The sequence below is a fragment of the Ramlibacter sp. WS9 genome (assembly GCF_003797765.1).
Lineage (GTDB): Bacteria > Pseudomonadota > Gammaproteobacteria > Burkholderiales > Burkholderiaceae_C > Ramlibacter.
On the sequence record NZ_RKMB01000001.1, the window covers coordinates 1 to 55,714 of the forward strand.

Below are 55,714 nucleotides of genomic sequence, written 5' to 3' on the forward strand. Positions count from 1 at the left end.
TAAAGGAGGAGGGAGCGGCTTGCCGCGACGGGGGACATTCGCAGCGCAGAGTGCCCCGCCGCCCCGATCCCGCCCCGCCATGTCGATTCAATGGCAGGAGCCGTGGCGCTTGCGAAAAACGCGTGGCTCCATCGGCGATCCGTTCGCCCACAACCCGCGCCGCGCATCGCGGGCCCCCGCTTCCTCCTGCGCATACGGCCCGGCCCGCCGCTGATAGTGCGCCGACCAGGCATGGCCGCGGCCCACCAGCCATGCCCCCAGATCCTCGCCCTGCAGATCCACGCGTCCCACAGTGCGACCGTACACGTCGGTAGCGCGAACAGTGACTCGAACCGGACGATGCAGCACGTGCTCCGCCAGTGCGGCCCGCGATTGCGCACCGAAGGGCTGGCAGATTTCCGGTGCGTCGATGCCCTGCAAACGAACTTGCACGCCGTCAGCCGCGCCAGGGGAGCGAACCCAGATCGTGTCGCCATCTGTCACGTGCGTCACCACGCCCGCCAGCGTGCGCGCATGGGCGGATGCGGCGCCCAGGGCAAACGCCGGCAGCAAGGCGAACAACAGGAAGCGGCGAAGCACCGGCTCAGGCGAAATGGTCGAACGAGCCGAAGCGGCGCTGCAGCGGCTCACCGCGGGCATCGACCAGGCGCAGCCCGGAACCGGCTTCTATGCCGCCGATGCGCGTGACGCGCGTTCCGGCCCCCTGCGCGGCAGCCTCCACCGCATCGCGGCTCGCGGCGGGCGCGGTAAACACCAGCTCGTAGTCGTCACCGCCCGCCAGCGCGTATTCCAACGCACGGTCCTCGTCCACGGCGGCAGCGCATGAGGGCATCATCAGGCGGCCGGCCGCAGCGGTGTCGATGCGCGCGCCAACACCGCTGCGGCGCAGGATGTGGCCCAGGTCTCCCAGCAGGCCGTCGCTGACGTCGACCGCGGCGGTCGCGATGCCCCGCAGTGCCTGGCCCAACGCCACGCGCGGCGTCGGCTGCTCCATGCGGGCGCGGGCAGCCTCGAACACATCCGCTGGTAACGAGACGGTCCCGCGAAACGCTTCCAGCGCCAGCCGCGCTTCACCCAGCGTTCCGCTGGCATAGATGTCGTCGCCATCGCGCGCGCCGGAGCGCAGCAGTGCCTGCCCCTGCGGCACTTCGCCGAACACGGTGATACAGATGTTGAGCGGCCCGCGCGTGGTGTCGCCACCCACCAGCTCGCACGCATGTTCATCGGCAAGCGCCAGCAGGCCGCGGGAAAAAGGCTCTAGCCAGGCTTCTTCGGCCCGCGGCATGGCAAGTGCCAGCGTAAAGGCCAGCGGGCGTGCGCCGCAGGCGGCGAGGTCGCTGAGGTTGACGGCCAGCGCCTTGTGGCCCAGCTTGAACGGGTCGACCGTGGACAGGAAGTGCCGGCCCTCCACCAGCATGTCCGACGACACGGCCAGCTCCATGCCCGCAGCGGGCGCCAGCAGCGCGCAGTCGTCGCCGATGCCCAGCGGGCTGCGCGTGACGGGACGTTTGAAGAAGCGGTCGATTAGCTCGAATTCACCCATGGGATGAATTGTCGCCGCGAATACGTCAGGCGTTGCCGCGGAACCTAAGCGCCCCCTGCCTCACAACTTCAGCCAGCAGCCGCTCGCGCGCCTGCGTGTCGCGCAGTCGGCGCGCGTCGTTGGTGCCCAGCTCGGCGTCCTCGGCGAGCAATTGCACGCCGTATGCCGCGCCGACCTTGCGCGCATGGTCGCCGATGCGGCGCAGCGTCAGCAGGATGTGGTCGCGCAGCGGCATGTGCTGGCCGGTGACCGGATCGACATACACGGCTTCGAGGCCGAAGCGGCAGGCCTGGAAGCGGTTGTAGGTGTAGACCATGTAGTCGTCTTCCTGCGGCATGAACGGCTGCTCGTGCAGGAACCACGACGCGAGCGATTGCACGAAGCCGGCCAGCGCCGCGGCGCGCGTCACCGTGAGCGGCGTGTCGAACACGCGGATCTCGATGGTGCCGTATTCGGGCTTGGGCCGGATGTCCCAGTAAAAATCCTTCATGCTCTTCACCACGCCGGTGCGCGTGGTCTTGGCGAAGAACTTGCCGAACTCATCCCAGCTCAGCGTGAAGGGCGCGCGGCCCGACATCGGAAACGCGAACACCGAATTCAGGCGCGCCGAGTCGAACTGCGTGTCCTGCCCCTGCACATAGGGCGACGACGCCGACAGCGCGATGAAGTGCGGGATGTAGCGCGACATGCGGTGCAGCATCAGGAGCGCGCTGTCGGCATCGGGGCAGCCGACGTGCACGTGCTGCCCGAAGATGGTGAACTGCTTGCTGAGGTAACCATACAGCTCGCTCAATTCCCGGAATCGCGGCTTGTCGTAGATGCGCCGCTCATGCCACTGCTGGAACGGGTGCGTGCCGCCGCCCACGATGGCGATGTTGAGCTTGTCGGCGCATTTCACCAGCGCATCGCGGATCTCGGAAAGCTCTGCCAGCACCTGCGACGATGAGTCGCAGACGCCGGTGGAAATCTCGATCATGCTGGACGTCATCTCCGGCACCACCGCGCCGGGCAGCTTGTACTTCGACATCAGCCGCAGCATCTCGTCGGAATACGGGGCCAGGTCGTAGTCGTGTGTGTTGACCAGCTGCAGCTCCAGTTCCACGCCCAGCGACAGCGCGGCCGATTGCTGGAACGCTTCCAGCGCCGGCGCGGATTCTTGCGGCGCGGTGGCCGCGGGAATGGGCCTATCCACGCACTTCTCCCGGTTGGATGGTGGGCACGCCTTCGGTTGGGGCCGGCCTGGAACTCTCGCGCGCACGGTCGATGGCGAACGTTGCGATGATCGCGCCCAGCACCTCCATCAGCAGGATCGCGGGCAGGGCGATGTTGGCGATGCGCGGCCCGAGCGTGAGCGACGACAGCATGAACTGCTGCACCAGCAACAGGGCCACTGACGACATGGGCGACATTGCACAGCCGGTCCAGAACGCCTGCTTCCAGCTCGTGCCACTGCCCCAGTTGGCGGCAGCGACGCCCACCACCTTGGCCGCGCCGCGCGCGAGCACCAGCACCACCACCAGGCCGGCGACCTCCTGGTTCCAGTCGGCCTTTGCCGCCACCACCGCCACCAGCACGAAGGTCAGCATGGTCAGCATGGACGCGGCGGTGCCCAGCTGGCGCGGCCAGGCCCACGGCCGCGGGTTGAGCTGCTTGAGCAGCATGCCGCCCAGCAGCGCGGCGAGTGGGGCCGAGCCGCCGAAGTGGGCGGCGAGCGCCGTGGCGGCGGTGATCAGCGCGATCAGCATCATCGACGTGTTCTCGCTGGTCGGGCTCATCACCCGCAGCGCCATGCGCAACGCCAGGGCCAGTGCCGCACCGACGATGAACGACACGCCCAGCACCACCGCGACCGGGAACAGCGTTTCAGTCAGCGAGGTGTCGGGCCGGTGCATGACACCCGCCCGGGCGTTGACGATCGTCAACGCATAGAGCGTGTTGAGCGTGGACAGCACCATCGCCCGCTCGGTGACCGGGCCGGACGCGCGGACATCCATCATCACCCGGCTGAGCACCGCGGGCGACGCCACCATCGCGATCAGGCCCACCGCTTCCGCGACCATGGGCTGCACGCCCATCCATCGCAGCGCGTAGTAAACGCAGACGGCCGTGAGGGTGGACTCGAGCATGCTTTGCAGCAGCACCATGGGGTTGTGGCGGAACCAGCGCAGCGCGATGCGGCCGCCCGCTTCGAACAGCACGACGGACACCCCCAGTTCCAGAAGGAACAGGGCGATGCCTTGCATCGGCCACGCGGCCGAAAAGCCCGCCAGGCCCGCCATTGCGCCGGTCATGGAATAACCGACGACCTTCGGCAGGCCGGTGTGGCGTTGCAGCAGGTGGCCGGCGGCAGCGGCGACAGCCAGCAGGATGGACCACTGGACAGCGGGCAGGCCAGCCGAGGGCTTCAGCCATTCGGCCCATATGGCCATGATCTCGTTCATGTGCGGTTCTCCGGCGCGGACTGTACCCCCGACTGAACCATAAGCCCTGTAGGACTGGGTCCCGAGGGTAACGAATGGTCAGTGAAGGACGCGCACGGAGCCGTCGTCGAGCGCGAAAGCGGGGATATCGACCTCGAAACGCTCGCCGTCCTCGGCCACGCAGAAATAGCTGCCATGCATGGTGCCCGAAGGCGTGCGCAGGCGGCAGCCGCTGGTGTACTGGAATGCCTCGCCGGGTTTGAGGAGCGGCTGGTGGCCGACCACGCCGAGGCCCTTCACCTCTTCCAGTTCGCCCAGCGCGTTGGCGATGATCCAGTGGCGCGAGATCAACTGCGCCGGCACTTCGCCGGTGTTGGTGATCGTGATGGTGTACGCGAAGCTGTAGATATCCTGCGCCGGCGCCGATTGCTCAGGCAGGTATTGCGGCTCGACATCGACGCGGAATTGGTACTTGCCCATGGCGGTGATCGTACCTCCTTCGCCGACGCTCCCGGTGATTTGCGAGAATTGGGGGATGAGCACCACCTACCGCATCGCCCCGTCGATCCTGGCGGCCGATTTCACCCGCCTGGGCGACGAAGTCAAGAACGTCATCGCTGCCGGCGCCGACTGGATCCATTTCGACGTGATGGACAACCACTACGTGCCCAACCTCACGTTCGGGCCGATGATCTGCTCGGCGCTGAAGCCGCTGGCGGTGACGCCGGACGGCCGTGCGGTACCGGTCGATGTGCACCTGATGGTGCAGCCGGTGGATGCGCTGGCGCAGGCGTTCGCGCAAGCGGGTGCCGACTACATCAGCTTCCACCCCGACGCGTCGGCGCACGTGCACCGCAGCGTGCAGGCCATCAAGGCCGCCGGCTGCAAGGCGGGGCTGGTGTTCAACCCGGCGGCGTCGCTGGACGTGCTGGACTGGACCATCGAGGACCTCGACCTGATCCTGATCATGAGCGTGAACCCGGGCTTCGGCGGGCAGAGCTTCATCGACTCGGCGCTGCGCAAGATCGAACAAGCGCGCAAGCGCATCGATGCGTCGGGCAAGGACATTCGGCTCGAAGTCGATGGGGGCATCAAGGCCGACAACATCGCACGTGTCGCCGCTGCCGGTGCCGATACCTTCGTGGCGGGCAGCGCGATCTTCGGCAAGCCCGACTACAAGAGCGTCGTCGACGCGATGCGCGGCGCGCTCAAGGGCTGAGCCGGCAGGGCCTGCGGGCCCTGAGGCTCAGCCAGGTGTCGGAGGCGTCCTACCGCCGAATGCAGCCCTCGCCGACAACCGCGCCCGCCACTCCACTACGAACGTTGTGCATGAGCTTGCCTAAGCTGGGAGCCAGTCTGTCAGCTCGCCTTGGCCAGGAGAAGAACATGGACCTGTTCGCCGGAATGCCTGAATGGCTCGTGTGGTGCCTCGCCGGCGCAGCCGGTGTGTACGCCTTGGCCGCACTGGCCAGCATCCTCGACAAAGCATTCGACCTGGACGCGGGCTGAGAGACAGGATCTTGCGTGATGGGCGCCCCGTGGCGGGCGCCTTTCGCGCTTCCCGGACAACTACAGCCGACAAACCGCCACAGGAGAAACTGCTACATGGCCCAGACCAAACAGGAGGCGCAGCGCAAGGCCAAGGCCGGCGAGGGCGCCGCCGCCAAGGCGAAGCAGCTGGAGACATTCAGCCAGGGGCCCGAGAACCTGCTCACCACCAACCAGGGCGTGGTGATCCCCGACAACCACAACTCGCTCAAGGCCGGCGTGCGCGGCCCGACGCTGCTGGAAGACTTCATCCTGCGCGAGAAGATCACGCACTTCGACCACGAGCGCATTCCCGAGCGCGTGGTCCATGCGCGCGGCGCCGGAGCGCACGGGTATTTCGAGCTGACCAAGTCGATGGTCGAGTACACGAGCGCCGACTTCCTGCAGGAAGCCGGCTCGCGCACGCCCGTGTTCGTGCGCTTTTCCACCGTGGCCGGTTCGCGCGGATCCTCCGACACGGTGCGCGACGCGCGCGGCTTCGCGGTCAAGTTCTACACCCGCGAAGGCAACTACGACCTGGTGGGCAACAACATCCCCGTCTTCTTCATCCAGGACGCGATGAAGTTTCCGGACCTGGTCCACGCCGTGAAACCAGAGCCGCACAACGAGATGCCGCAGGCCGCCAGCGCGCATGACACGTTCTGGGACTTCGCCTCGCTGATGCCGGAGACCACGCACATGCTGATGTGGGTCATGTCGGACCGAGCCATCCCGCGCAGCTTCCGCATGATGGAGGGCTTTGGCGTCCACTCCTTCCGCTTCATCAACGCCAAGGGCGTGGCGCACTTCGTCAAGTTCCACTGGAAGCCCAAGCTCGGCAAGCACGCGCTGGTGTGGGACGAGGCGCAGAAGATCGCCGGCAAGGATGCGGACTTCCACCGGCGCGACCTGTGGGAAGCGATCGCGCAAGGCAACTTCCCGGAGTGGGAGCTGGGCCTGCAGCTGGTGTCGGAGCAGAAGGCGCAGAGCCTGGGCTTCGACCTGCTCGACCCCACCAAGCTGATCCCCGAGGAACTGGTGCCGGTAACGGTGGTGGGCAGGCTGGTGCTCAATCGCAACCCCGACAACTTCTTCGCCGAGACCGAGCAGGTCGCCTTCCATCCGGGCCACGTGGTGCCCGGCATCGATTTCAGCAACGACCCGCTGCTGCAGGGACGGTTGTTCTCGTACACCGACACGCAGCTGTCGCGCCTGGGCGGCCCGAACTTCCACGAGCTGCCGATCAACAAGGGCGTGTGCCCGTTCCACAATTTCCAGCGCGACGGCATGCACCGCGTGCTGGTGAACAAGGGGCAAGTGAATTACGAGCCCAACTCGCTGGCCAGCGGCGCGGAGTTCCGCGTCGACGGCGGCCAGCAGGGCTTCCAGAGCTTTCCCGAAGAGATGGAGTCGCCCAAGGTGCGGCGCCGCAGCCCCAGCTTCGACGATCACTTCAGCCAGGCCACGCTGTTCTGGAACAGCCAGAGCCCGGCCGAGAAGGAGCACATCATCGCGGCCTTCCAGTTCGAGCTGTCGAAAGTGGAGGTGCCCGCGATCCGCCAGCGCGTGGTGGACAACCTGGCCCACGTCGACGCCAAGCTGGCGCGCAAGGTCGCCGAGCCGCTGGGGATCGCGCTTCCGGACGCCAAGGCCGCGGCGGGCCGGGCAGGATTTCGCGACGTGCGGATGAAGCTGCCGCTGGAGAGTTCACCGGCACTCAGCATGGAAAGCAGCCCCTTGACCAACGGGATCGCCACCCGCAAGGTGGCGGTGCTGGTGTCGAACGGCGTGGAGACGGGCGCGTTGCGCGCTCTCCAGTCGGCGCTGGCCGATGCCGGGGCCACCACCAAGGTCGTCGCCGCCCACCTGGGTTTTGTTGCCACGTCATCGGGCCAGCAACTGGCGGTGGACCACACGTTCACCAACATGCCTTCGGTGATGTTCGACGCCGTGCTGGTGCCCGGCGGCGCGGCGAGCGCCCAGGCCCTGGTGCTCAATGGCGAGGCCGTGCATTTCGTGCTCGAGGCGTACAAGCACTGCAAGAGCATTTGCGTGATCGGCGAAGGTGCGCAGTTGCTGCGATCGCTGGGCGTCGGCGCGGGCGAGGGCGGCCCTGCGGTGCCCGGCGTCATCATCGGCAAGAACGATCCGCCGGGCCGCCCGCAGCTCGCGCAGGACTTCATGGCCGCGATCGCGAAGCACCGGCATTGGGCCCGGCCGAACGTCGACGCGGTGCCCGCCTGAGCCGCGCGGCACCCATGTTTCGAGCCGCCCGGTGGGGCTCCAGGCGCACAATCGTCCCAAATGGCCATTGAACACAGCACCCGCCAGAACCATCTGTTGGCGGCGTTCCCGCTGGCCGAGTACGAGCGCCTGGCCGAGCACCTGGAGCTGGTCCCGATGAAGCTGGGTGAAGTCCTCAGCGAGTCCGGCGGGCGGATGGAGCACGTCTACTTTCCCACGACCTGCATCGTGTCGCTGCTGTACGTGCTGGAGAACGGCGCCTCGGCCGAGATCGCCGTCGTCGGCAACGAAGGCATCCTGGGCATTTCGCTTTTCATGGGCGGTGACACCACGCCCAGCCGCGCCGTGGTGCGCAGCGCGGGCCATGCCTATCGCCTCAAGGCGCATCTCTTGCTGCAGGAATTCAACCGCGCCGGGCCGGTCTTGCGCCTCTTGCTGCGGTACACCCAGGCCCTCATCACGCAGATGACGCAGACGGCGGTGTGCAACCGGCACCATTCGGTCGAGCAGCAGCTGTGCCGCGCGCTGCTTCTCAGCCTGGACCGCCTGTCCTGCAATTCGTTGACGATGACACAGGAATTGATCGCCAACATGCTCGGGGTGCGGCGCGAAGGCGTGACGGAAGCGGCCGGCAACCTGCAGCGCGCCGGCCTGATCCGCTACAGCCGCGGCCATATCGACGTGTTGGACCGGCTTGGGCTCGAGCAGGCGGTCTGCGAGTGCTACGGCGTGGTGAAAGTCGAATTCGACCGCCTGCTCTCGGACATCCCGCGCACGGCCTGATCCTTTCGCGGCTATGTACCCTGCCGCACAGACGGGCCTGCCCAACCCGCCTACCGTTGGCCCATGCAAGCCAAAAGTGACATTGTCGTGCTCGCCGACGAAGACGCCGCGCGATCCGGCGGCACCGAGATCAGCCGCCAGATCGCGTTGCTGAAAGCCGGGGCGCTGCAGAACGCGATCCTGACCAGCGCCAATTTCTCCATCATCGCCACCGATGAGAAGGGCATCATCCAGCTGTTCAACGTGGGCGCCGAGCGCATGCTGGGCTACTCCGCGGCGGAGGTGGTCAACAAGATCAGCCCCAGCGACATCCATGACCCGCAGGAGGTCCGGGACCGGGCCGAAGCCCTGACCATCGAGCTGTGCACGACCATCGCGCCCGGCTTCGAGGCGCTGGCGTTCAAGGCCTCGCGCGAAATCGAGGACATCTACGAGCTGACGTACATCTGCAAGGACGGCAGCCGCTTCCCGGCAATCGTCTCCATCACCGCGCTGCGCGACGACTACGGCACCATCATCGGCTACCTGCTGATCGGCACCGACAACTCGGTGCGCAAGCGCGTCGAGTCGGAGCTGAACGAGGCGATGGCCGCGGCGGAAAAGGCCAACCACGCCAAGTCCGACTTTCTCTCCAGCATGAGCCATGAGCTGCGCACGCCGCTCAACGCCATCCTCGGCTTCGCGCAGCTGATGGAGTCCGGCGCACCCGCGCCGACACCCACCCAGAAGCGCAACATCGAGCAGATCCTCAAGGCAGGGTGGTACCTGCTGGAGCTGATCAACGAAGTACTGGACCTGGCGCTGATCGAGTCGGGCAAGCTGACGCTGTCCAACGAGCCGGTGTCGCTGGCCGAGGTGCTGGTCGAGTGCCGCGCCATGATCGAGCCGCAGGCCCGCCAGCGCGGCATCGGCATGACCTTCTCGCGCTTCGACGTTCCGCGTTTCATCAACGCCGACCGCACGCGCATCAAGCAGGTCCTGATCAATCTGCTGTTCAACGCCGTGAAGTACAACCGCCCGCAGGGCAGAGTCGCGGTCGAATGCGAGCTGATGCCGCCGAGTTCGATCCGCATCTGCGTTCGTGACACCGGCATCGGCCTGGCCTCGGAGCAGCTGGCCCAGTTGTTCCAGCCCTTCAACCGCCTGGGCAAGGAATCCGGCAGCGAAGAAGGCACCGGCATCGGCCTCGTCGTGACCAAGCGGCTGGTCGAGCTGATGGGCGGCACCATCGGCGCGAGCAGCACTGTGGGCGAGGGCAGCATGTTCTGGGTCGAGTTCCCACTAACGCAGGCGCCGCGCCTGGCGCTCGCCGAGGCCGAGCTGGCCGCCGCCGTGCGTCCGGCTTTGCCGGATGGCATGCCGCTGCGCACCATCCTGTATGTCGAAGACAACCCGGCGAACCTCGAGCTGGTGGAGCAGATCCTGGCGCGCCGGCCCGACTTGCGGCTGCTCTCCGCCGCCGACGGCCGCATGGGCATCGAATACGCGCGGGCCTGCCTGCCCGAGGTGATCCTGATGGACATCAACCTGCCGGGCATCAGCGGCATCGAGGCGATGAAGATCCTGCACGCAGACGCGTCCACCGCTCACATACCGATCATCGCCCTCAGCGCCAATGCAGTGCCGCGCGACATCCAGAAGGGCCTGGAGGCGGGCTTCTTCAACTACATCACCAAGCCCATCGTGGTCGCGGATTTCATCGACGCTCTCGACGCCGCCCTGGTGTCCGCGCAGGCCGCGGCCAAGCAGCGATGAAGATCACCGACGCCGACATCCTGGCCGGCAGCATTCTGATCGTCGACGACCAGGCCGCGAACGTCAGCTTGCTCGAGCAGACGCTGCGGGAAGGCGGCTATCTGCATGTGTCGTCGACGACCAACCCGCGCGAAGTTTTCGCGCTGCATCGCAAGAATGCCTACGACCTGATCCTGCTGGACCTGCAGATGCCCGGCATGGACGGCTTCCAGGTGATCGAAAGCCTCAAGACCAACGACCGCGACGCCTGGCTGCCCGTGCTGGTCATCACCGCGCAACCGGGCCACAAGCTGCGCGCGCTGCAGTGCGGTGCCAAGGACTTCATCAGCAAGCCGTTCGAGCTGGTCGAAGTGAAGACGCGCGTGCACAACATGCTGGAAGTGCGGCTGCTGTACAAGCGCCTCGCGCGGCACGCCGCGGAACTCGCCGCCGCCGTGGAGGAACGCACGGCCGAACTGCGCGAAAGCGAAGCGCGCTACCGCAGCCTGACCGAACTGGCATCCGACTGGTACTGGGAGCAGGACACCAATGGCAATTTCACGCGGGTCTCCGGCCCGGTGCTGGAGATGCTGGGCATCCGCGTGGACGGCCTGGCCGTCGAGCGCCCGGCAGCGCCGGTCGACGGCTGGAACGAGGCCGAGCGTCTTGAGCTGCAGGCGGCGATCGCCGCACGCCGGCCGTTCCTCGATTTCGTCTTCAGCCGCGTCAACCCCGACGGATCGAAGCAGAAATTCCAGGTCAGCGGCGAGCCCATGTTCGGCCCGGCCTGCCAGTTCCTTGGCTATCGCGGCATCGGGTTGGAGATCACGCACCGATAGCGCAACGGTGCTGGCGTAGGCGCGGTCCTACGAAAAAATCAGCAAGGTGTAAGCGCGCCACCGAACAGAGGCTCGGCCGCAAGCTGCGTATCTTGAGCCAAGCCGATCCGCCACGTCAGACGCCTGTCCGGCGGAGCGGTCCCTCTCGTCAACAACTGGATTCTCAAATGAAATATGCAATCGCCTTTTCCATCGCTGCCGCCGCCTTGTCGCTGACCGCCTGCCAACGCGACGTCGTCGTGCCGCCCACGGTCGTGAACGTGCCGGTGCCCGGCCCTGCCGGCGCTCCCGGCGCCACGGGTGCCGCAGGTGCCGTGGGAGACACGGGCTCCACCGGATCTACCGGCTCCACCGGCTCGACCGGGGCCATGGGCAACACCGGCGCGACTGGCAGCACCGGCTCGACGGGCAGCACGGGTGACACCGGCGCCACAGGCCAGCGCGGCCGCACGGGCGACACGCTGGTGATCCTGCCGGCCGCATCGTCGACACGCTGAGCCCAACATGTCGGACGCGCCGTTCTTCCACGAAGCTTCCGGGACCGTCCGGTTCTGGGTGCTGGTGGAGGGCCAGCTCGTCGGCGCCAGCGTCGGGCGGGAGGCCTTGCACCACCGGTACCGGCCCGGCGCGCAGGCCGACGATCCGCTGGACACCTGGCGCGACAACCTGACGGACATCGAGGCCGCCGTGCGCCGGCGCGTGGCCCAGGGCTCGCGCGAGCCGGTGATGCTGCGCGAGTACGACCTGCGCGTCCTGGGCGAGCAGGCATGAAGCCTCCCGCATTTATTACGGCCGGTGCTCATCCGTGGACGCCAATGCGGTCCACAATGGGCTCTTCGGCTTTCGACTCACCCTTGTGAGCCCGTCATGGAAGGGAGCAGTTCGGTGAAGACGCTGGCAACGATGGCTGAAGAAGGCGCGAGCGCGCCCCGCATCGCCGAGGCGTCGATTGCCATCTGGGCGGCGATCGACGCCGCACTGGCTCCCGTGATCGGCCCCCGCGGCAGTACCGCGCTCTACAAGCGCTGCTTGCACCTGACGCGCGCGATCCATCCCTTGCTGGGGAGCGCCTACGACGCCGCCAGCCAGCCCGGCGATTACAGCGGCCTGCACACCGTGCTGTCGCAGCAGACCCCGGCGGATGCCGCCGCCGCGCACGACGCGATGCTGCGCATCTTCAATGACCTCCTGGCCGACCTGATCGGCCGCTCCCTCACGCAGCGGCTGCTCCAGTCCGCCTGGGAACCCCCTTCAAGCGCCGCCGGCAAGCAGGACGCCCCCCAATGACCACCACTGACAAAGCAATCATCAATCGTCTCCAGACCGGTGTGCCGGGCCTGGACGAGGTGCTCGGCGGCGGCCTGCCCGAGTTCTCCTTCAATGTCATTGCGGGCGCCCCCGGCTGCGGCAAGACCACGCTGGCGCACCAGATGATGTTCGCGCTCGCGACCAGGCAGCGTCCCGCCATCTACTTCACGGTGCTGGGCGAGCCGCCGCTGAAGATGCTGCGCTACCAGCAGCAGTTCGACTTCTTCGACGCTGGCAAGGTCAACGAGTGCGTCCACTTCATCAACCTGTCGGAAGAAACCGCGTCGGGCGACCTGCAGAGTGTCCTGGCCCGCATCATGGCGGAGGTGGAAGCGCACAACCCTTCGCTGGTGTTCGTCGACTCGTTCCGTTCCGTGGTACTGACCCAGGAGGGCGGCAAGGCGTTCATCACGCTGCAGCAGTTCGTGCAGCAGCTGGGCATGCTGATGACCAGCTGGCAGGCCACCACGTTCCTGATCGGCGAATACTTCACCGACAACGACCCCAGCCCCGTGTTCACAGTGGCCGATGGCCTAGTCTGGCTGCACCAGAGCGTGCAGCGCAACTCGGTCGTGCGCAAGATGGAGATCATGAAGATGCGCGGCCAGCCCACGCTGCCCGGGTTGCACACCTTCCGCATCGGCCCCACGGGCCTGCATGTGTTCGCGCCGCCGAAAGCGGATGCGCGCGAGGACGCGCAGTCGCCTGCGCTGGGCGAGCGGCTGCGCATGGGGGTTGCCGGCCTGGACGAGATGATGGGCGGCGGCCTGCCCCGCGGCTACTCGATGCTGGTCGCCGGCCCCACGGGCGCGGGCAAGAGCCTGCTGGCTTCGGCCTTCCTGGTCGAAGGGGCGCGCCACGGGCAAGCCGGCGTGATCGCCGCGTTCGAGCAGCGGCCCAACAAGTCGCGAGGCAAGGCGTTGGCCGACCTCATCGCCGCCGGCATGGTCGGCGTGATCGACGCCCGCGCGCCGGGCTTGTCGGTCGATGAGATCGCCACGCTGCTGATCGCCGAGATCCACCGCCTCAAGGCGACACGGGTGGTGATCGACTCGCTGTCCGGCTTCGAGCTGGCGCTGGCGCCCACATTCCGCGAGGACTTCCGCGAATCGCTGTCGCGCCTGGTGCTGGCGCTGGCCGGCGTCGGCGCCACTGTGCTCATGACGTCCGAGCTGGAAGACCGCTACGACGACCTGCGCTTCTCGCCGTACGGCACGGCCTTCCTCACCGATGCGATCGTCGTGCAGCGCTACATCGAGGTCGACAGCCGCTTGCTGCGCGTGATGGCCGTGGCCAAGCTGCGCGCGAGCGCGCATTCCAACGAGCTGCGGCTGTTTTCGATCGACGACAACGGCATCCAGATCGGCAAGCGGCTGGAAGGCTACGAAGGCCTGCTGGGCGGCCGCCCGACCCGCCGGCAGGCGCCGCGCGCGGCCGGCAGCGGCGACGACGACCGCTGACAAGGTGCGACGTGGTAGCTTCCCCGAACGATGACACCCGGATCGCCGCCGCGACCCGGACACTGGCGCTGCTGAACCAGCAGGCCGACACCGTTCGGGCGGAACTGGCTGCGTTGCGCGTGGACGTTGCGCGAATCCAGCACGAAGGCTCGGGTATCCCGGCGGCCCAGCTGCTGGAAGCCAATGAACAGCTGGTGCTGGCGGCGCTGCGCGCGCAGAGCATCGCGGATTCGGCCCGGCGGCGCGTGACCGAATTGACGCGAGGCCAGCCGCCCGCACTCGCCGCTACGGTTCGCGCCGCATCCGCATCCGCATCCGCATCCGCGTCCGGTGAACTCGGTCAAGCCGTCTACCAGGTGCGGGTGGACGATCTGCGCGACGCCAACGAGCAGCTGGTGATCGCGGCGCTCAGCTGGCAGGAATTGGAGGCCGACGCCAAGCAGGCGCATTCCAAGCAGATCAAGTTCCTGGCGATGGCGGCGCACGAGCTGCGCAATCCGCTGCTGCCGCTGCGGCTGGCGGCGCAGATGCTGACAAGTAGCAACGCTGACCAGCAGGTGCTGACGCGCCTGCAAGCCACCATCAATGGCCAGGTCAGCCACATGGCGCGGCTGATCGGCGACCTGCTGGACGGCTCGCGCATCAGCACGGGCAAGTTCCGGCTGGAGCGCGCCGCGATCGACCTGTCCGGCGTGCTCGAACTGTCGATCGAAACCTGCCAGCCGGCCATGGACGCGCGGCGTCACCATTTCCGCCGGGTCGGGTCGCTCGGTCCCCTGATCATCAACGGCGACAGAGTGCGCCTGGTGCAGGTGTTCACCAACCTGCTGGAGAACGCGGCCAAGTACACGCCGGAAGACGGCAAGATCGTGCTCGACGTCAAGGTCGTGGGCGATGGCGTGACGGTCTCCATCACCGACAACGGCATCGGCATCAGCGCGGAGGCGTTGCCCCGGGTCTTCGAGCTGTTCGTCCAGGACGAGCACGCCGTGGCGCTCAACCAGTCGGGCCTGGGCATCGGCCTGGCGGTAGTGCGCGAACTGGTCGAGGCGCACGGCGGCACCGTGGTGGCTGAGAGCAAGGGCCTGGCCCAAGGCAGCCGGTTCGTCGTGACATTTCCACTCGTTTCAGGGTCCGCAGCCTGACTGGCCGCGATCCTGAGCTGGTTTTGAATCCGTTAAAAACGGCCCCGTGGGCCGCTTCGCATTCCGCAGCGGGTTACTGCCTCGGCACGCCGTCGCCGTTGACTGCAATGGTGGCGCCCGGGGCCGCCGACATCTGCAGCTGGTGATCGCGGCCGCGGAAGTTGTAGGTCACGTCCCAATAGGCCGGCGTTCCGCTGGTGGTGTTCTCGCAGCGGCGCACGTCGCGGCTGCCGTAGTTGTTGCCCTGGCTCATGTTCGAGCCGATCACGCCGCCGGCGACTGCGCCGCCTACGGTGGCGATGTCCTTGCCGGAACCTCCGCCGACCTGGTGACCCAGCACGCCGCCGATCAACGCGCCGGCGATGGTGCCTGCGACGTTGCGGCCACCTGAATCAGACACCTGCTGGCGCTCGACCCAGCAGCGTTCCGTCGCAGCGCCCATCACGGCCCGCACGTTGGTCACCTGCGCGTCATACACGCGCTCGTTGTAGCGGCGGCGGTACTGGTAATCGGCAGCGGCCATCGGCTCGGGCTCGTTCTCATAGCGGCGGTTGTTGGTGATGGGGCGCACCGACGAGATCGTGTTCTCCATTCCCAGCGCGCGCAGCGAGTCGTAGCTGCCGCGGCGCAGGACGACGCAGCGTCCGCCGAAAGCGGCGTGCTCGCAGATCTCCCAGCGGCCGCGTTCGACGACCACGGACGAAGAGCGGTCGTTGAAGCCGCCGCGGGTGAAGTCGGCAACTTGCGTGTTGGTGGAAAATGCGCGGCCGCGATAGCCTTCGGCTTCGTAGAACGTGACTTGCGCCATGGCCTGCGCGGACAGGACCATGGTGGCGGCCGCGAGAGCGGTCTTGATGTGTAGCTTCATGTGTGTGTCTCCAGTGTGATGCTTGCCGGGCCCGGAAGCGGACCTTGACTGCACGGTGCGCGCGCTGTCCGGCAACGTCTGTGCGATCCCGTACATAGCTCAGCGCGAACGCGCATCGAGTTCAACAAGCGGTCCTCTCCTACACGCCGCGCGGCTCATCGGTACGGCAGCGCACAGACCTTGCGAAGTGCTGCGCGCAACCTACATGGGTTGACGCCGTCATCCCGCCCAGTGAGTTTTTCGCCGGGCAGTCCCAAGACACCTCGAAAGATCACATGAACCATTTCGCACGCACCTCCGTCCTGCTGGCCGCCATCGCCCTCACCACACTGGCCGGCTGTGCCTCTTCGCAAAAACACGAAAGCACCGGCCAATACATCGACGACACCGCCATCACCACTTCGGTGAAGGCCGCGATCTTCAACGAGCCGGGCCTCAAGTCCGCCGAGATCAACGTCGAGACCTTCAAGGGCCGCGTCCAGCTGAGCGGCTTCGTCAGCACCCGTGCCAATGCCGATCGCGCCGTTGTCGTGGCGCAAGCCGTCAAGGGCGTGACCTCGGTCGCCAACGACATGCGCGTGAAGTAATGAACCGGCTCTTGCGTTCGATGAGCGTGGCGGGCGGCGCTGCCGCCCTCCTGTTCGTTGCCGGCGCGGCTTCGGCCGCGAAGGTATCGGAAGCGCAGGCACGCTACCAGCAGGAGCGCGCGGTGTGCATCAACGGCACCTCCAACCAGGACCGCGCCACTTGCCTCAAGGAAGCGGCCGCGGCCTTGCAAGAAGCCAGGCGCGAGGGCCTGGCCACATCGGGCGATTCCACGCAGAAGCAGAACAGCCTGAACCGCTGCAACGCTTTGCCCGCCCAGGACCGCGAAGACTGCGTCGTGCGCATCGAGCAGGGCAAGACGAGCGGCAGCGCACAGCAAGGCGGCATCCTGCGCGAGAGCGAACGCCCCGTCGCCAAGCCATAACCACTTGATTCGAGAATTCCATGAACCTCACCTTTGTCACTGCCGCCGTGGTCTTCAGCTCGGTCGCCACGGCGAGCGTACCGGCCGTCCGGCCGATCGCGCCGCCGCAGGCGCCAGCCGTGGTTCGCGTGTCGCTGCCGTCAGGGTGGGGGGTGGTGGAGGCCATCCGTCGCGTCGAGCACGGGGGAACCGTGCCGGCCAGTTTCGAATTCACCGTGCGGATGCGTGATGGCACGACCCGCACCAGCAGCAGCGCCAGCGCCTCCCCTTGGCGCAGCGGCGACCGCATCATGCTCATCGGCGGCACGGCAACGCCCGCCATCACACATTAAGGAATCATCATGCTCTACACCATCGCCGTCATTCTGGTGATCCTCTGGCTGCTCGGGATGGTCACATCCGTCAGCGCCGGCGGCTTGATCCACATCCTGCTCGTCATCGCGATCGTGGTCGTGCTGCTGCGCGTGATCAGCGGGCGGAAGGTCCTATGAACTGGGATCGCATTCAAGGCAATTGGAAACAGGTGTCCGGCCAGGCCAAGGCGCAATGGGGCAAGCTGACCGATGACGACCTGGACATCGTGGCCGGCCGCCGCGAGGAAATGGCGGGCAAGATCCAGGAACGCTACGGCGTCGCCAAGGAAGAGGCCCACAACCAGATCGCCGAGTGGGCGCGCAAGGCGACCGACGCCTGGTTCACGCCGGCCAAGCCCAAGGAGTGAGTCAGAATTCGCGGTCACTCCGCGAATTCATGCACTTCATCCATCCACTGCCTTCGGGCCTGCAAGCCGCCATCATCGACCTCGACGGCACCATGGTCGACACCATGGGCGACTTTGCGGTCGCCCTCAACGAGATGCTGGGCGAGCTTGCGCTGCCGCGCATTGAGCCCTCGGCCATCGAACAGATGGTGGGCAAGGGCTCGGAACACTTGATCCGATCGGTGCTCGCGCACGTGGGCGCCGACGCGTCCTTGTACGAACGCGCGTGGCAGTCCTATCAGAAGCACTACCTCGTGATCAACGGCAAGCACTCGGCGGTCTACGACGGCGTGGCAGAAGGCCTGCAGGCGCTCCAGTCCGCGGGTTTGCGCCTGGCGTGTCTCACCAACAAGCCCACGAATTTCGCCAAGCCATTGCTCGCAGCCAAGGGCCTGGACACGTACTTCGATTTCGTGTTCGGCGGCGATGCCTTCGAGCGCAAGAAGCCCGATCCCCTCCCGTTGCAGAAGACCTGCGAAGCGCTCGGCACCTCGCCCGCGCGCACCCTGATGGTGGGCGATTCGAGCAATGACGCACAAGCGGCGCGGGCTGCGGGATGCCCGGTGATCCTGGTCACCTACGGCTACAACCACGGCGAGCCGGTGCGCGGCGTGGACGCCGACGGGTATGCCGATTCGCTGGCCGACGTCGCGGCGATGATCAAGCCGATCAGGTGATCAGGCGGCCTTGCCCAGCAGCGCGTCCTTGAGTTTCCAGTCGGCGGGGTTGGGGCCGAGCCAGATGCGGAGCAGGGCGTTGAAGAACTCGGGTTCCTTGAACGGCTCGCTGTCTTTCGCGCATTTCACCGTGATCACCGTGCCTGTTCCCGGCACCCAGTCGATCATGAAACTGTCGCCGGCGTTGAGCTTCTTGCAATCGGAAAAGATCTGGCTCATGCGCATCACGCCCGGGATCAGCTTGGAAAACGCCGCCTTGTCCATGTTGTCTTCCACGCCGCGCGAAAAGAGCTTTCCCAGCTCCGACGAGTCGATGTCGCGCAGCATCGTGATGGTCATGCGCTTGGCGCCCGGCATGGCCAGCACTTCTTCGGGCGTGCTGGCCTTCTTGGGCAGATAGAGCCCGGCCGCGTAGACCTTGAACACCGCCTTGTAGCGGACGCCCGCGCCATTCAACTGCGCCTTGGCACCCCGCACGTCCGCCGTGTCCTCGAACTTGACGCCCGAAACAGTGACCTCCGCGAACGCACTCGCAGCCAGGACGAGGGCGCACAGGGCGAGCCCCCATTGCTTGATCTTCATCGTTTCTCCTCCGGAAAAAGAACGCTCGTGCGATTTTGGAATTCTCGCGTACCACCGCTTTTTGTCGCAATAGGGTTTTCGCGCGTTGCTTCCGAAGCATCGCTGGTTACAAGCGTCCGCGCGGCAGGCACCCGAAGGTTTGCTACACTTTCGCCCATGTCCATCCACCGCACCAATGTTGCAGGTCTCAGGGGCCAGGGAGCCTGGCCCTGGCGGAAGCCGCAATTCGTGCGTTCCTGATTGCACGGGGCAGCCCGTGCCCCCGCGCCTCACTCTCGAGGCACCGTCTTGAAATCTGAACGCGGCTCATCGCCGCGGAGCTTGTGGAGGCTCACCCTTGATCACCGAACTCGAATTCAAAAGCCTGGGCGTTGCGGGCTATAACCGCATCCCCCTGATCGCCGAGGCGTTCGCCGACCTCGAAACCCCGCTGTCGCTGTACCTCAAGCTGGCCCATGCGCGGGACGGCGGCAAGCACAGCTTCCTGCTGGAGTCCGTCGTCGGCGGCGAGCGCTTCGGGCGCTACAGCTTCATCGGCCTGCCGGCGCGCACGTTGCTGCGCTCCAGCGGCTTTGGCGCCGACGCCATGACCGAGGTCGTCACCGACGGCAAGGTCGTGGAGACCGCGCGCGGAAATCCGCTGGACTTCATCGAGGCCTACCAGAAGCGTTTCAAGGTGGCGCTGCGTCCGGGCCTGCCGCGCTTTTGCGGTGGCCTGGCCGGCTACTTCGGCTACGACACGGTGCGCCACATCGAGAAGAAGCTCGAAAAGAGCTGCCCGCCCGACACGCTGCACTGCCCCGACATCCTGCTGCTGCAATGCGAAGAGCTTGCGGTGATCGACAATCTGTCGGGCAAGCTGTATCTGATCGTCTATGCCGACCCGGCGGCGCCCGAGGCTTACACCAACGGCAAGAAGCGCCTGCGTGAACTTCGCGAGCAGCTCAAATACTCGGTGAGCGCGCCCGTCATCAAGCAGACCCAGGGCTATCCGGCCGAGCGCGACTTCTCGAAGGCCGACTACCTGAAGGCCGTGGATCACGCGAAGGAGTTGATCGCTGCCGGCGACTTCATGCAGGTGCAGGTGGGCCAGCGCATCAAGAAGCGCTACACCGAGTCGCCGCTGTCGCTCTACCGCGCGCTGCGTTCATTGAACCCCAGCCCTTACATGTACTACTACCACTTCGGGGATTTCCACGTGGTGGGCGCCTCGCCGGAAATCCTGGTGCGGCAGGAGCAGATGCCGGAAGGCCAGAAGGTCACGATCCGGCCGCTGGCCGGCACGCGCCCGCGCGCGGCCAACGTGGAACAGGACAAGGCCGTCGAGCAGGAACTGATCAACGACCCGAAGGAGCGCGCCGAGCACGTGATGCTGATTGACCTGGCGCGCAACGACATCGGCCGCATCGCCAAGACCGGCACCGTGAAGGTGACCGAGGCTTTTGCGGTGGAGCGCTACAGCCATGTGATGCACATCGTGAGCAACGTGGAAGGCATCCTGAACGACGGCATGACGAGCATCGACGTGTTGAAGGCGACCTTCCCGGCGGGCACGCTGACCGGCGCGCCCAAAGTGCATGCGATGGAACTGATCGACCAGTTGGAGCCCACCAAACGCGGCCTGTACGGCGGTGCCTGCGGGTACCTGAGTTATGCCGGCGACATGGACGTCGCGATCGCGATCCGCACCGGCATCATCAAGGACCAGATGCTGTATGTGCAGGCCGCGGCCGGCGTCGTCGCCGACTCCGTGCCCGAGCTGGAGTGGAGAGAGACCGAGGCGAAGGCCCGCGCCTTGCTGCGCGCATCGGAGCTGGTCGAGGAGGGATTGGAATGAAGAACGTCCAACATTGCGAGACCATGGCCGACGTGCGCCGGCACATCGACGAGCTCGATACGCGCATCGTCGCCTTGCTGGCCGAGCGCAGCGGCTACGTGGCCCAGGCCGCGCGCATCAAGCAGGACGCCGCACACGTCTACGACCAGGCGCGCATCGACTTCATCGTCGACCGCGTGAAAGACATGGCGGCGAAGCAGGGCGCGCCCGAGGCGGTGATGGAGGCGACCTATCGCGCCATGATCGACGCCTTCATCGCCTTCGAGCGCCAGGAATTCGCGCGGCTGCGCGAAGGAGCGCAGGCATGAAGCTGCTCATGATCGACAACTACGACAGCTTCACCTACAACCTGGTGCAGTACTTCGGCGAACTGGGTGCCCAGGTGGAAGTGCATCGCAACGACGAGATCACGGTGGCGGGAGTCGCCGAGCGCGCTCCTGATTTGCTGGTGGTGTCACCGGGGCCCTGCTCGCCCGCCGAGGCGGGCATCTCGGTCGAAGCCATCCGCCATTTCGCGGGCAAGCTGCCGATCCTGGGCGTATGCCTGGGGCACCAGGCCATTGGCGCGGCATTCGGCGGCAAGATCATCCGTGCCCAGCAGCTGATGCACGGCAAGACCAGCGTGATCACCACGACGCAGGAAGGCGTGTTCGCCGGGCTGCCCGAGCAGTTCACGGTGAACCGCTACCACTCGCTGGCGATCGAGAAGTCGTCCTGCCCCGCTGAACTGGCAACGACCGCGTGGACCGATGACGGCGAGATCATGGGCGTACGCCACAAGGAGCTCGCCATCGAAGGCGTGCAGTTCCACCCGGAATCCATCCTCACCGAGCACGGGCACGCCATGCTGAGGAACTTCCTGGAGCAGAGGCGATGAGCGGCCCGGTTGATCTGCGCAGCGATACCGTCACCCAGCCGACCGAAGGCATGCGCGCCGCGATGGTCGCAGCGCCGCTGGGCGACGACGTATTCGGCGACGACCCGAGCGTAAACGCGCTGCAGGAAAAGATCGCCTCGATGCTGGGCTTCGAGGCCGCGCTGTTCGTGCCGACGGGAACGCAGAGCAACCTGTGCGGCATTCTGTCGCACTGCCAGCGCGGCGATGAATACATCGTCGGCCAGATGCAGCACAGCTATCGATGGGAAGGCGGCGGCGCGGCGGTGTTCGGCAGTGTGCAGCCGCAGCCGCTGGATCACCAGCCCGACGGCACACTGGCGCTGGCGGACATCGAAGCGGCGATCAAGCCGGACGATCCGCACTTTGCCCGTTCGCGCCTGCTGGCGCTGGAGAACACGCTGGGCGGCAAGCTGCTGCCGTTCGCCTACGTCGAACAGGCGACCGCAATGGCCAAGGACAAGGGTCTGGCTCGTCACCTCGATGGCGCGCGCTTGTTCAACGCCGCGGTGGCACAAGCCGCCGCAACCGGCGGGAATGCGCGGACCGAGGCCCGGCGCATCGCGCAGTGCTTCGACAGCGTTTCGGTGTGCTTCAGCAAAGGGCTGGGCGCGCCGGTGGGTTCGACACTGTGCGGCTCGCGCGAATTCATCGCACGGGCTCGGCGGGTGCGCAAGATGGCCGGTGGGGCCATGCGCCAGGCCGGCGTGCTGGCCGCGGCTGCGTCATATGCGCTTGACCATCACATCGATCGCCTTGCCGACGACCATGCGCTGGCGCGCCGGCTGGCGCAAGGGTTGGCCGGAATAGACGGCCTGCAGGTCGAAGCGCCCCAGACCAATATCCTGTTCGTGGATTTGAAGGGTGCGGCGCGAGACCGGTCCGCTGCATTCCTTAAGCACTTGGCGGAGCAGGGCGTGCGGTCGACGGGTTTGTATCGGCTGCGGTTCGTGACGCACCTCGACGTAGACGCAGCGGGCGTCGACCGCGCAGTCGCGGCGATCCGCGGGTTCTTCGGGAGCTGATGCGATGCCCGATACCCAGCATCTGCTCCTGTTCATCGCCGCGGGTTGGCTGCTCAATCTCACGCCGGGCCCGGACGTGCTCTATATCGTCACCAACTCGCTGCGTTCCGGCGCCAAGTCGGGCATCGTCGCGGGCCTGGGCATCACGGCGGGCTGCTTCGTCCACATCTTCGCGGCAGCGCTGGGGGTCGGTGCGTTGCTTGCGACCTCGGCCGTGGCGTTCACCGTGCTCAAGTACCTGGGCGCGGCCTACCTGTTGTGGGTGGGGTTCAAGATCCTGCTCGCGAAGGCGCCGCAAACTGAGCCCGACCTGATGGCCGTGGCCGCCGAGGGCGCGCCGCGGGATTTGAAGTCGGTGTTCTTCGGCGGCTTCCTCACGAACGTGCTCAACCCCAAGGTCGCCATCTTCTTCCTGGCGTTCGTGCCGCAATTCATTGCGCCCGATGCCGGCAACAAGGCGCTGGCCTTCGTGCTGCTGGGTGTGATCTTCAACCTCAACGCGATCCCGGTGAATTCGGGCTGGGCCCTGGCCGCTGCCTGGCTGGCGCGGCGCGATGCGGTCCAGCGCGGTATGCATTGGCTGGATCGCGCAGCAGCCGCCATGTTCATCGGGTTCGGCCTCAAACTGGCCCTGTCCGACAATCCCACTGCCCCATAAGAGGAGGCCATATGCCCATCACCCCGCAAGAAGCGCTGCAGCGCACCATCGAACACCGCGAAATCTTCCACGACGAAATGCTGAGTGTCGTCCGCATGATCATGAGCGGCGAGCTGTCGCCGGTGATGATGGCGGCGCTGATCACCGGCCTGCGCGTCAAGAAGGAAACCATTGGCGAGATCACGGCCGCGGCGCAGGTGATGCGCGAGTTCTCGACCAAGGTGAATGTCGCCGACAAGACGCACCTGGTCGACATCGTGGGAACGGGCGGCGACAGTTCGCACACGTTCAACATCTCCACTTGCTCCATGTTCGTCGCTGCCGCGGCGGGCGCCAAGGTCAGCAAGCACGGCGGGCGCAGCGTCTCCAGCAAGAGCGGCAGCGCCGACGTGATGGAAAGCCTGGGGCTGAACATCAACCTGTCGCCCGAGGCCATTGCCAAGTGCATCGAGCAAGTGGGCATCGGCTTCATGTTCGCGCCCAACCACCACCCGGCGATGAAGAATGTCGCGCCGATCCGCAAGGAACTGGGCGTGCGCACGATCTTCAACATCCTGGGCCCGCTCACCAACCCGGCCAGCGCGCCCAACATCCTGATGGGCGTGTTCCACGCCGATCTGGTCGGCATCCAGGTGCGCGCGCTGCAGCGGCTGGGCGCCGAGCACGCGCTGGTGGTCTATGGGCGTGACGGCATGGACGAAGTCAGCTTGGGCGCGGCCACCCTGGTTGGCGAGCTCAAGAACGGCGAAATCTCCGAATACGAAATCCACCCAGAGGACTTCGGCTTGGCGATGGCCAGCAACCGCACGCTCAAGGTCGAAACGCCAGAGCAGTCGCGGCAGATGCTGATGAGCGTGCTGGACAACCAGCCGGGTGCGGCGCGGGAGATCGTGATCCTCAACGCCGGCGCGGCACTGTATGCGGCCAACGTGGCGGACTCGATCAAGGCCGGCATCGACAAGGCTCGCGCGGCGATCGAAAGCGGCGCGGCCAAGGCCCGGCTGGAACAGCTGGTGGCGTTGTCGAAAACCCTGGCGGCTTGAACATGTCCGATATCCTCGACCAGATCATTGCCGTCAAGCGCGAAGAGATCGCGGCGGCCCAGCGCAAGACTTCCCTGGCCGCGATGCGGACCGATGCAGAAAGCCGCGTGTTGACCCGCGACTTCGAAGGCGCGCTGCGCCGCAAGATCGCCGCCGGCCAGAGCGCGGTGATCGCCGAGATTAAGAAGGCCAGCCCCAGCAAGGGCGTGCTGCGCGCCGACTTCATCCCGGCGGACATCGCGCAAAGCTACGCCGAAGGCGACGGCAAGACCAGCGCGGCCTGCCTGTCGGTGCTGACCGACCGGCAGTTCTTCCAGGGCCAGCCCGACTACTTGAAACAAGCCCGTGCCTCGTGCGGCCTGCCGGTGCTGCGCAAGGACTTCATGGTGGATCCGTACCAGATCTACGAGTCGCGCGCGATGGGCGCGGACTGCGTGCTGCTGATCGCTGCGTGCCTGGACGACGCGCGAATGGCCGAGCTGGAAGCGATCGCGCGCAGTCTGGACATGGCCGTGCTGGTCGAAGTGCACGACCGCGCCGAACTGGAGCGCGCGCTCAAGCTCAAGACGCCGCTGGTGGGCATCAACAATCGCAACCTGCGCAGTTTCGAGGTGTCGCTGGACGCCACGCTGGGCATGCTCAAGGATGTGCCCGCCGATCGGCTGGTGGTGACCGAGTCCGGCATCGCGACTGCCGCGGATGTGAAGAAGATGCGCGATGCCGGCGTTCATGCCTTCCTGGTTGGCGAAGCCTTCATGCGGGCGGACGACCCGGGGTCGGCCCTGGCGGCGCTGTTCGGCGGTTGAGCGAGCGTTTTTGATGAAACAGCCGCGCAACCCGGCGGCCCAGGCTGAGCTGGGCCTGGAGCCGGCCGAGTCGGGGCGTCTGCTCAGCTGGGACCCCGAGCATTGGCCTTTGGCGCCCGGCTGGAAACCGGTGGTTGACGCGTTCCTGGCCAGTGCCGCCGGCGAACGTCTGGGCGCGTTCGTCGAGGAGCGCCTTGCTGCCGGTGCGACGATCTATCCGCCCCGGCCGTTTCGCGCGCTGGAGCTCACACCGCTGCACAGCGTGCGCGCGGTGATCCTGGGGCAAGACCCCTACCATGGCCCGGGCCAAGCTGAGGGTTTGGCGTTTTCTGTGCGTCCGGGTGTCAAGCTGCCGCCGTCGCTGCGCAACATCTTCAAGGAGCTGCACTGCGGTCCGCAGGAGCCGTCGCCGATGCACGGTTCGTTGGTCGAGTGGGCTCAACGCGGCATTCTGCTGCTCAACACCAGCCTCACCGTCGAGGACGGAGCGCCGGGCAGCCACGCCAAAAAGGGTTGGGAGGTGCTGACCGACGCCCTCTTGGCGGAGGTGGCGGCAAAGGCCTCGCCGTGCGTCTATATGCTGTGGGGCGCCCACGCGCAGGCCAAGGCAGGCCTCATCGAGGAGGCCGCGCGCTTGCACGGCCGCGAGGCGCTGGTGCTGCAATCCAACCACCCGTCGCCCCTGTCCGCCCGCCGGCCACCGGTGCCCTTCCTTGGTTGCGGCCACTTCGCCGCCGCCCGGGAGTGGCTGGCCGCTCGGGGCCATCCCGGGGTGTTCTAGGGCTTCCGGGATCGTTGGAAACGCATTTGCCGGGCGCGCGGGAGCAGAAGTGGAGAACAGGGCGGGCAAACCGTGCTATATTTCGAGGTTCGCCGGAGGGGTGCCCGAGTGGCTAAAGGGGGCAGACTGTAAATCTGTTGGCTTACGCCTACGCTGGTTCGAATCCAGCCTCCTCCACCAATCTTTTCGAAGGTTGGCAAAACGAAATGACGATGCGGTTTGTGTAGAGCTTAAGGAAGCCTGCAAGGGTTGAATGAAGTCGAGTCCAGGACGTCGAACCCCAGGCGGGAGTAGTTCAATGGTAGAACCCTAGCCTTCCAAGCTAATGACGCGGGTTCGATTCCCGTCTCCCGCTCCACAGACTGCGGCGGTTGTTGGTTAAGCGTACGAATAGTGCGAGTGCGGCGAAGAGATTTCGCCCTTGTGGCTCAGTGGTAGAGCACTCCCTTGGTAAGGGAGAGGTCGCGGGTCCGATTCCCGCCAAGGGCACCATGGTCAGGGTGCACGTTTGGAATGCTGCACCAGGTTTTTTTGATTGATGAGTTAGTTTCTTTTTTCGGAGTCGAAAAATGGCAAAAGGAAAATTCGAGCGGACCAAGCCGCACGTCAACGTAGGCACGATTGGCCACGTGGACCATGGCAAGACCACGTTGACGGCGGCGATCACCTCGGTGCTGGCATCGAAGTTTGGCGGCGAAGCCAAGGCGTACGACCAGATCGACGCGGCTCCTGAAGAAAAAGCGCGCGGCATCACCATCAACACCGCCCACGTGGAATACGAAACGGCCAACCGCCACTACGCCCACGTCGACTGCCCCGGCCACGCCGACTACGTCAAGAACATGATCACCGGCGCCGCCCAGATGGACGGCGCGATTTTGGTGTGCTCGGCCGCTGACGGCCCCATGCCCCAGACCCGCGAGCACATCCTGCTGGCCCGCCAGGTCGGCGTGCCCTACATCCTGGTGTTCCTGAACAAGTGCGACATGGTCGACGACGCCGAGCTGCTCGAACTCGTCGAGATGGAGCTGCGCGAACTCCTGTCCAAGTACGACTTCCCCGGCGACGACACCCCCATCATCCACGGCAGCGCCAAGCTGGCCCTGGAAGGCGACAAGGGCGAACTGGGCGAGCAGGCCATCATGAAACTGGCTGAAGCCATGGACAGCTACATCCCCCAGCCCGAGCGTGCCATTGACGGCGCCTTCCTGATGCCCGTCGAAGACGTGTTCTCCATCTCCGGCCGCGGCACTGTGGTGACCGGCCGTATCGAGCGCGGCATCGTCAAGGTCGGCGAAGAAATCGAGATCGTCGGCATTGCCGTCACCCAGAAGACCACCTGCACCGGCGTGGAAATGTTCAGGAAGCTGCTGGACCAGGGCCAGGCCGGCGACAACGTCGGTATCCTGCTTCGCGGCACCAAGCGCGAAGACGTGCAGCGCGGCCAGGTGCTGTGCAAGCCCGGCTCGATCAAGCCGCACACGCACTTCACCGCCGAGGTGTACGTGCTGAGCAAGGACGAAGGTGGCCGTCACACGCCGTTCTTCAACAACTACCGTCCCCAGTTCTACTTCCGCACCACGGACGTGACGGGCGCCATCGAGCTGCCCAAGGACAAGGAAATGGTCATGCCCGGCGACAACGTGTCGATCACCGTCAAGCTGATCAACCCCATCGCCATGCAAGAAGGCCTGCGCTTTGCCATCCGCGAAGGCGGCAAGACGGTCGGTTCCGGTGTCGTTGCCAAGATTCTGGAGTAAAAATCAGAAGGACGGCCCTGCGGAAGCAGGGACGTTTTGTCTGGAGCGTAGCGGATACGTAGGGGTATAGCTCAATTGGCAGAGCGTCGGTCTCCAAAACCGAAGGTTGTAGGTTCGATTCCTACTGCCCCTGCCACCTGAGAGTGGCACCTAAACAAGCCCGTCACGCCGTGACGGGCTTAGTGTCTTCAAGGCACGCATTGATTCGAAGCAGGAATAAAGCCGCAAATGGCCACTTCTCAAGTTGAAACCGTCACGACCGGCGCCGACAAGGCAAAGCTGGGCGCTGCCGTCGCCTTGGTGATCGCGGCGCTGGCCGGCTTCTACCTGCTGGCCAAGCAGGGCCAAGTCGCGCAATGGGGTGCGCTCATCGTCGGGTTGGTCGCCGCATTCGTGGTGTTCGTGAACTCCGAGACCGGCAAGGAATTCGTGGCCTTCGGCCGCGACTCCTGGAAGGAAGTCAAGAAGGTCGTCTGGCCGAGCCGCAAGGAGTCGATCCAGATGACGCTTTACGTCATCGCCTTCTGCGCCATCATGGCCATCTTCCTGTGGCTGACCGACAAGACCCTCGAGTGGGTGTTCTATGACCTGATCCTGGGGTGGAAGAAGTAATGAGCGATATCACCGACACCGCAGCCGACGCGTCCGCCGAGCAGCCAGCCGTCCCGGCCAAGCCCGTGCATCCGGACATGCACTGGTATGTCGTGCACGCTTACTCGGGCATGGAAAAGGCCGTCGAGCGCAACATCCGTGAGCGCATCATGCGCGCCGGCATGCAGGATATGTTCGGCGAAATCCTGGTGCCCACGGAAGAAGTGGTCGAGATCAAGAATGGGCAGAAGAAGACGTCCGAGCGCCGCTTCTACCCCGGCTATGTGCTGGTGCAGATGATCATGAACGATGACACCTGGCACCTGGTGAAGCACACCAACAAGGTGACCGGCTTTGTCGGCGGCGCCAAGAACCGCCCGGCTCCGATTTCGCAAGACGAAGTCGCCAAGATCCTCGGCCAGATGGAAGAGGGCACCGAAAAGCCCCGCCACAAGGTCGAGTTCATCACCGGCGAGTACGTGCGCGTCAAGGACGGCCCGTTCACCGACTTCAACGGCACAGTCGAAGAAGTCAATTACGAAAAGAACAAGGTCCGCGTGTCGGTGACGATCTTTGGTCGCGCTACGCCCGTGGAACTGGAATTCAGCCAGGTCGAAAAGACCTGAGGCGGTGGGCACGAGTGCCCACCCTACGAATCTGATTAGGAATCTGCGCTAACCAGCTCGGCGCGGATTTTTGAAGGCAAAGAGCTGTTAACCCCCGGGGAGCCGAGGTCTTAGAGACCAAGGCGTTTGCACCCGTAAGGAGTAAAACCATGGCGAAGAAAATCGTCGGTTTTGTCAAATTGCAGGTTCCTGCAGGCAAAGCCAATCCGTCGCCGCCGATCGGCCCGGCGCTGGGCCAACGCGGCCTGAACATCATGGAGTTCTGCAAGGCGTTCAACGCCCAGACCCAGGGCGTTGAGCCCGGTCTGCCGCTGCCGGTCGTGATCACGGCCTACGCGGACAAGAGCTTCACCTTCATCATCAAGACCCCGCCCGCGACGGTCCTGATCAAGAAGGCCGTCAAGCTGGACAAGGGTTCTGCGACCCCCCACAGCAACAAGGTCGGCAAGATCACCCGCGCACAGCTGGAAGAAATCGCCAAGACCAAGCTGAAGGACATGAACGCCGCGAGCGTGGACGCCGCGATCCGCACCCTGGCCGGCTCCGCCCGTTCCATGGGCATCACGGTGGAGGGCCTCTAAATCATGGCTAAGCTCACAAAGAAACAAAAAGCCCTGCAAGGCAAGGTCGACTCGACCAAGCTGTACGCTTTCGCCGAAGCCCTAGGCTTCGTGAAGGAAGCCGCGACCGCCAAGTTCGATGAGTCCATCGACGTGGCCGTCCAGCTGGGCATCGACCCGAAGAAGTCGGACCAAGTGGTTCGCGGCGCTGTCGTGCTGCCCAACGGCACCGGCAAGACCAAGCGCGTGGCCGTGTTCGCCCAAGGCGCCAAGGCTGAAGAAGCCAAGGCCGCCGGCGCCGACATCGTCGGCATGGACGACCTGGCTGCCCGCGTGAAGGCCGGCGACATGCCGTTCGACGTGGTGATCGCCGCTCCGGATGCGATGCGCATCGTCGGTACGCTCGGCCAGATCCTCGGCCCACGCGGCCTGATGCCCAACCCGAAGGTCGGCACCGTGACGCCCGACGTGGCCACCGCGGTGAAGAACGCCAAGGCCGGCCAGGTCCAGTACCGCGCCGACAAGGCCGGCATCATCCACGCGACCATCGGCCGCCGCTCGTTCGACTCGGACAAGCTGCAAGGCAACCTGGTCGCGCTGATCGACGCGCTGAACAAGTCCAAGCCGGCTTCGAGCAAGGGTGTGTACCTGCGCAAGGTGGCGGTGTCGTCGACCATGGGCCTGGGTGTCCGCGTCGACACGCAAACCATCTCGGCGTAACCGAGAGGAATTACCGCGCAAGGAATTGCCCGGCGGCACGGGAAGGTGCCGCCGGGTGTGGTGGGTCGGAAGCTTCGCAAGAGGCTTCCGGGCCATCCAAGACCGTTGGCGGGCAGGGAAACTTGCCCTTAATAGTAGAGCTAAGAGGTTCGCCTCCAGGCTCTGGCCAACGCAGATGGCGATCCCGCTGAACAGGAAAACGAAAGATTTCTGAAGACAGTTGGTCGCTGCAACTAGGTGTGTTGAAGGGTTTTCGGACCCGACGGCACTTTAAGGAGTAGACCTTGAGTCTGAATCGCAGTGAGAAAGAAGCGGTCATTGAAGAAGTGACCGGCCTCGCCGCTAAAGCTCAAACGCTGGTGATGGCGGAATACCGCGGCATCACGGTCGCTGACATGACCAAACTGCGCAACGATGCACGCAGCAAGGGCGTGAACCTGAGTGTTCTGAAGAACACGCTGGCTCGCCGTGCTGTCGCAGGTAGCGCATTTGAAGTCGTCGGTGACCAGATGACCGGTCCGCTGATCTATGGCTTCTCCGTGGACGCAACGGCCGCCGCCAAGGTGGTGGCCGACTTCGCGAAGACCAACGACAAGTTGGTCATTCGCGGTGGCGCCTTCGGTGGCAAGGCCCTGGATGTCAACGGTGTGAAGGCGCTTGCAAGCATTCCCTCCAAGGAAGTCTTGCTGGCCCAGCTTTGTGGCTTGTTGATGTCGCCGATGTCGCGCACCGCCGTGGTGCTCGCAGCGCTGGCAGCGAAAAAAGGCGGCGGCGCCGAAGCTACGGCTGAAGCACCCGCTGAGGCAGCAGCTGCTTGACGCGGCAGCCCGTACCCAACTTATTTAGGAAATCAAAATGGCATTCGATAAAGACCAATTTTTGACCGCGCTGGACAGCATGACGGTCATGGAACTCAACGACCTGGTGAAAGCCATCGAAGAGAAGTTCGGCGTGTCCGCCGCGGCCATGGCCGCGCCGGCAGCCGGTGGCGGCGCTGCTGCAGCGGTCGTTGAAGAGAAGACCGAGTTCACCGTCCAGCTGCTGGAAGCCGGTGCACAGAAGGTTTCCGTCATCAAGGCCGTGCGCGAAATCACCGGCCTGGGCTTGAAGGAAGCCAAGGACCTGGTCGACGGCGCCCCCAAGGCTGTCAAGGAAGGCATGAACAAGGCCGACGCCGACGCTGCCAAGAAGAAGCTGGAAGACGCCGGCGCCAAGGTCGAACTGAAGTAATTCGGCTCGCCATGGGAGGCTGGAGAGCTCGAAAGGGCCTCCAGCCTTTAGTGCTTATAGGGAGCGCCCAAGAACGCACCCAAAAAAACTGGTCCAATACAAGGTTCCCCAGTTTTTTTGAGTGTCTTCTGACCCCGACTGCAGAAGATGCCTTGGTTCGGGCGATGTGCAATGCATCGCCGTCCGCCATGGTTGGTAGTGGCCAACCCACCAAGAAACCCGGCCTCGACGCCTCGAGACCCGGGTGACAGTTGCGCAAGAGTTAGCCCGGAGATCTCATGGCCCAGACGTCCACGTATTCTTACACCGAACGCAAGCGCATCCGCAAAAGCTTCGGCAGCCGCGACAGCGTGCTTGAAATTCCCTACCTGCTGCAGATGCAAAAGGACGCGTACACCGCGTTCCTGCAAGCCGACATCGGCCCCAAAGCCCGGACCATCGAAGGTCTGCAGGCCGCGTTCGATGCCGCCTTCCCCATCGTCTCGCACAACGGCTTTGTGGAGATGAAGTTCCTGGAATACAACCTGGCCAAGCCCGCGTTCGACGTGCGTGAATGCCAGACCCGCGGCCTGACGTACGCGTCCGCCGTGCGCGCCAAAGTCCAGCTGATCATTTACGACCGTGAATCGTCGACGCCGCAGTCGAAGGTCGTGAAGGAAGTGAAGGAGCAAGAGGTCTACATGGGCGAAGTGCCCCTGATGACCGACAAGGGCTCGTTCATCATCAACGGCACCGAGCGCGTGATCGTCTCGCAGCTGCACCGTTCGCCGGGCGTGTTCTTCGAGCACGACAAGGGCAAGACCCACAGCTCGGGCAAGCTGCTGTTCTCGGCGCGGATCATCCCGTACCGCGGCTCCTGGCTCGACTTCGAATTCGATCCGAAGGACATCCTGTACTTCCGCGTCGACCGCCGCCGCAAAATGCCGGTCACCATCCTGCTCAAGGCCATCGGCCTGACGCCGGAATCGATCCTGGCCAACTTCTTCGTCAACGACAACTTCCGCCTGATGGACAGCGGCGCGCAGATGGAATTCGTTCCCGAGCGCCTGCGCGGCGAAGTCGCCCGTTTCGACATCACCGACCGCTCCGGCAAGGTCGTGGTCGCCAAGGACAAGCGCGTCACGGTTCGCCACACGCGTGACCTGGAAACCTCCGGCACCACGCACATCAGCGTGCCGGAAGACTATCTGGTCGGCCGTGTGGTCGCCCGCAACATCGTCGACGCCGACACCGGCGAGATCATCGCCAAGGCCAACGACGAGCTGACCGAAGCGCTGCTGAAGAAGCTGCGCACGGCCGGCGTGCAGGATCTGCAGGTCATCTACACGAACGAACTCGACCAGGGCGCGTACATGTCGCAGACCCTGCGCATCGACGAAACCGTGGACGAGTTCGCCGCCCGCGTCGCCATCTACCGCATGATGCGCCCCGGCGAGCCGCCGACGGAAGACGCCGTGCAGGCCCTGTTCCAGCGCCTGTTCTACAACCCGGACACGTACGACCTGTCGCGCGTGGGCCGCATGAAGTTCAACGCCAAGGTCGGCCGCAACGAATCGACCGGCCCGATGGTCCTGACGAATGAGGATATCTTGGCCGTGGTCAAGATCCTGGTGGACCTGCGCAATGGCCGCGGTGAAGTCGACGACATCGATCACCTCGGCAATCGCCGTGTTCGCTGCGTCGGTGAGCTGGCGGAAAACCAGTACCGCACCGGCCTGGCCCGTATCGAGAAGGCCGTGAAGGAACGTCTGGGCCAAGCCGAACAAGAGCCGCTGATGCCGCACGACCTGATCAACTCCAAGCCGATTTCCGCGGCCCTGAAGGAGTTCTTCGGCGCGTCGCAGCTGTCGCAGTTCATGGACCAGACCAACCCGCTGTCCGAGATCACGCACAAGCGCCGCGTCTCGGCCCTGGGCCCGGGCGGCTTGACCCGCGAGCGCGCCGGCTTCGAAGTGCGCGACGTGCACGTCACCCATTACGGCCGCGTGTGCCCGATCGAAACGCCGGAAGGCCCGAACATCGGCCTGATCAACTCGCTGGCCCTGTACGCCCGCCTGAACGAATACGGCTTCATCGAAACGCCGTACCGCCGGGTGATCGACAGCAAGGTCACGATGGAAATCGATTACCTGTCGGCCATCGAAGAAGGCAAGTACGTCATCGCCCAGGCCAACGCCATCCTGGACAAGGAAGGCACGCTGACCGGTGACCTGGTTTCCGCGCGTCAAGCCGGCGAATCGGTGCTGATCGGCGCCGACCGCATCCAGTACATGGACGTGTCGCCGGCGCAGATCGTGTCGGTTGCTGCTTCGCTGGTGCCGTTCCTCGAGCACGACGACGCGAACCGCGCGCTGATGGGCGCCAACATGCAGCGCCAGGCCGTGCCGGTGCTGCGTCCCGAGAAGGCCTTCGTCGGTACCGGCATCGAGCGCGTCTCCGCGGTCGACTCCGGCACCGTCGTCACCGCCACCCGCGGCGGCGTGGTCGACTATGTCGATGCCACCCGTATCGTGGTGCGCGTGAACGACGCCGAGGCGCAAGCCGGCGAAGTGGGCGTGGACATCTACAACCTGATCAAGTATCAGCGTTCCAACCAGAACACCAACATCCACCAGCGCCCCATCGTCAAGCGCGGCGACAAGATCGCCAAGGGCGACGTGGTGGCTGACGGCGCATCGACCGACCTGGGCGAACTGGCCCTGGGCCAGAACATGCTGGTCGCGTTCATGCCCTGGAACGGCTACAACTTCGAAGACTCGATCCTGATCTCCGAGCGCGTCGTCGCTGACGACCGCTACACCTCGATCCACATCGAAGAGCTGGTCGTCATGGCCCGCGACACGAAGCTGGGCGCCGAGGAAATCACGCGCGACATCCCGAACCTGAGCGAACAGCAGCTGAACCGCCTGGACGAGTCCGGCATCATCTACGTCGGCGCTGAAGTGCAGCCCGGCGACACGCTGGTGGGCAAGGTCACGCCGAAGGGCGAGACGACGCTGACGCCGGAAGAGAAGCTGCTGCGCGCCATCTTCGGCGAGAAGGCTTCCGACGTGAAGGACACCTCGCTGCGTGTGGACCAGGGCTCGCAAGGCACCGTGATCGACGTGCAGGTCTTCACCCGTGAAGGCATCCAGCGCGACAAGCGCGCGCAACAGATCATCGACGATGAACTGAAGCGTTTCCGCCTCGACCTGAACGACCAGCTGCGCATCGTCGAAGCCGACGCGTTCGACCGGATCGAGAAGCTCCTGAACGGCAAGGTCGCCAACGGCGGCCCGCAGAAGCTGGCCAAGGGCACGAAGCTCGACAAGGCCTACTTGGCTTCCGTCGAGAAGTTCCACTGGTTCGACATCCGCCCGGCGGAAGACGAAGTCGCCAACCAGCTCGAGTCGATCAAGAACTCGCTGGAGCAGACGCGCCACAGCTTCGACCTGGCTTTTGAAGAGAAGCGCAAGAAGCTGACGCAAGGCGACGAGCTGCCGGCCGGCGTGCTGAAGATGGTCAAGGTCTACCTGGCCGTCAAGCGCCGCCTGCAGCCCGGCGACAAGATGGCCGGCCGCCACGGCAACAAGGGTGTGGTTTCCAAGATCGTTCCGGTCGAAGACATGCCCTACATGGCCGACGGCACGCCGTGCGACATCGTGCTGAACCCGCTGGGCGTGCCTTCGCGCATGAACGTGGGCCAGGTGCTGGAAGTTCACCTGGGCTGGGCCGCCAAGGGCATCGGCCAGCGCATCGGTGACCTGCTGCAACACGAGGCGAAGGAAGCCGAGCTGCGCAAGTTCATGGACCAGCTGTACAACCAGTCCGGCCGCAAGGAAGACCTGGCCAAGCTGTCCGACACCGATGTGGTCGAGATGGCCGGTGAACTCGCCAAGGGCGTGCCCTTCGCGACGCCGGTGTTCGACGGCGCCTCGGAAGAAGAAATCCGCGGCATGTTGAGGCTCGCTTATCCGGAAGACATCGCGAAGCGCAAGGGCCTCACGGCCACGCGCACGCAGGCGATGCTGTGCGACGGCCGCACGGGCGACCAGTTCGAGCGTCCCGTCACTGTCGGCTACATGCACGTGCTGAAGCTGCACCACTTGGTGGACGACAAGATGCACGCCCGTTCGACCGGCCCGTACTCGCTGGTCACGCAGCAACCGCTGGGCGGCAAGGCCCAGTTCGGCGGCCAGCGTTTCGGCGAAATGGAAGTGTGGGCGCTGGAAGCCTACGGCGCGGCGTACACGCTGCAGGAAATGCTCACCGTCAAGTCCGACGACGTGCAGGGCCGTACCAAGGTGTACGAGAGCATCGTCAAGGGCGAGCACGCCATCGAAGCCGGCATGCCGGAATCGTTCAACGTCCTGGTCAAGGAAATCCGTTCCTTGGGCATCGACATGGAACTCGAGCGTTCGTAATCAGGAAAAGGAAGAGAACACATGAAATCACTACTCGACCTGTTCAAGCAATTCACGCCGGACGAGCATTTCGATGCCATCCGCATCGGCATGGCTTCGCCCGAGAAGATCCGCTCGTGGTCCTTCGGCGAAGTCAAGAAGCCGGAAACGATCAACTACCGCACGTTCAAGCCGGCGCGCGATGGCCTCTTCTGCGCCAAGATCTTCGGCCCCATCAAGGACTACGAATGCCTGTGCGGCAAGTACAAGCGCCTGAAGCACCGCGGCGTCATCTGCGAGAAGTGCGGCGTTGAAGTCACGCAGACCAAGGTGCGCCGCGAGCGCATGGGCCACATCGACCTGGCCGCGCCCTGCGCCCACATCTGGTTCCTGAAGTCCCTGCCTTCGCGCCTGGGCCTGGTGCTGGACATGACGCTGCGCGACATCGAGCGCGTGCTGTACTTCGAAGCCTATGTCGTCACCGACCCCGGCATGACCCCGCTGAAGAAGTTCAGCATCATGTCCGAGGACGACTACGAGGCCAAGCGCAAGGAATACGGTGACGAATACGTCGCCAAGATGGGCGCCGAAGGCATCAAGGACCTGCTCGAAGGCATCGACATCGACCTCGAGATCGAGAAGCTGCGCGGCGACCTGACCGGCTCCGAAGTCAAGGTCAAGAAGAACGCCAAGCGCCTGAAGGTTCTGGAAGCGTTCAAGAAGTCCGGCATCAAGCCCCAGTGGATGGTGATGGACGTGCTGCCCGTGCTGCCGCCGGACCTGCGTCCGCTGGTGCCGCTGGACGGCGGCCGCTTCGCGACCTCCGACCTGAACGACCTGTATAGGCGTGTGATCAACCGCAACTCGCGTCTGCGCCGTCTGCTGGAGTTGAAGGCTCCCGAGATCATTGCGCGCAACGAGAAGCGGATGCTTCAAGAGGCGGTTGACTCGCTCCTCGACAACGGCCGCCGCGGCAAGGCCATGACGGGCGCCAACAAGCGCGCCCTGAAGTCCCTGGCCGACATGATCAAGGGCAAGAGCGGCCGCTTCCGCCAGAACTTGCTGGGCAAGCGCGTCGACTACTCCGGCCGTTCGGTCATCACCGTGGGCCCGACGCTCAAGCTGCACCAGTGCGGCCTGCCGAAGCTGATGGCGCTGGAACTGTTCAAGCCGTTCATCTTCTCGCGCCTGGAAGCCATGGGCATCGCCACCACCATCAAGGCGGCGAAGAAGGAAGTCGAATCCGGCACGCCGGTGGTCTGGGACATCCTCGAAGAGGTGATCAAAGAGCACCCGATCATGCTGAACCGCGCTCCCACGCTGCACCGCCTGGGCATCCAGGCGTTCGAGCCGATCCTGATCGAAGGCAAGGCGATCCAGCTGCACCCGCTGGTCTGCGCGGCCTTCAACGCCGACTTCGACGGCGACCAGATGGCCGTCCACGTGCCGCTGTCGGTGGAAGCGCAGATGGAATGCCGCACGCTGATGCTGGCTTCCAACAACGTGCTGTTCCCCGCCAACGGCGAGCCCGCCATCGTCCCGTCGCAAGACGTGGTGCTGGGCCTGTACTACACGACGCGTGAGCGCACCAACGCCAAGGGCGAGGGCATGATCTTCGCCGACATCGGCGAAGTGCAGCGCGCGCTGGACGCGAACCAGGTCGAGCTCACCGCCAAGGTGAACGTGCGCCTGACCGAGTGGAACAAGGACAAGGACTCCAACGAGTTCGTGCCTTCGACCTCGATCATCGAGACGACCGTCGGCCGCGCGCTGCTGTCCGAGATCCTGCCCAAGGGCCTGCCGTTCGCCAACCTGAACAAGGCGCTGAAGAAGAAGGAAATCTCCAAGCTCATCAACACTTCGTTCCGCAAGTGCGGCCTGAAGGAAACCGTCGTATTCGCAGACAAGCTGCTGCAAAACGGCTTCCGCCTGGCCACCAAGGCCGGTATCTCGATCTGCGTGGACGACATGCTCGTGCCGCCGCAAAAGCCCGAGATCATCGCCCGCGCCGAGAAGGAAGTGAAAGAGATCGAGCAGCAGTACACCTCGGGCCTGGTCACCTCCGGCGAGCGCTACAACAAGGTGGTGGACATCTGGGGCAAGGCCGGCGACGAAGTGTCGAAGGTCATGATGGCCCAGCTGGCCAAGGAAAAGACCATCGACCGCCACGGCAACGAAGTGGACCAGGAGTCGTTCAACTCCATCTACATGATGGCCGACTCCGGTGCCCGCGGTTCCGCCGCGCAGATCCGCCAGCTGGCGGGCATGCGGGGCCTGATGGCCAAGCCGGACGGCTCGATCATCGAGACGCCCATCACGGCCAACTTCCGTGAAGGCCTGAACGTGCTGCAGTACTTCATCTCCACCCACGGTGCTCGTAAGGGCCTGGCGGACACGGCGCTGAAGACCGCGAACTCGGGCTACCTGACGCGCCGCCTGGTCGACGTGACGCAGGACTTGGTCGTCATCGAAGAAGATTGCGGCACCACCGACGGTTCGCTGATGCGCGCCATCGTCGAAGGCGGTGAAGTGATCGAATCGCTGCGCGACCGAATCCTCGGCCGTGTCGCGGCCGAAGACGTGCTGCACCCCGAAACCCGCAACGTGACGGTCGCGGCCGGCGCGATGCTGGACGAGGACGTGATCGAGAAGCTCGAAGCCGACGGCAACGACGAAGTCAAGGTCCGCACCGCGCTGACCTGCGCCACGCGCTTCGGCATCTGCGCCAAGTGCTACGGCCGCGACCTCGGCCGCGGCGGCCTGGTGAACGTCGGTGAAGCTGTCGGCGTGATCGCCGCCCAGTCGATCGGCGAGCCCGGCACGCAGCTGACGATGCGTACGTTCCACATCGGTGGCGCCGCTTCGCGCGCCGCCATCGCTTCGAGCGTGGATGCCAAGTCCAACGGCGTGATCGGCTTCAACAGCACGATGCGCTACGTGACCAACTCCAAGGGCGAGCTGGTGGTGATCGCGCGTTCCGGCGAGATCGTCATTCACGACGAGCACGGCCGCGAGCGCGAGCGCCACAAGGTGCCGTACGGTGCCATCCTGGCCGTCAAGGCCGACCAGTCGGTCAAGGCCGGCACGATCCTCGCCAACTGGGATCCGCTGACGCGACCGATCATTACCGAGTTCGCCGGCAAGGCGCACTTCGAGAACGTCGAAGAAGGCCTCACGGTCGCCAAGCAGGTCGACGAAGTGACCGGCCTGTCGACGCTGGTGGTCATCAAGTTCGACCCGAAGCGTTCGGCCAAGCTGATCCGCCCGCAGGTCAAGCTGATCGACGCTTCCGGCAACGAAGTGAAGATCCCAGGCACCGACCACTCGGTGACGATCGGCTTCCCGGTCGGCTCGCTGATCCAGGTGCGCGACGGCCAGGACGTGGGTGGCGGCGAGGTGCTGGCCCGTATCCCGATCGAAGGCCAGAAGACGCGCGACATTACCGGCGGTCTGCCGCGTGTGGCCGAGCTGTTCGAAGCCCGTTCGCCCAAGGACAAGGGCGTGCTGGCCGAGATCACCGGCACGGTGTCGTTCGGCAAGGAGACCAAGGGCAAGATCCGCCTGCAGATCACCGGACCAGAAGGCGCCGTTCACGAAGAGCTCGTGCCCAAGGAAAAGAACATCCTGGTGCACGAAGGCCAGGTGGTCAACAAGGGCGAGTCGGTGGTCGACGGCCCGGCCGATCCGCAGGACATCCTGCGCCTGCTGGGTGCCGAAGAGCTGGCCCGCTACATCGTCGACGAAGTGCAGGACGTGTACCGCTTGCAGGGCGTGAAGATCAACGACAAGCACATCGAGGTGATCGTTCGCCAGATGCTGCGCCGGGTCGTGGTCGACAACGTCGGCGACTCCAGCTACATCGCCGGTGAACAAGTCGAGCGTTCGGAAATCCTGGACACGACCGACGCGCTGCGCGGCGACGGCAAGATCGCGCCGACCTGGAGCAACCTGCTGCTGGGCATCACCAAGGCCTCGCTGTCGACCGATTCGTTCATCTCCGCGGCTTCCTTCCAGGAAACCACGCGCGTGCTGACTGAGGCGGCGATCATGGGCAAGCGCGACGAGCTGCGCGGCCTGAAGGAAAACGTCATCGTCGGCCGCCTGATCCCCGCGGGCACCGGCATGGCCTACCACAAGGCACGCAAGGCCAAGGACGAGATGGACGACGCCGAGCGCCGCGCCATCGCCGACTCCGAAGCCGCTGAGCTTGCGGCCGTGACCGAAGGTGCCACGGCGCCTGAGGCCAGCGAAGGCGCAGCCACCGAGTAAGCACGCGGTTTCACCGTAAACTGAACGCCCCGTCCTGTACAGGCCGGGGCGTTTTTCATTTCGAGTTGCCCTCACCGATGCCGTCTTCCATTGTTCTCTGGAGCGTTGCCGCCGTCCTGCTGTTCTGGGCGGTGGGGGCCTACAACCGCCTGATGCGGCTGCGTTCCGAAGCCAACACGGCCTTCTCGGCGTTGGAAACAGAACTCTCCAAGCAGGTGGCGCTGGTGCGCGAGTGCCTGCCGCCACCCGACCCTACCCAGCCCGCGCCGCTGGACGGCGAGCCCACATCGTTCTGGGCGGGCCTGCACGGCGCGGCCGCACAGTTCGCGGCATCGCTCGCGGCGGCGCGCGCTCGCCCGCTGGAGCCCGAGGGCATCGCCGCATTGGGGGCCGCGCAAGACGTGCTCGCCATGGCGTGGGAACGGGCAGAGCGCGACGACGCGCACGACCTCGCAGGCCCGCGCCTGCCCGAGACGCTCACTGCACGCCGCGCGCAGATGGTGATCCAGGTGCACGCGGCAACGGACCAGTTCAACCAGGCCGTCGTGCGCTACAACGAGGCGATTGCCCAATTTCCGGCAGTCGTGTTGGCCTGGCTGTTCGGCTTCAAGCGCGGCCGTGGCATCGGCCTCGTGCCGGCGGCGAATGGCAACAGGTGAGTGACGCGGTGACTCTGCCTTCCACCCGTCATGCCGGCGCAGCGACCGGTCAAGCGCCGTCGCTGCCGCTCTGGCGGCTGCTGCAAGCCGCCGCCGGCGTCGTCGCGGCGGTGCGCGCCGGCCAGTCCGCCACGGCCGCCATCGCGCAGGTCGAGGCGCCCGTGCGGCCCGGCGCTCAAGCGCTGGCCTTCCAGGCCATGCGCCAGCTCGGGCGCGCCGAGGCACTGCGCCGCCTGTTGGCCAAGCGCCCGCCGCCCGCTGCCGCCGATGCGCTGCTGTGCACCGCGCTGGCCTTGTGCTGGCGCGAAGAGGGCGCACCCTACGCGGTGTTCACGCTGGTCGACCAGGCGGTTGAGGCGGCGAAGCGCGGCCCCGAAACCCGGCCCCAGGCGAACTTCATCAACGCGTGCCTGCGGCGCTTCCTGCGCGAGCGCGACGCGCTGGTCGCCGCGACGGATACCAATCCGGAAGCGCAATGGAACCATCCGCGCTGGTGGACCCAGCGCCTGAAGCAAGACCATCCGCAGCAGTGGCAGCAGATCCTGGCCGCCAACAACGCGCAGGCGCCGATGACCTTGCGCGTCAACGCACGCCGCTCCACGCCGTCGCAATACCTCCAGCTGTTGGCCGATGCGGGCATCGCGGCCACGGAGGTCGGCGAATATGGCGTGATGCTGGAGCGTCCGCGGGCGGTACACGAGATACCCGGTTTCGACACCGGCGTGGTGTCCGTGCAGGACGCCGCCGCGCAGCTTGCAGCGCCGCTGCTCCTGAAGGAGTTGGCAGGCAGGGCAGGGTTGAAGCCAACGCGCGTCCTCGACGCCTGCGCTGCCCCTGGCGGAAAGACGGCCCATATCCTGGAGCTGGCCGATGCGCAGGTCACGGCGCTGGACGTGGACCCGGCCCGATGCGAGCGCATCCGCGAAACCCTGGCGCGTACCGGCCTGGAAGCGCGCGTGGTTGCGGGCGATGCGGCCGAGCCGTCCGCATGGTGGGACGGTGAACCGTTCGACGCCATCCTGCTCGATGCGCCTTGCACGGCCTCAGGCATCGTGCGCAGGCACCCGGACGTGCGATGGCTGCGCCGCGAGAGCGACATTGCCCAGCTGGCGGCAATCCAGGCTCGCCTGCTGGCCGTCCTATGGCCGCTGCTGGCGCCCGGCGGGCGCCTCCTGTATTGCACCTGCTCGGTCTTCCGGGCCGAGGGCGAGGCCCAGGTGCAAACGTTTCTTGCGCGCCACACAGCGGCCGTTTTGCGGCCCGCGCCCGGCCATTTACTGCCCCAAAGCGGGGCAAAGGCCGATGCCGTCCCGGACAATCTGAAGGGTGACCACGACGGTTTCTATTACGCGCTGCTGGAAAAAAGCGCAGGGCCTCATCCTGCGTAGCGCCGTCGTACGCGCCGTTCGGCTGCTAATGGCCCTGGTCTTAATGGCTCTGGCACAGGCCGTGCTCGCCGAAGCGCCGGTGACGGAGATCAGCCAACTGCGGCTGGAGCGCACCGAAGAGGGCGTTCTGCTGTCCGCCACCGTCAGGTTCGAGCTGCCACAGGTGATCGACGACGCCCTGGCCAAGGGAATCCCCATGTTCTTCGTGGCGGAGGCGGTGCTGTTTCGCGATCGCTGGTACTGGTACGACAAGCAAACCGCCGTCACCGCCCGGCACATGCGCCTTTCCTACCAGCCGCTCACGCGGCGCTGGCGCCTCACGGTCTCACCCAACCCCATCGGCAATTCCGGCTTGGCGCTGGGCCAGACTTTCGACACGCGCGAAGAAGCCCTGGCGGCTGTTCAACACATTTCGCACTGGAAGATCGCCGAGGCGGGCGACGTGGATCCTGAGGCCCGCTACAACGTCGACTTCCGCTTCCGGCTCGACGTGTCGCAGCTGCCGCGCCCGTTCCAGATCGGCGCGGTGGGCCATGCCGACTGGAACATCACGGCGCTGCGCAACCAGCGCCTCACCATCGAGAGCGGGCGGTGAGCACCGGACCGGTCGAAGAAACCTCGTCGCGCTTTCCGTTGCGCAGTTCCGCGGCATTCCGCTGGGGCGTGGGTGTCGCGGTCTCTGTGATCGTCGCCATCGGCATCGTGCTGTTGTTCCTGCTGACCCAGGCCACCAACAACCGCGAGCTGTACGAGCGCAACTACGGCCGCTTGTTCGCCATCAACATGGTGGTGGCGGGCGTGCTGCTGCTGGTGATCGTGTGGGTGGCCGTACGCCTGATATCGCGCCTGCGCAGCGGCAAGTTCGGCAGCCGGCTGCTCGTCAAGCTGGCTGCGATCTTCGCGCTGGTGGGCTTTCTGCCCGGCATGCTGATCTACGTGGTGTCTTACCAGTTCGTGTCGCGCTCGATCGAAAGCTGGTTCGACGTGAAGGTGGAAGGCGCGCTGGATGCGGGCCTGAATCTCGGCCGCTCCACGCTCGACGCATTGGCGAGCGACTTGGCCAGCAAGACGCGCGCAGCGGCCGTGCAGTTGGCGGACACGCCCGACGCTTCGGCGCCGATTGTGCTGGAGCGTTTGCGCGAGCAATTGCCAGCCAACGACGTCATCCTCTGGAGCGGCACGGGCCAGCAGATCGCCAGTGCGGGCCAGTCGCGCTTCCAGCTGAACCCGGAACGGCCCACACCGCAACAGCTGCGCAACGTGCGGTCGCAACGGTCCATCTCCATCATCGAAGGGCTGGACGAGCCGGGGCTCGGCGCGGCCAACGCGCGCATCAAGGCGATGGCCGTGGTGTCCGCGTCGAGCGTTGGCCTGCTGGGCGAGCCGCGCATCCTGCAGGTGACGCAGGTGCTGCCGCCCACACTGGTGGCCAACGCCATCGCGGTGCAGGAGGCCAACCGCGAATACCAGGAACGCGCTCTCGGCCGCGAGGGGTTGCGCCGCATGTACATCGGCACGCTCACGCTGGCCCTGTTCCTCGCGGTGTTCGGCGCGGTGTTACTCGCAATCATTCTGGGCAACCAGCTGGCGCGCCCGCTGCTGTTGCTGGCCGCCGGTGTACGCGAAGTGGCAGCAGGCGATCTCTCGCCCAAACCTGCGTTGCAGGGAAAAGACGAACTGGGCGGACTCACGCGGTCTTTCGCCGAGATGACGCAGCAGCTCGCGGACGCGCGTGCCGCCGTCGACAAGAGCATGGGCCAGGTCAGCGCCGCGCGCGCCAACCTGCAGACCATCCTGGACAACCTGACCGCGGGCGTGATCGTGCTCGACGACAAGGGCAGCATCCAGTCGTCCAACCCGGGCGCGACCCGCATCCTGCGCGTTCCGCTGGCGGTGTACCAGGGCCAACCGCTTGCTGCCATCGAGGGGCTGGAAGCGTTCGGCGCGGCCGTGCAGCAGCAGTTCGACGAATACATGAACGAGCGCAAGCAGCATGGCCTGGACCATTGGCAGCAATCGTTCGAGCTCAACACGGCGCAGCCTGGCTCACCCCAGCATGCAGTCACGCTGGTGGCGCGCGGTGCCGAGATGCCCGCCGATGCGCCGGGCAAGGGTGCGCGCCTGCTGGTGTTCGACGACATCTCGGAGATCGTCTCGGCCCAACGCGCGCAGGCGTGGGGCGAAGTGGCACGTCGTCTCGCGCACGAGATCAAGAACCCGCTGACGCCCATCCAGCTGTCGGCCGAACGGCTGGAAATGAAACTGGCCGGCAAGGTGGCGCCACCAGAACAAGCCATCGTGACCAAGTCGGTCCAGACCATCGTCGACCAGGTCGATGCGATGAAGCGGCTGGTCAATGAGTTCCGTGACTACGCGCGCCTGCCTGCCGCCGAACTCAAGCCGGTCGACCTCAACGCGCTGGTGGCCGACGTGCTGCAGCTCTATGCGCGCGAAGGCGGCGAGCGCGGTGACGCGTCCGCACATGTGCCGGTGCTGATGGACCTGGATCCGGACTGCCCCAAAGTGATGGGCGACGCGCAGCAACTGCGCCAGGTGATCCACAACCTGCTGCAAAACGCGCAGGACGCCACCGAAGGCGCCACGCTGCGCGAGGTCACCGTGAAGACGCAATGGAACCCCACGTCGCGCCGCGCCCGCCTGATCGTGCAGGACACAGGCGCAGGTTTTCCGGAGCATATCCTCAAGCGCGCCTTCGAACCTTACGTCACGACGAAGGCTAAAGGCACAGGCCTGGGCCTTGCCGTGGTCAAGAAAATCGCCGACGAACACGGCGCCCGTGTGGACCTGAAAAACCGCGTCGAAAGCGGAGTCGTCCAGGGCGCCCAAGTATCGCTATCATTCGCAGTTGCGGCTTAGCAACACCCACCCCGCATAGGGTAGTTCTGGAACACATGGCAAATATTTTGGTGGTCGACGACGAACTGGGCATCCGCGACCTGCTGTCCGAAATCCTCAATGACGAGGGCCACAACGTCGAACTGGCGGAGAACGCCGCACAGGCCCGCGCCGCGCGCGCGCGCGCCCGGCCGGATCTCGTCTTGCTGGACATCTGGATGCCGGACACGGACGGCGTCACCCTGCTCAAGGAATGGTCCACCGGCGGCCTGCTGAGCATGCCGGTGATCATGATGAGCGGGCACGCCACGATCGAAACCGCGGTGGAAGCCACCAAGATCGGCGCGCAGTCGTTCCTGGAAAAGCCGATCACCATGCAGAAGCTGCTGAAGGCAGTGGAAGCGGGCCTGTCACGCACCAGTGGCGCGGGCGCGCGCAAGCCGGGCGTCGCAGGTGCTGCGCCGGCACCGGTGGTCGAGCTCACCGTCGAGGCCGCGATGACGGGCGGCCAGAGCCTGCCGCCCGTGGTCGAGCTCGGCCCGCAGGCGCGCCAGGTGTTCGAGTTGGACAAGCCTTTGCGCGACGCGCGTGATGAGTTTGAAAAATCGTATTTCGAATTTCACCTGGCCAAGGAAGGCGGTTCGATGACGCGCGTGGCCGAAAAGACGGGACTGGAACGCACCCACCTTTACCGCAAGCTGAAGCAGCTGGGCGTGGATCTTTCGCGGGGCAAGCGCGGCGGGTGATGAAATGGCGATTCGTTGCGTGCTTCTTCGCGGGCGCGGCGGTTAGCGGGCTCGGAACAGCAGGCGAAATATATCGCTGGGTGGACGAGCAAGGCCGGGTGCAGATGTCGGATCGGCCGCCGCCAAAGGCGCCCGGCCAAGTCACCAAGCAGCAAGCGCCCAGGAGTGAGATAACGCCAGAACAACGCAAGGCGGCGGAAGACCGGGCCGCTCGCGACAAGGCCCAACTGAAGAGCGCCGAAACGGAGCGCGACAACGCTGTCGTGCCGGCATCGAAGCCGCGCGCCGCCGCATCAGGCGGATATGCGGACGAATCAGACCCGACACTGCCGCCTCGTGCCAGTGCGGAGGATTGCCGGATGTGGCGCCAGGAGTATTACCGCAGCCTGGCGTGCTTCGCCCCTTTTCGCACGGTGTACGGCGGCATCAAGGCTGAGGCATTCGCCATCTGCGGCACCGAAGTCATGCATCCGGAGTTCGAGTGCCGTTGGCGGAAGTGAACCGCAGCCCCGGACCCTGCTATAATCGCTGGCTCTGGCCCGGTAGCTCAGTTGGTAGAGCAGCGGATTGAAAATCCGCGTGTCGGTGGTTCGATTCCGCCCCAGGCCACCAGAATCGGAAGCCCTTGATCTGTAACGGATCAAGGGCTTTTTTCTGAGCCCATTCTCGGCGCGCATTGACAAGCAATCGCACCGACAAGCAAACCAATTTCCTTCAAGAAGTGACCGAGTGGCGGATTCAGGTCGCGCACGCGTCCTGTGGCGTCATCGCGAGTCTGGATGCTCTTGCCCAGTTGCAAGGATATTTGGAGCGCTTCAAAGAGAAGGCAAATTCACTTGGCGATGGCTTGGAAGAGCACCACCACCGGCGCCATCCTCGAGGCGCCGCTCGAAATACGCGCGAATCTCGGCGGGCAGGCCCGAGGGGGCATCCGCCCATTCCCATACGCCGGAGGAGCTGTGCCGCAGAAAGCGGCGCGGATCGAAATCGTGCCGCGGAAGGATCGAGTGGCGCGAGCTATAGTGCCTGTCGGAAAAGTCGCCGTGCCACAGTGTGAAGACTCGGCCCGGAACGTAGCCGATCCGCCCGCCAAACGCGTTGGCAAGGGCGCGGGCGCGCGGCAGATAGTGATCGCGTTGACCGGGCGCGAGCCCGTGGTTCAGCACAACCTGCTCTGGCGTACCGGTGATGGCGTGGAAGAAGGCCGTGTCGCCACCGCCGACGACCCACTCGTCAAACAGCGGAAAGCGCTCGAGCAATTCGCGGTGGGCAGCCCACGCGAAGCCGACGCTGAGCAGGCGCTTGTACTCGTCCATGCGCTCGGTGGCCACGGGAACGACCGGCATCGGCGTTCCACTGCGTGCGGCGGCGACGTACGCGGCGGCGGAGCCCGTGCGCTCCATCGTGATGGTTCGATCTGCGCACCTTCCGAAGCGTGCCAATGCCTCGATCGGCGTGCGGTCGACGTAGGCGGCACGGTCGTACAGTTGCACGGCCGGCACCGCGTCGAGCGCGTTCAGTATTGCCTCGCGCAGGCCCTCGCGTTCGAAGACCAGGTCGCAATCCACCCATGCGACGTGTTTGCATTGGGAGGGCAGGCGTTCCACACCGATGTTCAGCAACCGCTCCTTCTGCCACATGACATCGCCGCCCGTGAGCTGGATCAGGATGTCGGCGTCGTCGGGCTGCAACTCGAATTGTCCGGTCGGCGACCACTCGACCGTTAGAAGCGGCAGCGGCAAACGCTCACGAAAGACGCGGTAGTTGGCCTTCCGGCGCCGGTAGCCGGCGGGGTTGAAGTAACTCGTGACGGCCCACAAAGGTCCGGCAAGGTCGGCGGGAGGCACGGGGGAATTCATGACGGGTACGCAACAATCAGTTCGCAACCTCCATGATGCCATCCTCGTTGCGCTGCTCGACATACGGTTGGACGCTTCCGGCGAGCCACAAGGTTCGTAGCTCCGGGGCGTTTTGCATTCGACAGCGAGCAGTTAAATGCCGTCTCCCAGGATGGCGATGATGTCTCGGCGATCGCCGATCAGCCTCACGACGTCGAGGTGGTCTTCGCGCTCGAAGTAGAACCATTGCATCGGGAAGCCCGGCACGCGCCTCGCACGCAGCGAAGGAATCCCGCAAAGTTGCCCCAAGCGTGGAGACCCCATTCCCGGCCGCCGCTGCACTGCGTCAAGTGCGCCGACTGCCGCGTTGAACGCGCGTTCTCCGAGATCCTTGCCGCCCTCTTTGGCGTAGTAGCTCGCCATCTGCACCAAATCCATCTCGGCCTGTGGCCGCAGGCGTGCAGGCTTCAATGTCTCCCGCCCAAAGCGCGCTTGCGGAGTTCAGCCGTGACCCGTGGGGTGAGTTCACGGCCGGGACCCGACTCCAGGCCTTCCCGGATCAGCTCACGCAGGCGCTTCTTCGCCTGCTCTTCCTGGTCACGGCGGATCAACTCGCGGATGTACTCGCTCGTGTTCCCGTACTCGCCCGATCGAACGCGTTGGTCGACGTATTCGCGCATGGGCTCGGGCAGGGCGAAGCTCATGGTGCTCTTGCTCATGGAGTGCATCATGCGGTGACTTATCAATAGTTGTCAACCTTGGCGGCTTCGTCCACACTGAACTTGAAAATCCGCGTGTCGGTGGTTCGATTCCGCCCCAGGCCACCACCTACTTTAGCGCTAACAGCGTCTATTTGAAGGAGCTGCTCTTCGCTCCAATTTGCTGCGCAACGCGGCGATCTCCAGTTCATCGATCCGCGCTTGGCGCCCCACCGTGGAATACACGTTCACGTTGAAGTACCAACTGCGAGACGGCGGCGACTCGGTTGACGATGTGGTGGAGCGACTCGGCGCCACCGGCTGCGGCGACGCATTGGTCGGCATCGGTCGGGTTGGCCGTCTGAGCCTGGATTTCACGCGGGAAGCGACCTCGGCCGAAGCCGCTCTTGTCAGCGCCCTATCGGATGTGAAGCGCGCCGTGCCGTCCGCCCAGTTGATCGAAACGACATTGGCCGCTCACTCTTGACTGCGCACGACGCGATAGCCCTCAGGATCGTCGATCCAAGCTTGCAACGCCTCTGAAGACCACGCCGACGCGCGCGGGTCCAAGCGGATCCAGTCCGAGATCGCCAGAGCCGCGCCCGAGATCGCGAAGCTTCATGCGGCATCGCGGCTCGACATCCCTACACCTCGATGACCAGCTTGCCGAAGTTGGCTCCCGCAAACAGCTTGCGCAGCGCTGACGGAAACCGGGTCAGTCCCGCTTCGACGTCGAGTGTGGAGCGCACCAAGCCGTCGCGCAGCCATCCCGCCAACTCTGACACGGCGATTGCGTTTCGATCGGCGAAATCAGTCACCAGCATGCCCCTCATGGATGCGCGCTTGGAAATTAAGGACAGATAGTTCTTGGGGCCTTTGACCGAATCGAGATTGTTGTATTGCGAGATGGCGCCGCAGATCACCACGCGCGCGTGCTGAGCGAGGTTCGCCAGCGCTGCATCGAGAATGTCGCCCCCGACGTTGTCGAAGAAGACATCAATGCCCTGTGGACAGAGTGATCGCAGATCCGACGCCACGTTGACGCTCTTGTAGTCGATACAGGCTTGGGCGCCAAGCTGCTCGACAACGAAGCGGCACTTATCCGAGCCGCCCGCAATGCCTATGACGGTGCATCCCTTGAGGCGCGCAATCTGCGCAACGATCTGCCCCACTGCACCGGATGCAGCCGAGACCACGACCGTTTCTCCCGCCTGACAGGCGCCCACGTGGAGCAGGCCAAAATACGCCGTCATTCCCGGGCTGCCGAGAGCCGCCAGATGCTGCGGCATCGGTGCCAGCGCTTCGTCGATGCGCGTAACCGCCTGACCATTCGACAGGCCGAAGTTCTGCACTCCAAAGAAGCCCATCACCTTCGTGCCAACAGGGAAGGCCGCGTGGCGTGAGCCGACAATCTCGCCAACGGCTCGCGCTCTCATCACTTCACCGATCGCCACTGGCGCGATATACGAGTCGCCCGCACTCACCCAGCCACGCATTGCCGGATCGATCGAAATGAATTCGTTGCGCACAACGAACTGGCCGTTGCCGACCTCGGGCACGAAGTGTTCAACGATTGACCAACAGTCGTCGTCGGGCAGGCCATCGGGCCGTTTGGCCAGGCGAACCTGGAGATTTACTTCGAGACTCATGCGTCAGCTCCAGTCCCACGAGTAGGTTCCGCCTGCGCGGTCGTTCATCTTGCGCAGCACCCTTTCGTACAAGGGGATGCTCTCCATTCCCGGCACCGGTGCCGCGTCGAGTATGGTTTGGATTAGTTCCTGCGGTGGCGAGGCCATTTCGACCTGTTGCATCAACGCGTAGCGCTGCAGGTGATTGACGAACTTCGGCGAGATGCGCGGCATTCCGAGGTGCGCGGGATCCTTCATCGCGTGCTCAAGACTGGTGAAGCGAACGCCCGATTGTGAAAATGCAGCCAGGATGGCACCGAGCATGTCCTGTGCTATGGGCGTCGCATGGATCAGCCAGATGTAGGGGATGTCACGACCGAAGATCTGGCGCGCCGCGGCGGCGTGACTCCGTAGTTGGAATAACGCTGCCTGCAGATAACTCTGGCGCAACATCTCCACCGTGGCCATGTCCTTGTTCATCGTCGCACGGTAGTAGGGCGCGATCCATGCGAAGTCACCGAACCATGCAGTGATCGGCGCGTTGACGTACCCGTTCACGCGCAGAAAGTCCTCGACCTCTCCACGCTTTGCCTCGGACTCGCCGGACATGTCCATGGTGTACCGGAAGTAGCGTTCGGGCGCCCGCTCGATCAGGTCGCCGATGGCGTCTTCGGCGCGACGGATGTCGTCGCAATAGCACTTGCCGCTCACCCAGTTGAGAGACGCATGGCAATGTGTGTGGTTGCCCAGGTGATGCCCCTGATCAACCCAATGCTCCAGCGTGTCGCGAAGGCCGGGGTCGTCCTCCAGCGGCGATGTGTGAGCAAAGCCATACACGCCACGGATCTGGTGCTCGGCCAGCGTCTTCACCATGGACTCGACGATGGAGCCTCGCGTGTAGCCCGTTGGAAGCGGAACGCCATCCCAGATCAGCAGGTCGTCGACGGTAACTGCGAGATCAACCGACCCCGCCGGTGAGATTGAATTCATGTGTCTTGTCTCCTGCGGCCACATCTGCACTTCGCGTCATTGCTCAGTATTGCAGCTCGTCTGCGGTCGACTCTAGGCATGATTGCCCGACATGACTTTGCTGGATGCGCACAAGTTTTTCTCCAAAGGCGCAATACGCTATCGATCGGCAGGTCGAACGTCGCATCTTGGTCTTGTGCATGCCGGGCTACAATTTCACATGAATCCCGCCCCGCTGCAGGCCAGCTTTTGCACTGCAGAGTTGTTTGTTGCGACTCAGCTCGAGCAATGGGAAACGTGGGTACGACAGCTGCACGGCCAACTCTCCTTCGATCCCCTGCCTGCCGGCGGGTACAAAGCGCGCTTGTCCTTCAAGCGCGTGCGAGATATCCAGATGGTCCGCTTCGACGCCGATGGCGCCGCACTCGAGCGAACCTCGCAACATGTGCGTCGCGATCTGATCGACCAGTACGAATTCATTGCAGTTCTCGCGGGCGAGGTCTCCATCCGTCACCGACGCCGCCGGGAAACGGTTCGTGCCGGACAGGTCGTACTAGTGGATGCGTCGGAGCCACTTCGCTTTGAGCATCGTGACCCGCTATCTGCCGTGACGCTTGCGTGCCCCCGCCACACGCTGCACAACCGAATGCCCGGCTTGGAGAATGCATGCGGTCTCGCGTTCGCAGGCAGTCACTCGCTCGCTATCAGTGCGATGGCTTACACCTCAGCGTTATCCGATACGTTGCTTGATCTGGACCAAGGGGCCTTCCTGCGCACCAGCGATCACCTGCTTGACTTATACGTCCTGATGATGAACGACCAGGTGGATGTGCAATCCACGGAGACGGCGGTGCAAGCGGCGACGCTCCGCCGGATCAAGGCTTACATCCGGTGCAACCTCGGCGACCCGTCGCTGGATGTCGGCTCAATGGCGGCGGCGGGTGGAATCTCTGTCCGTTACCTTCAGACCCTGTTCAAGACCACGGGTACGACACCTCGCACCTATCTGCGACAAGCGCGTCTCGAGTGGGCGAAGACCCTTCTGCGCGAGCACTCCTGGAAGACCCGCAGTATCAGCGAGATCGCCCTTGGTGTCGGATTCTCGAACTTTGCACATTTCAGCACGTCATTTCGGGATGGCGTGGGGATGAGCCCCAGTGAATATCGAGCCGAGCAAGGCGCTCCGAACGCAGCCACTTTCAAGGAGCGTGCTGCAGCAAGGCTTCCGAGGCGCCGATAGCCCGCAAGAAAAACAGGGTCGCATGCGAGGTGATATGCGCTGGGGTATAAGCCCCATCGCCTCGATACCAGCCCGACATTCCTTCGGCCATGCTGAAGAGTTGAAGTGAGGCCAACTTGATGTCCTGTGATGGGATCAACCCGGCCTGGATCGCCTGCTCCAACGCGTTGCGCACCATGTGCTCAACGGCATCGCGGCGCTCGATGACATGCGCGCGGTTTTCCGGTTGGAGCGAACGGATCATGTCCGCCATCAGGCGCCAGGAGGCGCGCCGGACTATGGCCTGCTCAAACGTGCAGGTCACCAGCCCTGCCAGCCGGGCCCCAGGCTGGCCATCGGTGGCAAGCACCACGGACTTGTAGACCTCCAGCATTCGAGTCATCTCGCGCTCCTCGATGGCCAGGATGACGGCTTCCTTGGAGGGGAAGTAGTTGTACATCGCCGAGGGCACGATGTTCAAGTCGGCGCAGATTTCACGCGTGGACGTCGCAGAGTAGCCGGAGCGAGAGAAGCGCGCCAGAGCGGCGTTAAGGAATTCTTCGCGGCGGGGGAATTCGGGCTTCTTGGGCATATGCACTGGTGAGCAAGGCGATTATAGAGCGACCGCTCTGTCTTTACAGAGCGGTCGCTCCTTTCTCGTTGACAGAGCGAGCGCTCTGTCATACATTTGATCCGAATCGACCTCCTCACTATTTCCATGAGCACTGTCACCACCCAGACCCGAGAGGCCACCGCGGTCATCACTGTCTCCAACCCGCCTCATGGGTATATGACCGACACCTTGGTCGGCCAGCTCTACAGGGCATTCCGCACCGTGGAGAGAGCACCTGAAGTGCGTGTCGTCATCTTCACTGGCGGCGGCGCAGGGGTGTTCATTCAGCACTACGACTTGCAGGAGTTGAAACTGTTGTGCCGAAAGCTCAACGACCGTGGCGTGCGATATGGCGCCACGGACCACACGCCCGAACGTGACATGGACTTGCTTTTCCGCGGCATCGAGAACTCGCGCAAGCCCGTGATAGCGGCCCTCAACGGCAATGCGATGGGATTCGGTTGCGAGCTGGCACTGGCCTGTGACTTCAGGGTGATGCAGGACGGCCCTTTTTCGATCGGACAGCCGGAGATCAGGGTGGGACTTGTCCCGGGAGCCGGTGGCACGCAGCGCCTGGCCCGGATCGTGGGGATGGCCCGTGCACTGGACCTGGTTTTGCACGGGCGCCGACTCTCCCCCGCGCAGGCGCTGGCGCAGGGTCTGATACACGACCTGGTGCAGGCAGACGTGCCGGTGCTGGATGTGGCGCTGGAACGGGCGCGCGATCTCGCCGGACTGTCGCCGACAGCTGTGGCGCATGGGAAAAAGCTGGTGCGCCATGCGATCGAAGCCTCGCTATATGACGGACTGGACATCGAGCGCTCGCTCTTCGTGGACACGTTGGCGTCGCCCGAAGCGCTGCGACTGGTGGACTCCGCCATCAGCAGCGACCGAGACTTCCGCCACCTCTGATACTCCCTCGAGTCCACCCACCGCCTGACGATGCCGCCTCACAACATGCTATTGATCGACTACTTCGAGCAGAGTGCCCGCAAGCGGCCCAACCATCCCTTCGTGCACTACGTGGACGATGACCCGGCGCAGGACCTTGTGCTGAGTTATGAGGCGGCCGATCTCGAGGCCAGTGCCTGCGCTACCCAGCTGCGCGACTTGGGTGCCGGTAGGGGTACGGTGGTCGGCTTGCTCATGGAAAACTCGCCGCAATGGCTGGTGTGGTATTTCGCGTGCCAGAAGATCGGTGCCATCTGCGCCGGGCTGAATCCCCAGCTCACCCACGGTGAGCTGGAGCAATCCCTGCGGTGCCTGGGAACCCGGCACCTGGTCTACAGCGCTGACTGCGCCGCCCTCGCGCAAGAGGCGGGCCGCCACCTCCCTGAGTTGCAAGTTTTGTTCGGCTTCGCAAAAGGTGCCGGGGCCATACACCGAGGTAGGGACGCCGAGCTTTCGGACGCAGACGGTCTCTCAGCCATTTTTACTTCGGGCACCACTGGCGCGGCTCCGAAGGCCGCGCTCCAAACAAGCGCAGCGGTCGTTGCTGCCATCGGCAACTACATCAAGCACTTGAGGCTGGATACGCAGGACCGCATCATGCTGGTCACCCCCCTCAGCCACAGCGCGGCTCTCAATTGGGGCGTGAGCCTGGCGGTCATGTCCGGCGCCACACTGGTGCTCGCGCGCAAGTTCAGCGCCTCGCGCTTCTGGGAGCAAGCGGACCGCGGCCGACCCAGCGTCTTGTGGACGATGGGAACGATCCTTTTCATCCTGCTTGCGCAGCCACCGAGTGCAGTGGAGGCGCGCGTATCGCAGCAGCTGCAATTCATCTTCGGCGCTGGCTCTGCAACCCGCTGGCGGCAGCTAACCGAGCGCTGGCAGCGCCCGGTCATTGATGGCTACGGGATGACTGAAACTTTCGGCACCTTGACGGAGCCGGACTGCCATGGGCTGGGCGGATCGCACGCATGTATCGGCCGACCTGTGGCGGGCGTGGACATGCGCATCGTCGATCCCCACTCGGGCGTCGAATGTGCACCGCGGGAGATCGGAGAAATCGTGACGCGCTTCGGCCAAGGCTTTGCCGGCTATCTTGGCAACCCCGCCGCTTTCACCGAAGCAGTGCGTGAAGGCTGGTTCCACACCGGCGACCTGGCCTACAAGGACGAAGAGGGACGCTACTTCTTTGTTGACCGCCTCAAGGCCATCATCCGCCGCGGCGGGGAGAACATTTCCAGCATCGAGGTCGAGGAGTGCCTGGCACGACATCCGGATGTCCTGGAGGCGATAGTCCTGCCGCAGCCCGACGACGTTCTGGGCGAAACCGTGCTGGCCGCGCTCGTCCCGCGGGATCCGCGACGCACGTTCACGATGGAGGAAGTCCGGACTTTTTGCGAAGGCCGGTTGGCGCGATTCAAGTGGCCGGAGCACGTGCGCACCATTGCGCCCAGCGTCGTGCCCCGCACAGGCGCCGGCAAGGTGCGCAAGTCCCTGTTGGCGAGGACCCTCAGTGATGCGCGCTGACACTGTCACGAGCGTCGCTGAACGCTGGAAGTCGCTGGCCGGTGGCCGCGCGCAAGGCCCGCGCTTCATGGAACTGGCGGACGCTGTGCGGGAGGCTGTCCGCCACGGGGACACGTTGTATTTTGGCGGTTCCATGGCGCGACCGAATGCCGCCATGTTTGAGATCGTCCGCGCGTTCTGGGGCCGATCGCCTGCATTCACGCTGGTTGCGCCCGCAGTGGCGAATCAGCACGCGCCTATGGTGGCAGGTGGTCTGGTCAGCCGAGTCATCAGTTCCATCCAGGCGATGACGTATCCGACGCCCGCTCCCCATCCGGTCTATGTCCAGGCGGCGCGCGAACACAGCGTGGTGTTCGAAAACTGGTCGCTGCTCACGCTCTCGCAAAGGCTGATGGCCGCTGCCATGGGATTGCCGTTCCTTCCTACCCGCTCTCTTGCGGGAAGCGATATGGCCACAGCACTTGCCACAGAAACTGGAGACACGGCAGAGGTAGCCAGCCCGTTCGACGGCACGCCAACCCAAGTGGTGGCGCCGCTCGTCCCGGATGTGACCTTCGTTCATGGTCTGGCAGCGGACGAGGA

General features: G+C 64.9%; 57 protein-coding genes, 5 tRNA genes and 1 pseudogene (1 of these 63 cut by a window edge). 50 read left to right on the plus strand and 13 right to left on the minus strand.

All coding sequences use genetic code 11. The annotated features are described in order from the left end of the window. Positions 1-87: 87 nt before the first annotated feature. From EEB15_RS00005 to apaG, 5 genes are all read right to left on the minus strand, one after another. The gene (locus EEB15_RS00005) at positions 88-579 is read right to left on the minus strand and encodes a thermonuclease family protein (RefSeq protein ID WP_158289945.1); all 492 of its coding nucleotides are present in this window, start codon (positions 577-579) and stop codon (positions 88-90) included. Positions 580-583: 4 nt separating this feature from the next. After that, positions 584-1,543: a thiamine-phosphate kinase gene (thiL, locus tag EEB15_RS00010; protein WP_141507485.1), complete on the minus strand. Its 960-nt coding sequence runs from the start codon at positions 1,541-1,543 to the stop codon at positions 584-586. A gap of 25 nt (positions 1,544-1,568) precedes the next feature. Further along, on the minus strand, positions 1,569-2,735 hold the full coding sequence (locus EEB15_RS00015) for a YbdK family carboxylate-amine ligase (RefSeq protein ID WP_233259285.1): 1,167 nt from the start codon (positions 2,733-2,735) through the stop codon (positions 1,569-1,571). Beyond that, positions 2,728-3,984, minus strand: coding sequence for a cation:proton antiporter (locus EEB15_RS00020; protein ID WP_141507486.1), 1,257 nt, complete (start codon positions 3,982-3,984; stop codon positions 2,728-2,730). Before EEB15_RS00020 ends, EEB15_RS00015 begins: the two co-directional genes overlap by 8 nt. A gap of 78 nt (positions 3,985-4,062) precedes the next feature. Further along, positions 4,063-4,443, minus strand: a complete 381-nt coding sequence (apaG, locus tag EEB15_RS00025) for a Co2+/Mg2+ efflux protein ApaG (RefSeq protein ID WP_141507487.1) — start codon at positions 4,441-4,443, stop codon at positions 4,063-4,065. A gap of 55 nt (positions 4,444-4,498) precedes the next feature. On the opposite strand from apaG, the gene rpe reads away from it, so the two are divergent. From rpe to EEB15_RS00075, 11 genes are all read left to right on the plus strand, one after another. Then, entirely contained in the window at positions 4,499-5,182 is a 684-nt protein-coding gene (gene rpe, locus EEB15_RS00030) for a ribulose-phosphate 3-epimerase (protein ID WP_141507488.1), read from the plus strand. 167 nt (positions 5,183-5,349) lie between these two features. Beyond that, positions 5,350-5,472: a hypothetical protein gene (locus tag EEB15_RS34430; protein WP_255466263.1), complete on the plus strand. Its 123-nt coding sequence runs from the start codon at positions 5,350-5,352 to the stop codon at positions 5,470-5,472. Positions 5,473-5,568: 96 nt separating this feature from the next. Then, positions 5,569-7,734, plus strand: a complete 2,166-nt coding sequence (locus EEB15_RS00035; protein WP_141507489.1) for a catalase — start codon at positions 5,569-5,571, stop codon at positions 7,732-7,734. Between the two features lie 60 nt (positions 7,735-7,794). Further along, entirely contained in the window at positions 7,795-8,517 is a 723-nt protein-coding gene (locus tag EEB15_RS00040; protein WP_141507490.1) for a Crp/Fnr family transcriptional regulator, read from the plus strand. 63 nt (positions 8,518-8,580) lie between these two features. Continuing rightward, the gene (locus EEB15_RS00045) at positions 8,581-10,272 is read left to right on the plus strand and encodes an ATP-binding protein (protein ID WP_141507491.1); all 1,692 of its coding nucleotides are present in this window, start codon (positions 8,581-8,583) and stop codon (positions 10,270-10,272) included. Beyond that, a complete protein-coding gene (locus tag EEB15_RS00050) occupies positions 10,269-11,090 on the plus strand; it encodes a response regulator (protein ID WP_141507492.1) in 822 nt (273 codons plus the stop codon). Before EEB15_RS00045 ends, EEB15_RS00050 begins: the two co-directional genes overlap by 4 nt. A gap of 167 nt (positions 11,091-11,257) precedes the next feature. Continuing rightward, on the plus strand, positions 11,258-11,587 hold the full coding sequence (locus EEB15_RS00055) for a collagen-like protein (RefSeq protein ID WP_141507493.1): 330 nt from the start codon (positions 11,258-11,260) through the stop codon (positions 11,585-11,587). A 7-nt stretch (positions 11,588-11,594) separates the two neighbouring features. Beyond that, on the plus strand, positions 11,595-11,861 hold the full coding sequence (locus EEB15_RS00060; protein WP_141507494.1) for a DUF1488 family protein: 267 nt from the start codon (positions 11,595-11,597) through the stop codon (positions 11,859-11,861). 96 nt (positions 11,862-11,957) lie between these two features. After that, complete coding sequence (locus EEB15_RS00065; protein ID WP_141507495.1) at positions 11,958-12,377, plus strand: hypothetical protein; 420 nt, start codon at positions 11,958-11,960, stop codon at positions 12,375-12,377. After that, positions 12,374-13,858: an ATPase domain-containing protein gene (locus EEB15_RS00070; protein WP_141507496.1), complete on the plus strand. Its 1,485-nt coding sequence runs from the start codon at positions 12,374-12,376 to the stop codon at positions 13,856-13,858. The genes EEB15_RS00065 and EEB15_RS00070 overlap by 4 nt, the downstream gene beginning before the upstream one ends. 11 nt (positions 13,859-13,869) lie before the next feature. Next, positions 13,870-15,003 carry a sensor histidine kinase KdpD gene (locus tag EEB15_RS00075; protein ID WP_141507497.1) on the plus strand — a complete coding sequence of 378 codons (1,134 nt, stop codon included), beginning with the start codon at positions 13,870-13,872 and terminating at the stop codon, positions 15,001-15,003. Positions 15,004-15,076: 73 nt separating this feature from the next. Here EEB15_RS00075 and EEB15_RS34495 read toward each other — a convergent pair whose 3' ends face one another. Beyond that, a complete protein-coding gene (locus EEB15_RS34495; protein WP_141507498.1) occupies positions 15,077-15,871 on the minus strand; it encodes a beta/gamma crystallin-related protein in 795 nt (264 codons plus the stop codon). A gap of 275 nt (positions 15,872-16,146) precedes the next feature. Here EEB15_RS34495 and EEB15_RS00085 point away from each other — a divergent pair, with 275 nt between their 5' ends. Genes EEB15_RS00085 through EEB15_RS00110 form a run of 6 tightly spaced genes read left to right on the plus strand, consistent with a single transcriptional unit; the run spans position 16,147 to position 18,278 of the window. Then, positions 16,147-16,458, plus strand: coding sequence for a BON domain-containing protein (locus tag EEB15_RS00085; protein WP_141507499.1), 312 nt, complete (start codon positions 16,147-16,149; stop codon positions 16,456-16,458). Next, the gene (locus tag EEB15_RS00090; RefSeq protein WP_141507500.1) at positions 16,458-16,841 is read left to right on the plus strand and encodes a hypothetical protein; all 384 of its coding nucleotides are present in this window, start codon (positions 16,458-16,460) and stop codon (positions 16,839-16,841) included. Before EEB15_RS00085 ends, EEB15_RS00090 begins: the two co-directional genes overlap by 1 nt. A gap of 20 nt (positions 16,842-16,861) precedes the next feature. Beyond that, complete coding sequence (locus tag EEB15_RS00095; protein WP_141507501.1) at positions 16,862-17,173, plus strand: hypothetical protein; 312 nt, start codon at positions 16,862-16,864, stop codon at positions 17,171-17,173. A 9-nt stretch (positions 17,174-17,182) separates the two neighbouring features. Next, positions 17,183-17,332: a lmo0937 family membrane protein gene (locus EEB15_RS00100; RefSeq protein ID WP_141507502.1), complete on the plus strand. Its 150-nt coding sequence runs from the start codon at positions 17,183-17,185 to the stop codon at positions 17,330-17,332. Continuing rightward, complete coding sequence (locus tag EEB15_RS00105; protein WP_141507503.1) at positions 17,329-17,562, plus strand: CsbD family protein; 234 nt, start codon at positions 17,329-17,331, stop codon at positions 17,560-17,562. Before EEB15_RS00100 ends, EEB15_RS00105 begins: the two co-directional genes overlap by 4 nt. 29 nt (positions 17,563-17,591) lie before the next feature. Further along, positions 17,592-18,278: a phosphoglycolate phosphatase gene (locus tag EEB15_RS00110; protein ID WP_141507504.1), complete on the plus strand. Its 687-nt coding sequence runs from the start codon at positions 17,592-17,594 to the stop codon at positions 18,276-18,278. On the opposite strand, the gene EEB15_RS00115 is transcribed toward EEB15_RS00110, so the two are convergent. Then, positions 18,279-18,860, minus strand: coding sequence for a chalcone isomerase family protein (locus EEB15_RS00115; protein WP_141507505.1), 582 nt, complete (start codon positions 18,858-18,860; stop codon positions 18,279-18,281). A gap of 337 nt (positions 18,861-19,197) precedes the next feature. Here EEB15_RS00115 and trpE point away from each other — a divergent pair, with 337 nt between their 5' ends. The 28 genes from trpE (at position 19,198) to EEB15_RS00255 (ending at position 46,304) form a co-directional block, all read left to right on the plus strand. Next, positions 19,198-20,697: an anthranilate synthase component I gene (trpE, locus tag EEB15_RS00120; protein ID WP_141507506.1), complete on the plus strand. Its 1,500-nt coding sequence runs from the start codon at positions 19,198-19,200 to the stop codon at positions 20,695-20,697. Beyond that, positions 20,694-21,005 (plus strand): chorismate mutase, encoded by a 312-nt coding sequence (locus tag EEB15_RS00125; RefSeq protein ID WP_141507507.1) that lies wholly within the window; start codon positions 20,694-20,696, stop codon positions 21,003-21,005. Before trpE ends, EEB15_RS00125 begins: the two co-directional genes overlap by 4 nt. After that, the gene (locus tag EEB15_RS00130) at positions 21,002-21,574 is read left to right on the plus strand and encodes an aminodeoxychorismate/anthranilate synthase component II (protein ID WP_141507508.1); all 573 of its coding nucleotides are present in this window, start codon (positions 21,002-21,004) and stop codon (positions 21,572-21,574) included. Before EEB15_RS00125 ends, EEB15_RS00130 begins: the two co-directional genes overlap by 4 nt. Then, positions 21,571-22,617, plus strand: coding sequence for a low-specificity L-threonine aldolase (gene ltaE, locus EEB15_RS00135; RefSeq protein ID WP_141507509.1), 1,047 nt, complete (start codon positions 21,571-21,573; stop codon positions 22,615-22,617). The genes EEB15_RS00130 and ltaE overlap by 4 nt, the downstream gene beginning before the upstream one ends. A 4-nt stretch (positions 22,618-22,621) precedes the next feature. After that, complete coding sequence (locus EEB15_RS00140; RefSeq protein ID WP_141507510.1) at positions 22,622-23,275, plus strand: LysE family translocator; 654 nt, start codon at positions 22,622-22,624, stop codon at positions 23,273-23,275. 11 nt (positions 23,276-23,286) lie between these two features. Further along, positions 23,287-24,318, plus strand: coding sequence for an anthranilate phosphoribosyltransferase (gene trpD, locus EEB15_RS00145; protein ID WP_141507511.1), 1,032 nt, complete (start codon positions 23,287-23,289; stop codon positions 24,316-24,318). A 2-nt stretch (positions 24,319-24,320) separates the two neighbouring features. Then, on the plus strand, positions 24,321-25,124 hold the full coding sequence (trpC, locus tag EEB15_RS00150) for an indole-3-glycerol phosphate synthase TrpC (protein ID WP_141507512.1): 804 nt from the start codon (positions 24,321-24,323) through the stop codon (positions 25,122-25,124). Positions 25,125-25,137: 13 nt separating this feature from the next. Continuing rightward, a complete protein-coding gene (locus EEB15_RS00155; protein ID WP_141507513.1) occupies positions 25,138-25,905 on the plus strand; it encodes a uracil-DNA glycosylase in 768 nt (255 codons plus the stop codon). A 94-nt stretch (positions 25,906-25,999) separates the two neighbouring features. Further along, positions 26,000-26,085: transfer RNA gene (locus tag EEB15_RS00160), tRNA-Tyr, on the plus strand. Positions 26,086-26,189: 104 nt separating this feature from the next. After that, positions 26,190-26,263, plus strand: a tRNA-Gly gene (locus EEB15_RS00165). A 59-nt stretch (positions 26,264-26,322) separates the two neighbouring features. Then, positions 26,323-26,397: transfer RNA gene (locus EEB15_RS00170), tRNA-Thr, on the plus strand. Positions 26,398-26,474: 77 nt separating this feature from the next. Beyond that, the gene (gene tuf / locus EEB15_RS00175; RefSeq protein ID WP_141507514.1) at positions 26,475-27,665 is read left to right on the plus strand and encodes an elongation factor Tu; all 1,191 of its coding nucleotides are present in this window, start codon (positions 26,475-26,477) and stop codon (positions 27,663-27,665) included. 60 nt (positions 27,666-27,725) lie between these two features. Next, a tRNA-Trp gene (locus EEB15_RS00180) sits at positions 27,726-27,801 on the plus strand. A gap of 92 nt (positions 27,802-27,893) precedes the next feature. Continuing rightward, positions 27,894-28,277 (plus strand): preprotein translocase subunit SecE, encoded by a 384-nt coding sequence (secE, locus tag EEB15_RS00185; protein ID WP_141507515.1) that lies wholly within the window; start codon positions 27,894-27,896, stop codon positions 28,275-28,277. Between the two features lie 77 nt (positions 28,278-28,354). Then, the gene (nusG, locus tag EEB15_RS00190; RefSeq protein WP_233259324.1) at positions 28,355-28,882 is read left to right on the plus strand and encodes a transcription termination/antitermination protein NusG; all 528 of its coding nucleotides are present in this window, start codon (positions 28,355-28,357) and stop codon (positions 28,880-28,882) included. A 149-nt stretch (positions 28,883-29,031) separates the two neighbouring features. Further along, complete coding sequence (rplK, locus tag EEB15_RS00195; protein WP_141507516.1) at positions 29,032-29,463, plus strand: 50S ribosomal protein L11; 432 nt, start codon at positions 29,032-29,034, stop codon at positions 29,461-29,463. A 3-nt stretch (positions 29,464-29,466) separates the two neighbouring features. Further along, the gene (rplA, locus tag EEB15_RS00200; RefSeq protein WP_141507517.1) at positions 29,467-30,162 is read left to right on the plus strand and encodes a 50S ribosomal protein L1; all 696 of its coding nucleotides are present in this window, start codon (positions 29,467-29,469) and stop codon (positions 30,160-30,162) included. A gap of 284 nt (positions 30,163-30,446) precedes the next feature. Next, positions 30,447-30,980 (plus strand): 50S ribosomal protein L10, encoded by a 534-nt coding sequence (rplJ, locus tag EEB15_RS00205; RefSeq protein ID WP_141507518.1) that lies wholly within the window; start codon positions 30,447-30,449, stop codon positions 30,978-30,980. 37 nt (positions 30,981-31,017) lie between these two features. After that, entirely contained in the window at positions 31,018-31,392 is a 375-nt protein-coding gene (gene rplL / locus EEB15_RS00210) for a 50S ribosomal protein L7/L12 (protein WP_141507519.1), read from the plus strand. A gap of 278 nt (positions 31,393-31,670) precedes the next feature. After that, positions 31,671-35,795 carry a DNA-directed RNA polymerase subunit beta gene (gene rpoB, locus EEB15_RS00215; RefSeq protein ID WP_141507520.1) on the plus strand — a complete coding sequence of 1,375 codons (4,125 nt, stop codon included), beginning with the start codon at positions 31,671-31,673 and terminating at the stop codon, positions 35,793-35,795. Between the two features lie 21 nt (positions 35,796-35,816). Beyond that, positions 35,817-40,043 (plus strand): DNA-directed RNA polymerase subunit beta', encoded by a 4,227-nt coding sequence (rpoC, locus tag EEB15_RS00220; protein ID WP_141507521.1) that lies wholly within the window; start codon positions 35,817-35,819, stop codon positions 40,041-40,043. A gap of 77 nt (positions 40,044-40,120) precedes the next feature. Beyond that, positions 40,121-40,702: a LemA family protein gene (locus EEB15_RS00225; protein WP_141507522.1), complete on the plus strand. Its 582-nt coding sequence runs from the start codon at positions 40,121-40,123 to the stop codon at positions 40,700-40,702. 8 nt (positions 40,703-40,710) lie between these two features. Beyond that, the gene (rsmB, locus tag EEB15_RS00230; protein ID WP_233259286.1) at positions 40,711-42,090 is read left to right on the plus strand and encodes a 16S rRNA (cytosine(967)-C(5))-methyltransferase RsmB; all 1,380 of its coding nucleotides are present in this window, start codon (positions 40,711-40,713) and stop codon (positions 42,088-42,090) included. A 43-nt stretch (positions 42,091-42,133) separates the two neighbouring features. Next, positions 42,134-42,685 carry a DUF4390 domain-containing protein gene (locus EEB15_RS00235; protein WP_141507998.1) on the plus strand — a complete coding sequence of 184 codons (552 nt, stop codon included), beginning with the start codon at positions 42,134-42,136 and terminating at the stop codon, positions 42,683-42,685. Beyond that, a complete protein-coding gene (locus tag EEB15_RS00240) occupies positions 42,682-44,967 on the plus strand; it encodes an ATP-binding protein (protein WP_141507523.1) in 2,286 nt (761 codons plus the stop codon). The genes EEB15_RS00235 and EEB15_RS00240 overlap by 4 nt, the downstream gene beginning before the upstream one ends. A 35-nt stretch (positions 44,968-45,002) precedes the next feature. After that, positions 45,003-45,692 (plus strand): response regulator, encoded by a 690-nt coding sequence (locus EEB15_RS00245; protein ID WP_141507524.1) that lies wholly within the window; start codon positions 45,003-45,005, stop codon positions 45,690-45,692. Beyond that, the gene (locus tag EEB15_RS00250) at positions 45,692-46,192 is read left to right on the plus strand and encodes a DUF4124 domain-containing protein (protein ID WP_141507525.1); all 501 of its coding nucleotides are present in this window, start codon (positions 45,692-45,694) and stop codon (positions 46,190-46,192) included. Before EEB15_RS00245 ends, EEB15_RS00250 begins: the two co-directional genes overlap by 1 nt. Positions 46,193-46,228: 36 nt before the next feature. Continuing rightward, a tRNA-Phe gene (locus EEB15_RS00255) sits at positions 46,229-46,304 on the plus strand. A 203-nt stretch (positions 46,305-46,507) separates the two neighbouring features. Here EEB15_RS00255 and EEB15_RS00260 read toward each other — a convergent pair. From EEB15_RS00260 to EEB15_RS00270, 3 genes are all read right to left on the minus strand, one after another. Next, positions 46,508-47,539, minus strand: coding sequence for a hypothetical protein (locus EEB15_RS00260; RefSeq protein ID WP_141507526.1), 1,032 nt, complete (start codon positions 47,537-47,539; stop codon positions 46,508-46,510). 144 nt (positions 47,540-47,683) lie between these two features. After that, entirely contained in the window at positions 47,684-48,001 is a 318-nt protein-coding gene (locus EEB15_RS00265; protein WP_233259288.1) for a type II toxin-antitoxin system RelE/ParE family toxin, read from the minus strand. After that, complete coding sequence (locus EEB15_RS00270; protein WP_141507527.1) at positions 47,998-48,249, minus strand: type II toxin-antitoxin system ParD family antitoxin; 252 nt, start codon at positions 48,247-48,249, stop codon at positions 47,998-48,000. Before EEB15_RS00270 ends, EEB15_RS00265 begins: the two co-directional genes overlap by 4 nt. Positions 48,250-48,463: 214 nt before the next feature. Between EEB15_RS00270 and EEB15_RS00275 the strand changes: the two are divergent. Continuing rightward, positions 48,464-48,691, plus strand: a pseudogene (locus EEB15_RS00275) (DNA-binding protein); the annotation flags it as partial. 181 nt (positions 48,692-48,872) lie between these two features. On the opposite strand, the gene EEB15_RS00280 reads toward EEB15_RS00275, so the two are convergent. After that, positions 48,873-49,877 carry an NADP-dependent oxidoreductase gene (locus EEB15_RS00280; protein WP_141507528.1) on the minus strand — a complete coding sequence of 335 codons (1,005 nt, stop codon included), beginning with the start codon at positions 49,875-49,877 and terminating at the stop codon, positions 48,873-48,875. Between the two features lie 3 nt (positions 49,878-49,880). After that, entirely contained in the window at positions 49,881-50,846 is a 966-nt protein-coding gene (locus tag EEB15_RS00285) for a polysaccharide deacetylase family protein (RefSeq protein WP_141507529.1), read from the minus strand. A 91-nt stretch (positions 50,847-50,937) separates the two neighbouring features. On the opposite strand from EEB15_RS00285, the gene EEB15_RS00290 reads away from it, so the two are divergent. Next, entirely contained in the window at positions 50,938-52,065 is a 1,128-nt protein-coding gene (locus tag EEB15_RS00290) for a helix-turn-helix domain-containing protein (RefSeq protein WP_141507530.1), read from the plus strand. On the opposite strand, the gene EEB15_RS00295 is transcribed toward EEB15_RS00290, so the two are convergent. Continuing rightward, positions 52,025-52,636 (minus strand): TetR/AcrR family transcriptional regulator, encoded by a 612-nt coding sequence (locus EEB15_RS00295; protein WP_141507531.1) that lies wholly within the window; start codon positions 52,634-52,636, stop codon positions 52,025-52,027. The genes EEB15_RS00290 and EEB15_RS00295 overlap by 41 nt on opposite strands. Positions 52,637-52,762: 126 nt before the next feature. Between EEB15_RS00295 and EEB15_RS00300 the strand changes: the two genes are divergently transcribed. The 3 genes in view from EEB15_RS00300 to EEB15_RS00310 are tightly spaced (at most 45 nt apart) and all read left to right on the plus strand, a layout consistent with a single transcriptional unit that may run on beyond the window. After that, on the plus strand, positions 52,763-53,569 hold the full coding sequence (locus EEB15_RS00300; protein ID WP_141507532.1) for an enoyl-CoA hydratase/isomerase family protein: 807 nt from the start codon (positions 52,763-52,765) through the stop codon (positions 53,567-53,569). Between the two features lie 45 nt (positions 53,570-53,614). Then, positions 53,615-55,132, plus strand: coding sequence for a class I adenylate-forming enzyme family protein (locus EEB15_RS00305; RefSeq protein WP_158289946.1), 1,518 nt, complete (start codon positions 53,615-53,617; stop codon positions 55,130-55,132). Continuing rightward, positions 55,122-55,714 carry the 5' portion of a CoA-transferase gene (locus EEB15_RS00310; RefSeq protein ID WP_141507534.1) on the plus strand. 1,186 nt of this gene lie beyond the right edge of the window, so the window shows 593 of its 1,779 coding nt (coding positions 1-593); the start codon lies at positions 55,122-55,124; its stop codon lies off the right edge, out of view. Before EEB15_RS00305 ends, EEB15_RS00310 begins: the two co-directional genes overlap by 11 nt.

Bases quoted from the DNA above. Each gene is read 5' to 3' on its own strand.
- thiL (WP_141507485.1), bottom strand. From the start codon at position 1,543: ATGGGTGAATTCGAGCTAATCGACCGCTTCTTCAAACGTCCCGTCACG.
- EEB15_RS00020 (WP_141507486.1), bottom strand. From the start codon at position 3,984: ATGAACGAGATCATGGCCATATGGGCCGAATGGCTGAAGCCCTCGGCT.
- apaG (WP_141507487.1), bottom strand. From the start codon at position 4,443: ATGGGCAAGTACCAATTCCGCGTCGATGTCGAGCCGCAATACCTGCCT.
- rpe (WP_141507488.1), top strand. From the start codon at position 4,499: ATGAGCACCACCTACCGCATCGCCCCGTCGATCCTGGCGGCCGATTTC.
- EEB15_RS34430 (WP_255466263.1), top strand. From the start codon at position 5,350: ATGGACCTGTTCGCCGGAATGCCTGAATGGCTCGTGTGGTGCCTCGCC.
- EEB15_RS00035 (WP_141507489.1), top strand. From the start codon at position 5,569: ATGGCCCAGACCAAACAGGAGGCGCAGCGCAAGGCCAAGGCCGGCGAG.
- EEB15_RS00040 (WP_141507490.1), top strand. From the start codon at position 7,795: ATGGCCATTGAACACAGCACCCGCCAGAACCATCTGTTGGCGGCGTTC.
- EEB15_RS00045 (WP_141507491.1), top strand. From the start codon at position 8,581: ATGCAAGCCAAAAGTGACATTGTCGTGCTCGCCGACGAAGACGCCGCG.
- EEB15_RS00050 (WP_141507492.1), top strand. From the start codon at position 10,269: ATGAAGATCACCGACGCCGACATCCTGGCCGGCAGCATTCTGATCGTC.
- EEB15_RS00055 (WP_141507493.1), top strand. From the start codon at position 11,258: ATGAAATATGCAATCGCCTTTTCCATCGCTGCCGCCGCCTTGTCGCTG.
- EEB15_RS00060 (WP_141507494.1), top strand. From the start codon at position 11,595: ATGTCGGACGCGCCGTTCTTCCACGAAGCTTCCGGGACCGTCCGGTTC.
- EEB15_RS00065 (WP_141507495.1), top strand. From the start codon at position 11,958: ATGGAAGGGAGCAGTTCGGTGAAGACGCTGGCAACGATGGCTGAAGAA.
- EEB15_RS00070 (WP_141507496.1), top strand. From the start codon at position 12,374: ATGACCACCACTGACAAAGCAATCATCAATCGTCTCCAGACCGGTGTG.
- EEB15_RS34495 (WP_141507498.1), bottom strand. From the start codon at position 15,871: ATGAAGCTACACATCAAGACCGCTCTCGCGGCCGCCACCATGGTCCTG.
- EEB15_RS00085 (WP_141507499.1), top strand. From the start codon at position 16,147: ATGAACCATTTCGCACGCACCTCCGTCCTGCTGGCCGCCATCGCCCTC.
- EEB15_RS00090 (WP_141507500.1), top strand. From the start codon at position 16,458: ATGAACCGGCTCTTGCGTTCGATGAGCGTGGCGGGCGGCGCTGCCGCC.
- EEB15_RS00095 (WP_141507501.1), top strand. From the start codon at position 16,862: ATGAACCTCACCTTTGTCACTGCCGCCGTGGTCTTCAGCTCGGTCGCC.
- EEB15_RS00100 (WP_141507502.1), top strand. From the start codon at position 17,183: ATGCTCTACACCATCGCCGTCATTCTGGTGATCCTCTGGCTGCTCGGG.
- EEB15_RS00105 (WP_141507503.1), top strand. From the start codon at position 17,329: ATGAACTGGGATCGCATTCAAGGCAATTGGAAACAGGTGTCCGGCCAG.
- EEB15_RS00110 (WP_141507504.1), top strand. From the start codon at position 17,592: ATGCACTTCATCCATCCACTGCCTTCGGGCCTGCAAGCCGCCATCATC.
- EEB15_RS00115 (WP_141507505.1), bottom strand. From the start codon at position 18,860: ATGAAGATCAAGCAATGGGGGCTCGCCCTGTGCGCCCTCGTCCTGGCT.
- EEB15_RS00125 (WP_141507507.1), top strand. From the start codon at position 20,694: ATGAAGAACGTCCAACATTGCGAGACCATGGCCGACGTGCGCCGGCAC.
- EEB15_RS00130 (WP_141507508.1), top strand. From the start codon at position 21,002: ATGAAGCTGCTCATGATCGACAACTACGACAGCTTCACCTACAACCTG.
- ltaE (WP_141507509.1), top strand. From the start codon at position 21,571: ATGAGCGGCCCGGTTGATCTGCGCAGCGATACCGTCACCCAGCCGACC.
- EEB15_RS00140 (WP_141507510.1), top strand. From the start codon at position 22,622: ATGCCCGATACCCAGCATCTGCTCCTGTTCATCGCCGCGGGTTGGCTG.
- trpD (WP_141507511.1), top strand. From the start codon at position 23,287: ATGCCCATCACCCCGCAAGAAGCGCTGCAGCGCACCATCGAACACCGC.
- trpC (WP_141507512.1), top strand. From the start codon at position 24,321: ATGTCCGATATCCTCGACCAGATCATTGCCGTCAAGCGCGAAGAGATC.
- EEB15_RS00155 (WP_141507513.1), top strand. From the start codon at position 25,138: ATGAAACAGCCGCGCAACCCGGCGGCCCAGGCTGAGCTGGGCCTGGAG.
- tuf (WP_141507514.1), top strand. From the start codon at position 26,475: ATGGCAAAAGGAAAATTCGAGCGGACCAAGCCGCACGTCAACGTAGGC.
- secE (WP_141507515.1), top strand. From the start codon at position 27,894: ATGGCCACTTCTCAAGTTGAAACCGTCACGACCGGCGCCGACAAGGCA.
- nusG (WP_233259324.1), top strand. From the start codon at position 28,355: ATGCACTGGTATGTCGTGCACGCTTACTCGGGCATGGAAAAGGCCGTC.
- rplK (WP_141507516.1), top strand. From the start codon at position 29,032: ATGGCGAAGAAAATCGTCGGTTTTGTCAAATTGCAGGTTCCTGCAGGC.
- rplA (WP_141507517.1), top strand. From the start codon at position 29,467: ATGGCTAAGCTCACAAAGAAACAAAAAGCCCTGCAAGGCAAGGTCGAC.
- rplL (WP_141507519.1), top strand. From the start codon at position 31,018: ATGGCATTCGATAAAGACCAATTTTTGACCGCGCTGGACAGCATGACG.
- rpoB (WP_141507520.1), top strand. From the start codon at position 31,671: ATGGCCCAGACGTCCACGTATTCTTACACCGAACGCAAGCGCATCCGC.
- rpoC (WP_141507521.1), top strand. From the start codon at position 35,817: ATGAAATCACTACTCGACCTGTTCAAGCAATTCACGCCGGACGAGCAT.
- EEB15_RS00225 (WP_141507522.1), top strand. From the start codon at position 40,121: ATGCCGTCTTCCATTGTTCTCTGGAGCGTTGCCGCCGTCCTGCTGTTC.
- EEB15_RS00235 (WP_141507998.1), top strand. From the start codon at position 42,134: ATGGCTCTGGCACAGGCCGTGCTCGCCGAAGCGCCGGTGACGGAGATC.
- EEB15_RS00245 (WP_141507524.1), top strand. From the start codon at position 45,003: ATGGCAAATATTTTGGTGGTCGACGACGAACTGGGCATCCGCGACCTG.
- EEB15_RS00250 (WP_141507525.1), top strand. From the start codon at position 45,692: ATGAAATGGCGATTCGTTGCGTGCTTCTTCGCGGGCGCGGCGGTTAGC.
- EEB15_RS00270 (WP_141507527.1), bottom strand. From the start codon at position 48,249: ATGAGCAAGAGCACCATGAGCTTCGCCCTGCCCGAGCCCATGCGCGAA.
- EEB15_RS00280 (WP_141507528.1), bottom strand. From the start codon at position 49,877: ATGAGTCTCGAAGTAAATCTCCAGGTTCGCCTGGCCAAACGGCCCGAT.
- EEB15_RS00285 (WP_141507529.1), bottom strand. From the start codon at position 50,846: ATGAATTCAATCTCACCGGCGGGGTCGGTTGATCTCGCAGTTACCGTC.
- EEB15_RS00290 (WP_141507530.1), top strand. From the start codon at position 50,938: ATGACTTTGCTGGATGCGCACAAGTTTTTCTCCAAAGGCGCAATACGC.
- EEB15_RS00295 (WP_141507531.1), bottom strand. From the start codon at position 52,636: ATGCCCAAGAAGCCCGAATTCCCCCGCCGCGAAGAATTCCTTAACGCC.
- EEB15_RS00300 (WP_141507532.1), top strand. From the start codon at position 52,763: ATGAGCACTGTCACCACCCAGACCCGAGAGGCCACCGCGGTCATCACT.
- EEB15_RS00305 (WP_158289946.1), top strand. From the start codon at position 53,615: ATGCTATTGATCGACTACTTCGAGCAGAGTGCCCGCAAGCGGCCCAAC.